The sequence below is a fragment of the Pseudalkalibacillus decolorationis genome (genome assembly GCF_024609785.1).
Lineage (GTDB): Bacteria > Bacillota > Bacilli > Bacillales > Fictibacillaceae > Pseudalkalibacillus > Pseudalkalibacillus decolorationis.
Genome location: NZ_JANHJQ010000013.1, coordinates 57,672 through 115,342, shown reverse-complemented (window position 1 = coordinate 115,342; position 57,671 = coordinate 57,672). Strand labels below are relative to the sequence as shown.

Genomic DNA, 57,671 nt, shown 5'->3' with positions numbered 1-57,671 from the left:
AAAAGCGTTGAGGTTATTAAAGGTTCTTCGGTGACGACTGAGAAGCACTCCCCTTTTACCGGATACGTTTTGAGCTCAATTCCCGCTCCTTTTAAAAGTCGATTGCTCCATGCTCCGCCAGCTACAATGACGTTATTTGCATGGTAAGTTTCAGCATGTGTCTCAACGCCGATGATACGGTTACCCTCTTCAATGAGTTCGGTAACCTCGGTATATTCTTTGATAATAGCTCCTGTTGCACGAGCACCCGCGGCAAATGCATTTGATAGATGGGGTGCCGATAGATTTCCGTCATTCGGAATGTGCATCGCACCATGTAGACCTTTATTGGTGAATGGTTCCTTTTGGTGTAATTCAATTGGGTCAATCCAAGAGGCATCTTCACCAAGCTTTTGTTGTTGGTCAATAAGTCTCTGAAACTCTGAAGCTTCTTCGACAGAGCGTGCGATTTTAAGCATACCGTTGTGGTGGAGCTCAACATCAATCCCGGTTAGGCTTTTTAATTCAAGAGCTAGATCAGGAAAAAGCCGTCTACTCTCTTTTGCCAATTGGAACAACGGACTGTCTTGCTCAAGTTCAGTTTGGGCACCGAGCATGCCAGCAGCTGCACTGGACGCCTTACTGGCCACTCGGTTCTTTTCGAGAACGAGTACGGTCCGCCCTTTTTTAGCCAGATTGTAGGCGATTGAACTTCCGATGACTCCTGCTCCAATAATAATCGAATCAAAGTGGTTTCGCATTCTGGCACCTCCTATGAATGTAAAGCAGAATAATAATTTTGCACAGCACGCAATGGATCCTTTGCCTCAAACACGCCTGACATAACTGCAATTCCACTTGCCCCGGCATTGAGGACTTCTTTTACATTATCGGGTCGGATACCGCCGATCGCGATGACCGGAAGTTTGCTAGTTTCGCAGACAGTTTCTAAATTCACTATACCATGTGGAGTAAGGTCTGGCTTTGAGTTCGTCTCAAAAATGTGGCCATATATGAGATAGCTGGCACCGTTTCTTTCCGCGTTCACCGCCTCATCTGGTGAGTGCACTGAACAACCAATCTCCAGTTTTGGGAACATGTACCGAACAGTTCGTACGTCCAGACTATGGTGAGCGAGTTGAACGCCCTTCGTTTGTTTAGCGAAAGCAACATCAACCCGATCATTGACGATAATTTTCTGACGAGGGACTTGTTGCTCGATTGTTAGCCTATCGATGATGCCGGCGATTTCCTTTGCTGAGCGATGTTTTTCACGAATATGGATTGTATCGACATACGGATGGATACGAGTCGAAATGCCTACGAACTCTTCAATCGATTGCCTTCCTGTCGAAACAACATGCAAAACCATAAGATTCCCACCTTTGATATCTGAAAATCAGTTTAATTTGCGTAATATGTCCTATTTCGAGAGATATTTTCCGAACTTTCGAAAATATGAGGCACATTTACAGGTCAAATTTTAAAAATACAGGGCTAAATGCGTAAATACGATCGTGACTCGGAGAAAATTCGAGCACAACTCGAGAAATACGATCGTAACTTGGAAAATACAAGCACAACTCGAGAAATACGAGCGTAACTCGGAAAATACGAGTACAACTCGAGAAATACGAGCGTAACTTGGAAAATACGAGCACAACTCGAAACGTACTTACCTAGTCCTATAAATACGGATCATTCGTAACGTACGTCCCCTGTTGGTAAGATTGGTACATTGAGTGATAGATAGTAGGCAGCCCCGATAAGAAAAACCCAGCTTACGATAAACACCACATCATACCCTGAAAATCCGATTTTATAGTAGAATGTACGCTTTTTCACTTCTGAAAAACGCTTCGCTTCCATCGCAACCGCAATACGATGTGCCCTCCGGATACTTTGAGATAATAACGGAATCGAATACGACTTCAGCTTAAAATAAAAACTCCGGATTCCCTTTTGCTGCTGAACACCTCGGACGACCATAGCGTTACGGATCGTTTGAAATTCCTCAATCATAATCGGAATCAACCGAAAGCCTGCCATGAAGCTATAGGCGTATTTCGGATTCAATTTCACCTGCTGCATAAGCGAATAAAATAAATAAACCGGCCGTGTCGTTAAAGAGAACGTTAACCCGAGTGTCGCAAATACAAGTGCACGAAACCCAAGGTGAATCCCCCTATAAAAGCTTTCTTCTGTAATATGAATAAGCCCCCATTTAAACCAGGTCGTGTCCCCTTTTCCAAACAAAATCATTGATGATGCTGTAGATACGAAGACAATGATAAATGGAATCGATAAAAGGGCAAGACGTTTCGGCGGATGTCCGGAGAAAAGAATAAGCAACAATAAGGCGGAAAGAGTGCCATACACGATCATGTTCAACTGATGCACAAACAAAACACCGATAAACAATAGCACCATTACCAGAAGCTTCAAACTCGGGTTAATTTTGTATAACCACGTTTTTTTAATCGTTAAATCAAGGTTCATTTCTGCCACCCCTAAGCGTTGACCAATTCTTTTTCTACGTTAAAATAATCGCTCGTTAGTTGACCGTCATCAATTTTCCAAACACGGGTCGCAAAATGCTTCACGATCTCTTCATCATGGGTCACCATTAAAATCGTTGTCCCATTTACACGGTATTCCTCAAGCATCTCAAGCAACGCGAATGTATTCCGCGAATCCTGCCCAAACGTCGGTTCATCGAGCAAAAGCACCGGCGGGTTTTTAATGATAGACGCCGCGACACTTAATCTCCGCTTTTGACCGATTGACAATTGATAAGGATGATGTTTGCGTAATCCATTTAACCCAAAGCATTCCAAGCGTTCATTGACTTTTTCCTCAATAAACTGCTCATCCATTTGTTCAATCCTCAACGCATAAGCGACCTCATCATAGACCGTATTTGTGACAAACTGAAACTCAGGATTCTGGAACACAAACGTCAAATACTCCGTTACATTCCTCGTCTTTTTTACTGAATTGCCGAAAAGCGTGTATGTCCCCTTTGTTTTTAAAAATTGCATGAGTGACAGCAAAAGGGTCGATTTTCCTGCCCCATTCGCTCCTGTTATCGTGATCCATTCACCCGTAGTAATAGTCGCGGATGGTACCGTGATTGCGGGGTCCTTCTTTCGTAATCCTTGAAAACCTTGCAAATCAAACACGATTTCAGCGCGGGGATCATTCATCAAGGGTTTCGTTCGCGAACGAAGATAATCCTCCCATACGCCAGGGTACCAGACACCGTGTTCCTTCAGCGTACTCTTATAGTGCGTAAGAATGTATCCCTTCTCCCCGTCTGCGATTATTTCACCATTCTGATTGAACAAAACAATTCGTTCAACGAGGTCCAGAACATGTTCGAGTTTATGCTCAACGATAAGCAGTGTCTTCTCATCGCTCACATTTTTCACCGTATCCCAAATCGACTTCGAGCCTTCTGGATCGAGCATTGCCGTCGGTTCATCTAAAAATAGGACATCCGGTTCAAGCGCAAGCACCGACGCGATTGCAAGCCGCTGTTTCATGCCACCTGATAACGTCTGAATGTTCGTATGAAGATCATCAAACGTTAAGCCGACCTCAGCTAAAAGGGCTTTAATTCGAGTAGGCATCTCTTGTCGGGGTACACACAGGTTTTCCAAAACAAAAGCAATCTCCTCGTCAACATAGGGCATACAAAATTGCGTGTCGGGATCCTGAAAAACATATCCCCAAGACTGTGGCAACTGTATATCCTCCGTCTTAACCGGAACTTCAATGGAACTTGGAATCAACCCGGATAGAACTTGAAGAAACGTCGACTTCCCGCACCCTGAAGGCCCTAGCAGAAGCACCTTTTCACCTTTTTCAAATGAGATCGACAAATCTTTAAACCTCAACTGTGGATCATCAGGGAACTTAAGCCTCAAGTTTGTCACACTAGCTGCAATGTGCCTATTCGTCATTGGATCACCTCATTACTGATCAAGTGCATCATAATCTTGCTTTGTCGTTGGCCTAACTAAGTTTGTTACACCAGTTGCCTCAAGCGCTTTTACAAGATAATATCCACCGACACCGGCAATCAAGATCGAGCCAATAAGACGGAATCCGACCATCAGGCTAAGGTTCCAAACGGCGAGATCGCCAATGTATCCTTTGTAATAATCAAAAATGAGTGAACCGACTCCAGAACTGAGTGCCGCAAACGATACGATGGCAACATCAAAACGTTTGTATCTCGCTGCCATAAAGACAATTTCGGCAAATAATCCTTGAACGACCCCGTATAGGAGCACTTCAAGTCCAAATTCAGATCCTAATAAAAATTCTCCAGATGAAGCTGCGATTTCTGCAAGTAATGCCACGCCTGGCTTACGAATAATAAGAAATGCTACGATTGCTGCGATAAACCACATTCCATAAATGAGCTGATCGAGCTGAATCCCAAACGGTTTTACTAAATAATAAAGTGGTCCCCATAACTTATATACGATTCCAAAAACGATTGAAATAACGATGGTTACCAAAACATCTGTTAATTTTAATCCTCTAGACATGGTTAATTTCCCCTCCCGTTGAGCCGAGCTGATTTTCGTAAAAAAGTACGTTATGCTTTTGTGGTTGTTAGGCTAAACTGCCATGACTCGAGTGTATATGCCATCTCCCAAAAACTAAGCTCATACTGACTGCTGATAATGAAGTGTTGCTTCATTCGTTCACGATCTTCCTCTGTTACTTTTGCAGCAATTTCATCTAGGCGATTAATTTGCTCCTCAACTAGTTCACGGAACCATTCCCCACCGTATGCCGCAATCCATTCCTGGTAAATCGGCTCCTCAGGTTTTGAAGCCTTGAGACGTTCACCAATTTCATAATAGAGCCAGTAACATGGTAAAATCGCTGCGATAATGTCCCCAAGATGCCCATTATGTGCAGAACGATACATATGAGACGTGTATGCATATGCAGTTGGAGCAGGTTTGAAGTTAGCTTTCTCATCGTCCGTAATACCAAGCATTTTTGAAAAATTCTCATGCAGTGATAGTTCGGCTTCAGATGTCCCTTGTGCATGGGCCGCCATACTCGCCGTCGTTTTTAGGTCCGTCGCCTTTACCGCGCCAAGGGCTTGAACTCTTGCAAAATGGGATAAATAATATGAATCTTGAAGTACGTAATAGCGGAATTTTTCGAGTGGAAGTGTTCCGTCTCCAATTCCTTTAACGAAAGGATGTTCAAAGCTCGCCTCCCAGATCCGATCCGCTTCTTTTCTAATTTGCTGTGAAAATAACATTTGACCCTCTCCCTTTTTGTAAAATACGATCCACTCTGTTCGATGATTACTTTCGGATACCGCCAAAAGATTGTAGTACTGAAGGTGAATCTGAGGTTTGGCTGATAAATCGGAAACTTGGCTGATATATTCTGAGTTTAGCTGATAAATCAGATTCTTGGCTGATATATTCCGAGTTTGGCTGATAAATCGAAATCTTGGCTGATAAACTCTGATTTCGGCTGATAAATGTCGAATTCGGCTCATAAATCAAAAACTTGGCTGAAAAATGTCGAATTCGGGTTATATTCCAAGAATTTTTTTCTGAAATGTAGCTTTAACAAGTAAATGAGGGCATATTGTTGTAACCAGCACTCAATTTATCAAAGGTTGCAATTAATTAGTCAGAAAAGTACTCAAGTAGTCAAAACAAACCCTCAAACTAGTCAAACTCGAATTATCACCGCCTCAGTAAAACCCTCCCCCCTCCGCTAATAATACTTTTGTATGAAAAGTTCTATTTTCAAAGGTATTAAAAAAACCACTTTCCTTGTTTCGTAAGGAAAGTGGTTGTCATTTATAGGCACGTTGGTAATTTATGTAGCCTGCAAATCACCACTTCCCTACGCTGGTATGAGCCAGTTCAGGTTCTAAGGGTCTTAAAGTCGAACTTTAATCTCAGCCTTATAAAGGCCCCCCTAGTGGATCGTCTATTAAATTTTATTTTTCGTTGCTATCGTATCATGATTTTAGGATTTGTCAAACAGATTTGCATTGGAAAAATCCCTTTATTGTAAAATCACCTTTCGACCTGATCATTTTACAAGCGAATTTTTAAAAGCATAGATGACAGCTTGGGTGCGGTCTTGAACGTCCAACTTATCGAGAATATTGCTTACATGCGTTTTCACAGTTTTCAATGCTATGATCAATTCATCAGCAATCTCTTGGTTCGTCTTTCCTTCTGTAATCAGCATGAGGATTTCAAGTTCGCGCCCCGTTAGTTCTTCATGTGCTGGACGCTTATTCCCTTGTCGCATTTTCGTCATCATTTTACCAGTTACTTCAGGCTCTAATACGGTTTGGCCGTCAAAAGTCGCCCGCACAGCTTTGGCAATTTCACTCGCTTTCGACGTCTTCAGCATATAGCTCGTCGCACCGCTTTCCAACGCTGGATAGACCTTTTCGTCATCGAGAAAACTTGTCACAATAATTATTTTTGCTTCTGGCCATTCAGATGTAATTTGTTTCGTTGCTTCAATACCATCCATTTCCTTCATTACAAGATCCATTAGAATGACATCCGGCCGCAGTTCAAGTACCATATCCACTGCTTCGCCACCGTCACTCGCCTCACCAACTACCTCAATATCCGGCTGATTGGAAAGGTATGAAGAAACGCCAATCCGTACCATTTCGTGATCATCCGCAAATACGACTCTAATCATCACCTGCTTCCTCCTCTCGAATCACTGGTATCGTAACTTCAAGACGTGTCCCTTTATTTGGAACACTGACAATTTTCATCGTGCCGCCAAGCTCAACGGCCCGTTCATGCATATTTTGTAATCCGTATGATCCCGTTTTTGCCTCGTCTATTTTAAAACCAACACCATCATCTTCTACTCGTAATCGGACGATATCATCGCGTTGAATACATAATACGTTTAACGAATTAGCTTTTGCATGTCTTAACGTATTCGATACTGACTCCTGTAAAATACGAAACAGATGGTCTTCGATGCCTTTTTCAAGTTTCAGTTCCTCGACCTTCCATTCAATTTCAATCGGAACCTTATGAACTAGTTCCTTAAGCAGCTCCTCGACCCCTTCCTTCAGGGACTTTCCTTTTAACGCAACAGGGCGGAGATGCAATAGCAATGCTCTCATTTCCAGCTGGGACTGGTGAATCATTTCCTCGACAAGCTGTAGTTGCTTTCGTTTATTGTCAGATTCCTCATCACTTGCTTCGTTCACCGCCGACATAAGCATCGACGCGGCAAAAAGCTGCTGACTTACTGAATCATGCAACTCACGCGCCAGCCGATTTCGCTCCTGTGAAATGATTTTCTGAATCTGCTTTTCCTGATCCTCAGCCTTCTGATTGGCAAGCTTTTGTGAGAGCTTCGTTTGCTCTGCGATATGATGCTGTACTTTTTCAAGCTGGTTCCAGATCTGTTCGAGCTCTTGTGTTTTCATCACTCCATTTTCCACAGGATTGAGAGTTCGACCCCTATGAAGTTGATTCAGCCCGCCCACCAGTTGATCGAAATTTTTCCGCCAATAAAAGCCTGAAGATATGCCAAAGACAAGGCCAGCCATAACACTCAAGACCGGTACAACGAGAATAAACGGAAGATCGAATACCTCCCGTTGCCATAGCTGCGACCACTCACCTAATGGATATGTGTAAAAAAAGACAGCCGAGAACTGGATCAGGACAGTGAACGAAACGGAAAGACCGAATATGATTTGTCGTTGTACGATGCTCATATCCGCTTCACCCCAAGGTCCCCGACCGTCATGGAGGTGATGATTTTCATTTTATGAGTTGCCTCTTCGTATCCATCGGTCCGGTATAAAAGGCTTTGATTCAAAATCTTTTCTTCCTTCTTATCGAAGATCTCACTTGAACCGGCAAGTACCGAATGGCTAACGCTTACCTCGACCTCATATGGGACGAGAATCCTTACATTGCCGATAAAACTGCGGACGAGAATGACCGATTCACCTTTAGGCAAAACCGTGTTACTTAAATCGATTACCGTATCACCGATTCCGCATTGAATATTAAGATCATCCCATTCGTAAGCAGCTTCAGGCGTAGCTTGACGACCGAAAATCATGTTTTGCAAGATAGGTTTTCTACGATAGACCGTTTCCCCTACGAGATCCGAATCTTTCTTTGAAAAATCTGGTGTAATATGCGAAGGCTGTTGTTTCGATTTTGCAAAAAGAATAATGACATAAATCAGAACTGCAAATATGAGAAATCGAAAGGCAATCGTATTTAAAATTGTGAAAATAAACCCGACCGTCCCACCCCAGAAAAACAATTTTCCAAACGTACGATGGTAGCGTTTCCGACCGATATAAATAAAGCCAATTGTGATGACAAAAAAGAAGATGGGGCCCCCGCCGTGAAACGACATCTCCAATAATAAAAGGAGCACACCGATTACAAGAAACCAGCTGATGACATCTGTTCTTGATTTGTTGAACATAAGGACCCTCCTCTCTCTTTATTTTACAATGTTGTTTAGAAAACGCGCATTTTATATATGGAAAAGGCGTAGAGAACTACGCCTTATTATCATACCAGATATTGATTATACTGTTGTAGCTGAACTTTCCTCTTCTTTTTTCGAAGACGCTTTTTCAATCTGGGTAATTCGAGCATCAATCGTGTGGCGATGATAACCCGTATTCACTTGATGCTCGAGGCGATCTAGGTAATTCTCCATTTCCTCAAAACGGGAGAATGGCTTGTTTGAATACTTCGTAGAATCAAGCACGGTGTTCATTTTATGGTGGGCACGAGTCATGTTTTCCCTTCCCATCAACTCCATTCGCTTGATGTGCATATCCTTGAGCTTATGCTTCATTTCCTCGTATTTTTGCTCAAGTTCGTCCAGCTGTTGAATGGCTTGATCACGAGATTCTTTTAAGCGGTCAGTTCGTTCCTCATATTGGTTCTGTTCCTGAATCGCAAATTGATGAAGCTCAATCTCTCCAGCATTCGAAGCGATTTCCGCTTGACGCTTACGCTTCGCTGCAAGTTCGTATGCTTGATTGTGCTCTCGCGTGAACTCCTCTTTTAACAAGTATTGACGTTCGACAAGCTTTCGAACCCTCTCAACTTCTTGCTCACATTCCCGTAAATATTGGTTTAATAATGCAATCGGGTTTTTTTGTTCTTTAGAATCAAGCATTTCGTGAAAATCCGCCTCAAGCGAGTTTTTTAAACGTTTGAATAAATTTGCCATTATTAATCTCTCCTTTAATTATCGATTAAGGTCTGCCCATTGACGTTCAAAATTCGTAAATGGATCGTTGTCTTCTTTTACCACTTCATCTTTCTTGTTCCAGTTTTTGTACACGACGTAAAGAATGTACAATGCTGCAATTCCAAGAACTGCCGGAACGTTCGTAGCAGTTATAGCCAATGCCACCAACCCTACGATCGCCCAACCGACTTTAGCGCCAGTCGAATCCGTCTTCATATATTGCTTAATGGAAAAATAGAGAATCGCTAGGCTGATTGCGAGTCCGATCATTGGACCGAGATTTGCAAGTAACACGATGGCAGCAATCCCACCAAGAACGATTAATCCAAACTTTTTCATTGCTTCTTTCCCTCCTTTTACTTCATGTATCTATCGTACCTTCAAACCCGTTCTCCTATAAGGAGCCTCCGCTTTAACTTTCTCTAAGACTTGAGGCGTAGTAGTTCGTAAGGCTTGTTCAATGACGCATCTTTTAGCGACCTTTATAGAAAGTATTTTTATACTTTCTTAACGTGTAAAAGCCCGAGATCATGCAAATATAAGCATGATCCCGGGCCAATCCTCTTTTAAATTATAAGTGTGTATATAACAAGCGGAAAAAAAACAGACCTACCTTCTTCTTTTAAACCATTTTACCGCAATGAACTTTCTTCATTTCTGTAAGATCAATCCGGATCAACGTTCCCTTATAAAGCGTACTTTCAACTTCAATTGTTCCGCCGTGGGCTTCGATGATCTGTTTTGCAATTGCCATCCCGAGTCCCGTTCCTTTATGAGCTTCACCAGTATTCGTTCCACGATAGTAACGATCGAAAAGTCGGTCCACCTCAGGTTTGGGAATCCCTCGCCCATGATCCTCTATCTCAATCACTGGTCCATCTTTCATATACACATGAACCTCGGTCCCTTTCGGATTATGAACAATGGCATTATAGATTAAATTCGAAATCGCACGTTGTAACAGCTTCCGATCGATGTTTAACACAATACTTTTCTCTGTTGGCTGAAAATCAATTTGCGATAGTTCGTGTTCAGGATGGTTTAAAATATCAATAACAGTTTCCCGGACGACCTCAACAACATTTACTGGCTGCACTTCCAACGTTACAAGTTCATTTTTCAACTGGTACGTCAGCTTAAGATCTTCCGTCAAGTTCTCCATGTAGTTCGATTTCTTTAAAATGATTTTCACGTATTTTTCTCGTTCTTCTGTACTTAACTCATAATCAGGATCCAATATAATTTCGGAATACCCTTTAATTGAAGATAGCGGTGTTCTCAAGTCATGGGTAATATTCGCTATCCATTCCTCACGCATTCTATCAATCTTTTTCCGTTCCAATTCGTTAGATTGCAACGTTTCACCAAGTTCGTTCAGACTCATATGTACATCACGGAAAATCCCTTTATCTGCATAACGGTTCAAGTAATATCCTTTTGCTAAATTTTGAATCGCGTTAATCACTTTTAAAATCGGGCTAACAAGTTTAGAACTGGAAAAATACCCGATTAATAGCGCAAACACAAGGATTACGAGTAACATACCGAAAAATAGCTTGTTCAAGTCGCTTAGAAACGTATCTGGACTGAAAAGGTAGCTGGCTTTTGCGACATTTTGTTCAGGAAAACCCATGACATAACTGAACTCTCGTTCTCCTCTGTCAGCAATACCTACAAAGATTGTATATCCATCAATTGCCCCTGTGTATTTATGGTAAAATATTAGCTTTCCAGGTGTGTAATGAGCAGGTGCTTCTTCAGGCTGATAACGGCCGTAAATCGCATTTCCATTCTCATCAAGCACCTGAATCCAGCTATTGTAGTCTTTCAGTTCAGCGAGCTTACTTTCTTCAATAAAAACCTCACCATCACGGAACTGGATGTTCTCACCAAACTCAATCGTAATACTTGGTGCATCTACACTTAACAGAACCTCAGAGTTCTCCGTTTTACTCATATAAAACAAATAAAAAACAAGTAGCATAAAGCAGACGAAGGAGATGATGATCGTGATGATGATCGCGGTCAAAAACCTTCTCGTTAGTCTCCACTTCATGCTACTCACCCCTTGTCGTCAGCTTGTATCCAAGTCCTTTTATCGTCTTAATAAAAATAGGTTTGCCCGGATCAGCCTCTAACTTTTCTCGCAAATGACGGATGTGGACCATGATCGTGTTGTCATAACCTAGATAATCCTCGCCCCACACTTGCTCACAAATTCTCTGTTTACTCAAAATTCGATTAGTATTCTCAGCCATGTAAAGAAGCAGCTGATACTCCTTTGCCGTTAATGTCACAAGCTTTCCGTCCAACGTAACTTCACCTTTATTAGGATCTATTTCAATCGGACCCACCTTTGGTGGTGTTGGTATAGACGGCTTCGTTGTAATCCTATTTCCCAAGTATTGAGTACGACGAAATTGCGCTTTTATCCGAAATGCAACTTCCTTAGGGCTGAAAGGCTTTGTCACGTAGTCATCCCCGCCAATTCCAAGCCCAAGCAACTTGTCGACATCATCCGTTTTTACCGATAAAAAGATAATCGGTGCATAGCTGAATTCCCGGATGCGCCTGCAAACCTCAAGTCCATCGATATCGGGAAGCATAATATCCAATACGATTAGGTCTGGGTTCTTTTCCTTACACAGTTGAACGGCGTCAAGACCTTCCATCGCTTTATAAATCGTGCGAAACCCTTCTTTATATAAAACTGTTTCTAGCATGTTTACAATATCTTCTTCATCATCGACTAGAAGTATTTTTTTATCCGTAATGCCTTCCATATTAAACATGTACTCACCTATTCTTTTAGAGGAAGTTACAAGTATACAAATTCTTCGGCTTTTTGAACGTGTGGTTTATTAAATAATATCCTTTGTTCGAAACTGGATTAGACCGATTGCTGTGATTACTACGAACGATAGGCCACAAACCGTATACATGATTTCTGCTTTTCCCAAGGGACCAAAAGTATCTGTAAGTGCAGAGGTAATCGGATACGTCCACGGATAATAGATCCAGTACTTAGCCGAATTCGCAATTAACATCGATGGTAACGCAAGACCTATACCTACCATAAGTGGTACCCCTACATGGGAAAAGCGCATGCTTACATAAAATTGAATCGCGATAATCGGCAAGGATGCAACAATTACCAAAAATGGTCTTTGTACTATCATATCATAAGGTATCGATGAATCGGCCCCCACGCTAATACCAGCTATAATCAACCCTACTGTATACACGATGACACTATAAATGATTAATGCGAAACCGATTAAGAGCTTTGAAAAATAAACATTTTCCCGTTCAACCGGTAAGGAAAACAACTGTTTCCAGCCATCATGATGATGTTCGATTCTAGCAATAATGGACAATATAATCGTTATTAATAGGGGAAAAATGAACCAGGAAAACTGAGTCATGGCACCGAGGTAAACAAAATGCCACAAGTCCTCCTCCTTACCTTTCATATCTACTGCAAACAGTCCCCCTTGTAAAGCCGCAAACAAAGGAAGAAAGGTAGCAAGAATGAGTAGTTTCGATCGTTTGATTTTTAAAAATTCAATGTGTAATGCTTTAATCATGTTCCTTCCTCCTTATACAATATCCTTTTTATTAAATACAAAAAGTCCGACCATGAATACAATTGCACCGTAAATAAGACCACCACTAATTGCGATGTCAGGATTAAAACCGAACTTCCCTAAATCCCCTGCGATATATGGGTAAAGAAAGGGGAAAAACTTACCTATCTGTTGATGTTGATACATGAGAATACCGGACACAATCATTCCAACAAACGCAACCACCACAGGGAATATCGGATTTTTCATAATCACATTCAACAGGTTTTGAATCGCTGCTATCGCTAATAAGCTAATAAACTGAAACAAAACGTAACGACCGAACAGTTCAAAGCTGACCGACTCTGGAAACCCAGTTAATTTTCCGACCAGAATAAGACCTAGTGCATTAAATAAAACCAACAACCATCCGAAAACCAATATGATCAAATATTTTGATAGAAGTACGGATCCTCTTGTAACCGGAAGACTAAGAAGGTTCTTCCAATTATCGACTTTTGATTCATTTTGATGGATGAATGCACTGATGACGGCAACAAATACCGGTAGAAAAAGCCCCCAAGAAAGGACTCCGTGATTTTCATTGATTAGCATTTCCCAAGACGATATTCCGTTTTCCTGTGCATTAGGGAACAAATAATCATCGTAACGTATCACCATATCGAGTAGCATCGCACCTGTCGTTCCTAAAGGGATGATAAATAGAAAAAGCCATAAAAAACTTCGCTTCTGTTTACTTAATTCTGTGCCGATGAGCTGTACCAGTTTCATCGTTTCAAATCCTCCCTCGTTATAGATAAGAAGATTTCTTCAAGTGTGTCACGATGCTCACTCAGGTGCCTTACAGAAATGTTGTTCATCACAAGCTTTTTATTCATTTCAGCTGGATCGACTGTTTGTTCAGGGATATATAGTCTTCCATCACGAACTTGTACGGTGTATCCCATTTGCTCAATGTGTACAAGAGCTCTTTCCATAGGATTTGCATCAATTATTAATGTCGATGAGCCTTTTACACGAAGGTCTTGAAGGGTTCCTTGAAAGATCATTTCCCCTTTTTGTATAACACCGACCTGGTCAGCGATTAATTCGACTTCACTGAGGATATGACTTGATACAAGCACGGTCATCCCTGTTTCGAATGGTAGACGTTTGATCAAATCACGAATTTCATGGATTCCGGAAGGATCAAGACCATTCGTCGGTTCATCTAGTAAGAGTAGTTCCGGGTTTCCTAAAAGTGCTTGTGCAATTCCTAAACGTTGCTTCATCCCGAGTGAAAACTTTTTCACGAGTTTATCCTTCACCTCGGTTAGTCTGACAACTTGAAGGACTCGGTCCACTTCACTTTTTGGAAGCTCTAAAATTTTTCGAGTGATGTTTAGGTTTTCATAAGCGGAGAGATGTCCGTAGTACGATGGCGACTCAACCATCGATCCAACCTTTTTAAGAATATCGAGTCGATTTGATTTCAATGGTCTCCCAAAAAGCTGCACCATTCCTTGGGTTGGTTTTATTAAGCCGAGTAGCATGCGGATTGTCGTAGATTTGCCTGCGCCATTCGGTCCTAAGAATCCGTAAATTTCTCCTTTAGGGACTTTAAGGTCAATTCCGTTCACTGCTTTAAAGTTGCCAAATGATTTTATAAGTCCATTCGTTTCAATTAAATAATTACTCATTTTGCTCGCCTCCTGTATCATTGCAAATTCATTATAACGAGCGCATCTTAAGTCTATTTTCAGCCAACCTTAATTCTTCCTTAATTTTAAGGTGCAGAAGTATTTACCGAGTTGGGCTATTGTTTTTCTGTCTCGAATATAAAAATAGGTGCAAAGTTGTGATAGTAGTAAATATTAAACGCACTCGAAGCATTGTTCTCTTTAAGTTCTCTTTAAGTAGGGGAAAAGTGTATACTATGGATGGAGATCTATAAAATTCAATCAACGTTTGATTAACTGAGCGTGGTATATAGAAAGGAAAGGATCCACAATGAATGGTCAAAATCGAAAAGACATCAAGCCTGGAATCGAAGTGAACATCGTATTAAAGAAGGACCAGCGAACTGGAACGAAAACGAAGGGTACCGTTAAAGATATTCTAACAAAATCCAGCTTTCATCCACACGGTATAAAAGTCCGACTCGAAGATGGACAAGTCGGCCGTGTTCAAGATATTCTTTCTAACTAAGAAAAGCACAAGCACCTAATTTAAAAATTGTAGAATGATGGATTGTGGTAAAGTGATACTTGGCATGGTTAAGCCTTAAAACAGACTGATACTTAGCTCGGACCTATGTCTTGAAGTATTGTGATGAATAAATCGAGGGATAGCACTCATTTTCTGCGTGAAAATTTAAGCTTTGACAACATGGATCATCATATATCGGTCACGGATCATGATATTTCGATCACGGATTGAATTATATCGGCCACGGAATCCGATATTTCGGCCACGCATAGTAAAAAGGACCTAAAAACAGCTTTGTTTCTAGCAGAAAATGAAGCCTAATGCACTGGTGCCAGCCCTGGTGCTTCTGCCACCTGACGATCTTATAAAAAGGAAGCATTGTTTCTTCCAATGCTTCCAACCTCTTCGCTTTTTTTATAATACCTTAGAGTTCCCGTAGTAACATTCGTTTTTTTCGACAAATGTTGGATCATAATCATTACGTCACCCCAAATCATATGAATGGTTTTAGTAGATATGTTAACGTAGCGTCAATCTCACTGAAGTGATCCAAGGAGTTGGGCCCTGGAGCAAGACATTACATCTATGCATCTCTTTCCTTCTAAATAAAATGAAACAAGCTGCAACGAATGAATTCATTCGTTGCAGCTTATTATTTAAATTGGTGTAACGAAGTGACCTCGTTTCTCCCTTACTAAACTTCCTTTAGCGCTTCGTTTTTTTCTTCGGGACTTGACCCTTTGGTTTGTTCTTAATTGACTGGTCACGAGCAGGTCTCGCATCCACAATTTCCCCGCCATACAAGGTTTTTGGTTCAAGCTCTATACCTATTTCGCGTCCGAGCTTTTTCAAATTTCTTTCATCACGTTCGTTGACGATTGAAATGACTGTTCCACTTGCTCCTGCTCGTCCTGTTCTTCCTGAACGATGAAGGTATTGCTTTGCCTCTTCAGGAACATCGATATGAACGACATGACTTAACCCTTCAATATCTAGACCTCTTGCAGCAACATCGGTTGCAAGAAGCAAATTGGATTTCCCATCACGAAATTGCTTTAATGCCTTCTGCCGCTCATCTTTTCTCATCTCACTATGCAAAACGCCGACAGGTACCTGCTTATATGAGATTTTTTCCGCAATAACCTGTAGCTCGCCAATGTCCTTTCCAAAAGCTAGTGCGGTTACACCAGCCATTCTTGCAATCTTCTCTAACACCTTAATCTTATCTCTTTGCTCACTTACAATGTAAAAATGCTCCACATTTGCGTTTTGCTGTGCATTACGCTGAACTTTGATCACTTCAGGATTCGTTGTTAACTCCTTGCCCACATCGACAGCTTTATCCGATAACGTTGCAGAAAATAGCAAGAGCTGCCGGTCATTCAATGTTGATTTGATAATTGATTTGACTGTTCCGAGGTGCTCTGGCACTAGCAATTGGTCGACCTCATCTAACACAACCGTTTGTACCTCATGCATTTTCAACTTTTTCATTTTGACCAGTTCTTCAACCCGCCCTGGCGTCCCAACGACTACCTGCGGATGCTGCTTCTTTAACTTATCAAGCTGTCGCTTCACGTTCGCACCACCGATCAACGACGCACCTTTAATCCCGCTTCCCTCTGACCACTTCTGTATTTCTTCAAAAATTTGCATCACTAATTCACGTGACGATGCTAGAATTAATGCCTGTGGATCTTTTTTCTCAGGATCAATCCTTTCTAAAATCGGCAGTAAGTAGGCGAGCGTCTTACCCGTACCAGTCGGTGACTCTGCGATGACGTCCTTTCCCTCTACAATAAGCGGAACAGACTTTATTTGAATCGAAGTAGGTTCCGTAAACCCAGCCTTATCCCACCCCCGTTGTATAAATGGTTTTGTTGAAGATATATATTCCCAATTCATTGTCATGATTTTTTCTCCTTATACATTTCCATGTTCACGATCTTTATCGCTCCTATAATCCTACACCACCATCCCGGTCTTGAATAGGTATCGAGATAGGTTTTCATTAGTAGATTGTCCGAAATCAACACTTTAACACTGAAAAAACGAAGGAATCTCACATTTCCTATCGAATTTTCTTCATACAGATCTTTTTACATGAAATCTGTGATTAGCCAAATTTTCATTTTATTAAAGGATAAGGATGGTGGAATATATGAAAATAATAATAGTTGGTGCAGGCGCCCTTGGAGCTTATTTTGGGGCAAGATGGCATGAGGCAGGTTTAGATGTACAGTTTCTCGTCCGAAATCAACGCGCTGAGCAGCTTAAAGAAAACGGGCTCCTCGTGCAAAGTACACAGGGTGACTACAAAATTAGCCAACCGATACTTGTTAAGACTGCAGATGAGATTGATCGGGCAGATCTCGTTTTTCTCGCTGTTAAAAGCTATCATCTGAATGATGACCTTTTTTCCACGTTACAAACACTCGTCCGAAAAGGTGCGAAGGTTTTACCAATATTGAACGGAATTACGCATATTGATGCATTACGGGATAAGCTTGGCGAAGAGGCTGTCTTAGGTGGATTGTCCCACATCATTTCTACCTTAAATGAGCGGGGACATGTCGTCCACTCAAGTGAACAGCACGATTTAACGTTCGGCCCCCTCCATTCTTCCCAGGTAGAATTTTGTGAACAGCTTCATCATACCTTTGAAAAAGCGAACATGAATAGCTTAGTAAGCGATGATGTCTTACTCAAACTCTGGCTCAAATACACATTTATTAACGCATTTTCGGGTGTAACTACTGCCAGCGATCTTTTAATTGGGGAAATCCGTGATACTGAAGCAACGTTCGAATTAGCTCAAGAAGTTTTAAATGAAATGAAAGAACTCGCCAACGCATATGATATTCGTTTAACCGAAGAGCATATTGAAAATGCGGTTGTCCAAATCCACCGCTTTCCAAACGATGCTACATCATCCATGCACCGGGATAAACAAAAAGGACTGCCTCTCGAGGTTGAGCATCTTCTTGGCGGAGCATTGAATCTGGCAAAAGAAAAAGAACTTAAACTTCCTTCAATCCGTGCACTCTATGCATTAATCAAACCATATGAAACCGGGAAAAAACAACTAGATAGGATTGCACTTAAATCAAATTCTAAAGAAGTTCGGGACATTTCTGAAAAATTGAAACGAATTGAATAAATAATGCACAATTCAAAGCGGACCGTGCTCCGCTTTGTTCATTTATAAGCCAAGATCAAGTATTATCGGTCAACGTAAAGAGTTTTCAGCCAGAGTGTATTTTTCTGAGCTATGACCCATGACCATACTTTCTGAATTGCGACCGTGTTTCAGAAGTTCAATTTATTAGTCTTACTTTAGTTTTTTTAGTCCTTTCCTCTCCGCAAAGCAAATAAGCGCCGGCGAACCTGCCAAACGCTAGAACGTAAAGGACAAACTAGTGCCTCTATTTATTTTTCTGAATTCTTTCCATTTTCTTTCATCTTGTCTGAATAGTTTTTTGCAAGCCTAAGCGATTTGACAATCACTTTCTGGACATCAATCCCTTTTTCTCGCAAGTTCTGGATATGAACGTCTGTAATAGTCATAACGGTCAAACTCTCCTATCATTTAAGAATCATTGTCTCAAACTTTTCCGAGCTTCCCTTTGCCTATTTATTAATTCCCTTAATTCCAAGTGTTAAACCCCAGAATTATGTATACCCCTATTTTACAACAAAATGGTCATTTACACGATGCCTTTTTGAAACTTCCAACAATTTTCCTATTTTACTACCAAAAAACACTTTCTCTTTTGAAAACATAAAAAAAAGGGTATAGTTAAAAATCGAACTATTTAGATAAATTCGTATACAAATGGGAGGTAGCTGTATTGTGGAAATCATTCAAGAATGGATTGCGAACACATCAAACTTTCTGTGGACTTATGTCCTAGCTATATTATTAATCGCAGGTGGAATTTTCTTAACGATCCGACTAGGATTCTTTCAATTCCGTTTCTTCGGTCATGTACTCGCACAAACGATTGGACAAGTTTTTAAAAAAGGCAAACACACCGGGACAATCACCCCGTTCCAAGCCTTTACCTCAGCACTCGCCTCAACTGCCGGTGCTACGAATATCGTAGGAGTTCCCGTCGCTATTGCTCTCGGTGGCCCCGGTGCTCTGTTTTGGATGTGGGCGGTAGCTCTAATCGGAATGGCCACAAAGTATTCCGAAATCGTACTTGGCGTTAAATATCGTGAAAAGAGTAAAGACGGAACATGGGTTGGCGGACCGCAATACTACATTAGAAAAGCACTCGGTTGGGACAAAGTGGCCGCTGCATTCGCCTTTTTCCTTATGATCGAAATTATTCCAAGCTTAATGGTGCAATCGAATTCAATTACAACACAGGTCGAAGGTGCATTTGGATGGCCAACTGAAATCACCGGAATCATCATGTGTGTACTCGTTGGACTGGTTATATTTGGCGGAATTAAACGGATCGCCAATGTTACTGATAAAATTGTCCCTTTTATGGTCGTTACATATGTTCTCGGTGCACTTGTTGTCATTTTTGCAAATGTAGGAGAATTACCCAGTGTATTTGCACTCATTTTCTCTAGTGCATTCACGCCAATTTCAGCAGCTGGAGGCTTCGCTGGAGCAGGTATAGCTCAAGCGATTCGTTGGGGAGTTGCACGTGGACTTTACTCCAACGAAGCTGGAATTGGAACAGGACCGATTACACACGCCGCTGCACAAACAGATCACCCATCCCGACAAGCACTTTGGGGAATCTTCAGCGTTTTCGTTGATACAATCGTCATATGTACAGTTTCAGGGCTAGCGGTTCTTGTCACTGGTTCTTGGACGAAAGTAGATGCAGCGGATGCCTCGAACATGATAAGCATCGCATTCGGAAGTGTTATGGGTGAAACGTTTGGTGGAATGTTTGTCGCCGTGTTCCTATTGTTCTTCGTTATTACGACTGTCGGAGTTCTCATCTTTTTTGGTGAAAAACAAACGGAGTACCTCTTTGGGCTTAAGGCTTCAAAATTTATGAGAGTTGTGTACATTATTGCAATTTACGTTGGCGCGATCGGCGGCTTACAGTTCGTCTGGCAGTTCCTTGATCTACTGCTTGCCTTCGTTGTCTTATGTAACATTATCCCCCTTGTGTTTTTACACAAAGAGATTCGTGCAATCACACAGGATTACATCGAACGTATATATAAAGAACGCTCTGGAAAGCCAATTATTAAGCTATTTTCCGATCAAGATCAGAAACAAAATATAAGTTCTTAATCTAATTAATCATCTAATTGGCAGATACTAATTCAAGTAAAAGATACGGTGGACTCTCAAATGTTGTTTAGGCAATCAAATTTGAGAGTCCACCTTTTACTACTGTAATTTTTCCCAAAAAACGAAATTATCTTTAAATTAACGCAATTCAGTGTTATTATTCTAAAATATTATAGTTATTTAGAAGGAAGTGATACATTTGTCGCAGATGCTAGCCTTAGTTATCCTTATTCTTATTTTATTTATTGGAGACGCAGTGGCTGTTCGAACAAAAGCCATGGTACCGTCCGTTTTTATTTGTGCAACGCTGTTTCTGCTCGGCTATTGGACTTTCTTCCCGCAAGATATCGTAGCACTTGCAGGTGTGCCTCCTGTCGTTGCGACAATGCTGATTTACTTATTAATTACAAACATGGGGACATTGCTTTCAATACAGGAATTGATGAAGCAATGGAAGACGATATTAATTGCTCTTTCAGGTATATTAGGGATTATTGCCATACTATTTGGAATCGGAACGTTCCTTTTCGACTTTAAAACAGTCGTCGTTGCCATTCCACCTTTAGTAGGGGGACTAGTTTCTGCATTAATCATGTCAGAAGGTGCAAAGGAAGCGGGCCTCTTATCTTTATCCGTGTTTGCGATCGTCATATACGTCATGCAAGGGTTCGCGGGATATCCTTTAACATCTTTTGTGTTAAAAAAAGAGGGGAAACGGCTTCTTAAGCAATATCGCAATGGACAACTATCAATAAAAGAATCTGAATCTGATGCTACAGCAGCAAAAGGAAAGACTGAACTTAAGCTATTCAAGAAAATGCCCGACAGATACAACACGGATTTCTTTAAATTGTTCAGACTTGCATTCGTTGCTTACCTTGCGTACCTTGTTTCTGTTTTGCTGGCGCCGGTCGTAACCATTAGCCCGTTTGTTCTCTGCTTAGTGTTCGGGGTCATTGCAACAAGTGCTGGTTTCCTGGAAAAGCATGCTTTGCAAAGAGCTAACGGATTCGGATTTGCTTTAATGGCTCTTATGCTCTACATTTTTGACGGTTTAAAACAGGCAAACCCAAGTATGATGCTCGAGATCTTGTATCCCTTGATTGGCTGTATTGTTTTAGGAGTCATCGGTATGTATTTATTCTCGTTCATAATGGGTAAGATTTTGAAAGTCAGCAAAGAGATGGCGTTCGCCGTATCGTTGACTGCTTTGTACGGGTTTCCCGCGGACTATATCATCACAGCGGAAGTGATCAAAGCGTTAACAGAAGATGAAAAAGAAAAGGAAGTACTAACGAGCCATATGCTGCCACCTATGCTTGTCGGCGGTTTCATAAGTGTCACGATCGTATCGGTTATATTAGCAGGAATATTCGTGGGATTTTTGTAAAAACGGAGGGATATTGTGAAAGAGACACAAGTTCGGATTGAAAGGCATATTAACGAGTTAAGTAAATTTACATCAACACCTCATAAAGGCGTCACTCGGCTTACCTATAGCAATGAGGATTTACAAGCCCGGAATTATATAAAAGAAACGATGAAGGAATATGGTTTAAATGTTCGAGAAGATGGTTTTGGCAATATCTTTGGCAAGCTTGAAGGCATTTTAAATGATGCGCCAAGCGTTCTCATCGGCTCACACTTTGATTCTGTACCTAATGGAGGGGCTTATGACGGTACTGCGGGGGTTGTCGTAGGTCTGGAAGTAGCAGCCCTCTTTTCCAAGAATAATTTAACACCAAAGTATCCATTGGAAATCGTTGCACTTATAGAAGAAGAAGGTACGAGATTTAAAGGCGGACTGATGGGGTCACGAGGCATTATCGGATCGCTTAGCGAGGAAGATTTTAAAAGTCTAAAAGACAAAGACGGCATCTCTACGGAAGAAGCAATGTCAAAAATCGGTCTGGATACGTCCCTTCCAAAGAAGAGAGATCCAAAAACAATGAAAGCATTTTTAGAATTGCATATTGAACAAGGACCGATTCTTGAAGAGAAAAGTAGCCCGATTGGCGTAGTAGAAGGCATTGTCGGTTTAACTCAATTGGAAGTAACTGTAGAAGGGCGTGCAGGACATGCAGGCACAACCCCGATGGATCGCCGATCTGATGCTTTAGTCACCGCAGCAAAGATTATTACACAATTGCCGGACCTTGCGATCGATGAAGGAGAAGGCACGGTAATAACGATCGGTCGCTTGAATGTATTTCCAAACGGAGCAAATGTCATCCCGGATAAAACCGTATTCACCGTGGACATCAGGTCCGGTAAAGAAGAAAATGTATGTAACGTTATCAGGAAAACGAAAGAATTGATTCAATCATATAGTGAAGATACTATTCAAACATCCGTTGAACAGCATTTATATATACAGCCGAAAGCATTGAATAAAAGCATTCGCTCCCTTTTGAAGCAAACGAGTAGTGAATTGGAAATCCCGTACTGTTCCATCAATAGCGGTGCAGGTCACGACGCCATGATCTTATCCGATGTGACAGATGTAGGCATGATCTTCGTCCCAAGTAAAGACGGGCTTAGCCATTGTCCGGAGGAATGGTCAGATGCACATCATTTGGCAAATGGCGTACAGATCCTTTACGAAGCAGCCAAGAACTTAACGGAGACAAAATCGTAATGATCATTCACCAAAAGGAGCGGGCACTTAGACCCGCTCCTTCACTATATCTTAAATCTTAATAAAAGGTTAATAACTTAGCACTAATATATTATTTTTCTTTATCTTTGTCTTTATCCTTGTCTTCTTTTTCATCCTCATTTAGTCGATCTATTATATCATCTTCAACTTTTTCTAATTCAGCATTCATCTTTTTCTCAATGTCTTGTTTAGACTTTGCTAACTGTGCATCTGCTTCAGCAGTAATCTCCGCTTTATTATCTTTGACAATTGTCTTATTAGCAGTTTTTATTTTCTCAGATACAGTGTTGTAGTATTTATCTAACTCTGTTTCATTTCTTTCAATTAGTTCATCTTTATAAACCACAAGTTGCTCGTAAATGTAATCGCCAGCAGACCTCATCTCTGTAGTAATTTTCCCGGTAACTTCATCTTCTTTTGCCTCTGTTTTTTCTTTAATCTCAGGGAAAATAAAAGACATAAGACTTTCTATCCCATGACTTATGTATTCCTCTAAATTGTCACCAAACGCAGCATACGTTGTTCCACCAAAAGTTCCTAGGACTAAAGTTCCAGCGATCAAGATTCCGACTAGTTTCTTTTTACCGGTGTTCATTATTTTTTTCATTAAAAATACCCCTTCCTAATACGATCATTTAGAAAGCGGTCGGTTGCACTACTAGCTCCACCACATCCAAGTGCCCACATACAGATGTGATTTCAAAGCCCCCTCAATATCGTAGTTCTATATTACCCCCGAAACTAGTAAATGTAAATCTATTTTACTAGTTTTATTAAAATGTTTTACTAGAGGTTGTTCAAAAAGTATCCAAATGATAAACGGCGAATTTCTACGTTACTCGGTTTTTCCGGTCCTCACGTATTAACACCATACGCTCCGGTCCTCAAAACTGTCATGCCTTGAACTTCTTGTTTCTGATTCGTCTACTTTTTGAACACGCACTACTAGGGATTTAGATACCGAAAACAAACGTTGATTTAATGCGAAGTTTGGAAGGTAATCGGGAACCAGGTACCTATATCGAAGAGTGCCCTGCCCCTAAATAACTAGATTATACGATAGTCACACCACTCAGCAGGAAGCAATTTCTGGTACTTTGGTGTGAGAAAGCGGTCATCGACAAGAACAATCGTCCCGCGGTCTTGCTCTGTTCGAATCAGACGCCCACCCGCTTGCAATACTTTGTTCATTCCAGGGTATACATATGCATAATCGTACCCATTTTTCGCTTCCGCATTAAAGTAGTCCTTAATAATATTCCGTTCAAAGCTTAGCTGTGGCAGCCCAACGCCAACAACAACCACACCGTTCAAACGGTCACCCTTTAAATCTATTCCTTCTGAGAAAATCCCACCCATCACTGCAAACGCAGCAAGTGACTTCTCGTTCTCTTCTCTAAATTCAGCAAGGAACTCTTCCCGTTCAACCTCACTCATCTCACCATCCTGTAATAAAACATCTACAGCTACTTCCGCACCTCGATCCTGGTCAGACTCCTCAACAAATTGCTCATGGACCAGCCTCATATAGGCGTATGACGGAAAGAAGAACAAGTAATTCCCTGGTCTCTTTTCAAGCAAATCCCAAAACGTCTTCACAATCGCGTTAACCGAGTGCTCACGATCCCGATACCTTGTCGACAACGGCTGAATAAACACCTCTGCATTCTCACTCGCAAACGGCGATGGAATCGAGAACGTATAATCACCTTCAGCATCAGCCCCAAGCATATCTTTAAAATACGACAGCGGGGAAAGTGTGGCCGAAAAATAAATTTTCGAACGGTAGCCTTTACCCATTTTTCGCAATAAATGAGAAGGATCGAGACAAAACAGCTTCACCCGAACCTCACTTTTCACATACTCTACATACGTTACAAACCTTTCATCAAATAAATCTACTATCCGAACAAAGGCCTGTGCCGTAAAATAAGCCTCCAACAACAACTCTTGTTCATCGCCATCCTTTTGCAAAACCAACTCTTTCTCCGCTGCCTCAATAAATCCTCGAAGCTCTTCGACAAACTCCTCAGGGAACTCATCCAGCACCATCGATTCCTGCACACCGCACGCCTTCTTCACTTTCAAAAGATAGTCATTAACCGCTTTCGCTTTCGCAACAACGCCTTCATTCCTACCTTTAAACACACGTTTCACCTGTAAAAATACAGACTTATAAAGCTCAGCTGAAAACATCCCCCTCGCGCGATCGACGAGATTATGCGCCTCATCTATAAGCAACACCGTCTGCTTTTTCTGCTCCTCCGCAAAACGCTTCAACGACACACGCGGATCAAAGATATAATTGTAATCCCCAATCACCGCATCTGCTGTATAAGCCAAATCAAGCGAAAACTCAAACGGACAAAGCTTGTGTTTCATCGCATATGCCTCAATCGTTCTCCGATCCATCAACGTTTCATTTTCTAATACATCCAGAATCCCATCGTTGACGCGGTCATAATACCCATCCGCAAACTCGCAATAATCCTTCTGGCAGATCGTCTTCTCCTTAAAGCAAATCTTATCCTTAGCCGTGATCGTTACAGAACTTAAATGCAACCCTTTCCCCTTCATAAAACCCAGCGTTTCTTCTGCCGCCTTTCGGGTAATCGTTTTCGCCGTCAAGTAAAAGAAACGCTGAACCAACCCTTCACCAATCGCTTTTACAGTGGGGAAAATAGTTGAAATCGTCTTTCCTGTCCCGGTTGGCGCATTCGCAAAAAGGCCTGCCTCATCCGCAATCGTTTTATAAACCGCACCTGCAAATTTACGCTGTCCTTCCCGATAGTTTTCAAACGGAAATTTTAATACAGCTATACTCTGATCTCTCTTTTCCCGATGATTCTTCAACAAACGGGCATAAGGCTCAAACACTTCTAACACACTTTGTACAAACTGATCCAATTCATCGAACGAACACTGCTGCTGGAACGACTTCTTTTCATCCGAATCGACCTGTACATATGTAAGTTGAACAGCCATCTTATTCATCTCGTGCTCTCTGGCATACATGTACGCATAAAATTTCGCCTGTGCCCAGTGAACAGGATAAGTGTCCGCAGTGATTTCATCCAAATCACCACGGGTTGACTTAATTTCATCGATCATTAACTCATTCTCCAAAGCTAAAAGCCCGTCGCACCTTCCTTCAACCACAAACGTCATTTGCTTACATTCAATTTCAGTCTTAAGAAAGACTTCTTTTTGGTCTGCCTCATTATACGTCTTCTGAATCTTTTGATGTGCCTTCGTACCATCCGTTAGCGTGCTAGATGTCCGAAAACGATTATCAATGCTACCACTACGGTACACGTATTCAACTAAAGGTCTAACAGAGATTTTCATCATGCATCTAATCCCCCATTTCCCGTCTACTCTTGCTTTCATTTTACCAATTAAAGAACAGACTGAGAAATTAAACGATACGCTTACAAATAGAACCAGCCAACTTTCACCTGAATCAGAATTCTATTCCATCAAATGTCGGCCCATAAAAGCAATACACACAATTCTTGTAACCCTTTTCTTTATAGTTATTAAAATTCTGATCTGTATTTTCACCTTCCCTCATATGCAACGGCACATGTGGAAGCTTACATTTATCTCCCACATACGCACTACGATGAATTCTCTTATTTTTATGATCAACCAGATATTTAGCCATGGTTATTCCTCCTGTTTCTTTCACTCATTTTTCTTTTGTACTTAACAGCCATTTATTGCTTCTAAGGCAATAAAAAAAGCCGAAAAGGAATGGTTATCCTTCTCGGCTTATGTCTGACTCTATTGTTCAGCTCATTTCACCTACACTATTTATTTGGGTTTAGAATCAAAACAACGTAGCTTTTGTCTGAATCAAAGTCCCAGTCAATAAAGACATCTGCTATTTCCACATTTAAAATCGATTCTAAACGACTTTCACTTAACAAGCGCTTCTCCAATGATCGCTTTGTAAGTCTAAGAATTTCCTCATACCCAGATGAAATAAACTCCTTTTCAATCTGAACGAGAATTTCATCTCGCCTAATTATAAGCGTCCTCGAATTTATTAAAAAAGATTCTACAACATCAGGTGATTTTTCAGCTAGTTTACTCATATGAGCGATTTCATCATGAACCAAGTTTTGCCCCATATAACTAGGAAACTCAGTTTTTAATGGTCCCACTCCCATAAATATACCCGATTGATCCTCAAGTGACCAATCATAGTAAAACTCCTCAATGTCGATGTCTGTAGCAGATTTCATGTATGCCTTCATCTCATTACCGAGGGATTCCATTAAGAGGTCTCGTGTTTTCTCGACCTGCTTTTTCTGATTTCCCATTAAAACCCGCTCCATTGGAGACAAGAAACCCTTCACATAGATTGTCACGAATGGATCAGCAATAGAAACATATACCGATCCTGGGCCTTTACCAAAATTATCTCGAAGCATTTTCCCTATAAAACTAGCAATCTCAGATTGTATCGATTGTTTTTCTATTTCCATTAGTATTAGTCCTTTTTTAAGACAGAAGCTTCATATCTTCCATCCTTTATTCATTGTAGATTTTTTCACAACAGTTGAAAAGCGTTCTTGGGAAAATAAAGTGAAAATAATAATTTAGTCCTTACATGGACAAAGACCCTTTAACCATTTAGGCCTTTTTACTTACGTTTCTACTAGTTTAAGGGTTTTGAAACTAAAATACAAATGAACGGGATAATCATTGTAACGGTAAGCGTATTTCAGACAAAAATCCTCACGATTCGATTCCCCGGGTAATATTTCGCTTGCTTATTTCGACATTCATTTACTTTTATAGCGCAAGTTGTAGTTTTGTACCTTTTTGATAAGTTCAGCTTTATGATGGTTAAGTTGTTTAAGCCGGTGACCGTTTGCTCCAGAAGGATGCGGGAAACCAAACAGACATTGCTGTTCCTGGATCCACCCACACTTTACAAACCGTTGCAACACCTGTTCTACTGCTTTTCCTAAAGGTATTATGAGCGGTGCATCAAGTGGATTTATATCAGTTTCATACGTCTGATGAACATACTTCATAAATAATTCGCTGTTCGTGATTTGCGGTGTATGACCCGTATAATTCTTCCCCTTAACAAATACAGGAAACTTAATGAGCGAAACTGTATGTAAGAGTGTATCCTTTTTATTAAATAAATCTGCGGAAGAATCGATGTCGAAATACATACTCAGATTCAGCACATCAAGCATCTCGATCAAGTTCTTACGCATGCTACCGGCAAAGCGGCACTCCCTCTTCACCTCTTTTATCAACTCTTCCTTGGCAGTGTGTTGTAGTAACAGCTTTCTAGTGAGCCGAATTGAACGCTCCATCTGAAACCATCCAGGTGTGATGCCAACAATCAAGATTCGCGCCTTCCGGTTAACGTATTCGTTGTGTGCTGCATAATAGATTTCAATGTTTTCCTTTTTCTCTATTAAAAAGGAAGCAGTTAGAAGATCTGATTTCAGATATTTTTGTTTGTAAGGCAGGTTTTCAATCTGGGGTATAAATACATTTAAATTCATTGGACACCTCAACCGAAATTTTACTCGAATTCCTATGTATTAGTTTACAGTAAAACTCAAAAAAGATACTAGTATTGTGGGATACTAGTATCTTCGATTATTAGTTAGCAATCTTCATCGGATGCACCTTCAGTAGCGTTGTCATCTTTATCTTGACCAGCTTCAGCTTTCGATTTTGCGTCGCCTGCTTTCGCTACAGCCTTCGCTCTACCATTACCAGTTGCTGCTGCTGCCGCTGCTGTTGTTTCTTCATCGTCCCTATCTCTTGCTCCACCTACATTATTGTTATTCCTTTTGTAACCCATAATATTCACCTCCTTTAAAGCTTGTACTATAAATAATATTTTCAAAACACAATATTGCTTGTACAATTTTGTAAAATCCACTAAAGTACATTACTTGTACACATAAAAGATAATCTGTCTTCACACTGTTACAGTCATTTAATGAAATCTACTATTTGAATATCAATAGAGTGGTCTCGGTGGAGTGAGTCTCCTAACTTGTAGTGCTTGTGCTTCATTTCCTCCACGATTCCGCTTTCTTTCAGCTGCTGCCGCTGCCGCCGCTGCTGCGGAATCCCCTGCTGCTGCCGCTGCCGCCGCTGCTGCTGAGTCTCCTGCTGCTGCCGCTGCCGCCGCTGCTGCTGAGTCTCCTGCTGCTGCCGCTGCCGCCGCTGCTGCGGAATCCCCTGCTGCTGCCGCTGCCGCTGCTGCTGAGTCTCCTGCTGCTGCCGCTGCCGCCGCTGCTGCTGAGTCTCCTGCTGCTGTCGCTGCCGCCGCTGCTGCTGAGTCTCCTGCTGCTGTCGCTGCCGCCGCTGCTGCTGAGTCTCCTGCTGCCGCCGCTGCCGCTGCTGCCGCGGAGTCATTCTTTGCTGTTTGTTCTACTGCGTTCCGTCGTCTATTTCCCACCTCATTAACACCTCCTTTTTATCGGAGTACTAATAGTATATTGATTACAGCAAATTTGGAAACGGCACATCGACTAGATTACTAGACTTATATAATGGGACAAGCATGGAATTTAATAAAAATCATCTACAATAAGGGTCTTCATTAATCTGGTGGTTACACTTTTACACGGGAAACTACCTTTTTAGGCCATTTTCTTTGTACGAAATACAGAGATATACCATTTTAAAAGCATGAAGAAGAGGATGGCTCAATTCAAATTGAGCCATCCTCTGATCGTCCTTTTATATTGTATTGTTTTCTAATATCTTACAGCGTCATATGAATTGATTCTTCCATGTTCGAAATAGTATCCGGTACCACTAGTATTATCAGCTGTTTGTTCTATTGCTTGACGAATTTGATAATTACTTCGTCCTTGTCCGGCCAAAAGACCAGCAAGTCCTGCAACATGAGGGGATGCCATCGATGTTCCGGACATATACGAATATCCATTATTAGGCACGGTAGAAGCGATATCTACTCCAGGTGCTGCTACATCAACCCACGAGCCATAGTTAGAAAATGAAGCGAGGCGATCATTACTGTCTACTGCAGCAACCGCAATTACATTAGAATAAGAAGCCGGTTCGAATGTCGTACTTACTCCATCGTTTCCTGCAGCAGCGATTACGACAGATCCACTGTTCCAAGCATAGTTAACCGCATTCTCTAGTGTTGCAGTATCACAATTACATCCAAGTGATAGGTTAATAACCTCTGCACCAGTATCAGCCGCATACCGAATTCCGTCCGCAATATCAGCCAAGGATCCGCTTCCGTTTGCATCTAGAACTCGTACTGCTAGAATACTAGTGTTTGGAGCCATTCCTGCAATCCCAGTTGAATTGTTTGTTTCGGCAGCCGTAGTTCCAGCTACGTGGGTACCATGACCATTCAGATCCATTGGATAGTAATCATTATCCACAAAATCGTAACCCCTTATCGTTTTACCATTTAGATCTGGATGGTTATAATCCACACCAGTGTCAAGAACAGCAATTTCTTGACTACTGCTACCTCTTATTATATCCCATGCATAGTTTGTAGACGTATTTTGCGGACCGTATTGATAACCTCTGTAATACGTATCATTTGGTGTCCAAGTTGCTTTAAAAGTGTAATTCGGTTCAGCATATTCTACATTTGGATTCTTATTTAAAGCGCTTACAACCGCTTCCACATTTTTAACCTTTAATACTTTAAAAGAAGATTTCACACCATCTTCGTCAGGAGCGATTTTAGCGTTAAGATTTTTTATTGCATCACCTTTAGCTGACTTACTTGCCTTCTCCTTAAACTTTACAATGACTTCCCCTTTTTCATAACTTCCTTTCTCGACCGAAACATTTTCTACTGACACCTTCTTAGGTGCCACCAGTTGATCCTTGGACGAAGCCTCACCTACCAATGGAAAAAACGTGACAGAAGCAGCGAGTGACAATGCAACTAACTTTTTGAAATTCATGCTATTCCTCCCTTTAATATTAAGTCATTGTAAATAATTCGTAAAAAAGGAGGATTATCCTTCTAAATCCATCTTGGGAAATACTAAGTAAAAAGGGATGGATTTAGTGGGTTTTTTAAACTCGTTTTTCCCAATAAAAAAAGACCCGATATCAGTCACACTTTCTGACATTAGGCCTTTAAATTCAACAATGCTCAGTTATGACTTTTAATGACCTCTCTAAGACGATCAGGGTAATTCGTAAACATTCCTGTAACGCCCCATTCTAGTAATCTTTGCATATCTTCCTTTTCATTCACTGTATACGGATGAATTAATAACCCATGACTCCGTACTTTTTGAACATAGTCTTGGTCAATCTTTGTATAGCTCATTCCAAGTCCTACCGCATATTTTTTATACTCGTTTATTTGCTCATCTGTAATCGTTGCTGGTTTTTTATAAGAAATAAGCTGAACCAATGGGACGTCCGGGTTCAATTGATGCACTTTCTTTAAGCTTTCTGGGCTAAACGATTGAATCAAGACTTTACTAGATGGGGCATTCGGTCCAAGCAAATTATATTCTTCAAGGATCTCTAACAGTTCTTCTTCCATTCCCGGATAGACATCAGGTGATTTCGTTTCAATGTAATATCTTTCATCTTTACCAAAATGCTGTATCACTTCTTCTAGCGTTGGAACCTTCAATCCAGCATACTCTGGCTTAGCCTTTTCTGGATACTTTTCATTGAACCAAGATCCTGCATCTAGTTGTTTGATCTCTGCAAGAGTATAATCCTTTACCAAGCCAGTGCCATTCGTTGTTCGATCAAGCGTTTCATCATGCATGGCAATTAGCTCGCCATCCTTGGTCATTTGCAAGTCTACTTCAATATAATCGCCTTTCATTTCTTCTCCAAGCTCATAAGAAGCAATCGTGTGTTCCGGGGCATAGCCTGAAGCACCTCTGTGCGAAACGTTCAAGATTTTATTGTCATTCAATTTTGGACCCTCCCCACCAGCAGCCTCTGCCTGACTTACGAAACTAGTACTTAAACCTACTAAGGCAATAGATAAAATTGCCGTACGAAACATCTTTTTCATATTTAGTGTTTCCTCCTATCAAATTAACTTTCATACCCTCACCTATTATCACGAACGAACATTAAGCTTGTTTTCAGCCTTTGTAAGGATTGTGTAAAACCTAATATTGATCGTATAGAGCAACCCAATGATTTTTAAAAGGTTAATAGCCCTAATTCCGAGTGCTCATATTCATATTTGTCTAAATCGAAAATAAACCCCTTTACGAATAGATCCTCACCTACCTAAGCATCCCCTTTTGAGAGTTTAGTAGCAATCGCTTGAAGGACCAGAACGAGAACGACGAGAATGATCGACATCGCCGCTGCTGTATAATATTCACCCCTAAGGATGTTTTGGAAAATGGCAAGACTCATAGGTGCCCACTCAGCAGGAGCCATCAGAATGGATACACTCGTCTCTTTAATCACCGTGATAAAAACAAGGATCGAACCCGCTGCAATCCCAGGAATCATCAATGGACCGACAACTGTTATCGCAGCCGTTAAGCGGGAAGCTCCTAAATTAACAGCAGCCTCCTCAATATCCTGCTTGATCGAGCGCATCGTCCCAACTGTAGAGCGGACCATATATGGGAGTCGCCTTATCGTATATGCGATAATTAGGATTGTAGCTGTACCTGTCAATTGCAATGGTGCTGTGTTAAACGTTTGGATCAGCGCAATCCCGAGGGCAATACCTGGAACGACCAAGGGAACCGTCGTCATAAAATCGAGCTTTGATGCATTTTGTCTGACCACAAAATACGAGACGAAGGTGGCAATCACAACACTTAAGACAAGCGCACCGCTCGCAAGGATCAAGCTGTTTGTCACATTTTCAAACGAGGAGCTAAAGACAGCTTGATAATTTGCCATTGTATATCCATCGGGAAGTACACCGACACCCCATGTAGTTGCAAACGATTGAAGCAGTACTGAAATCATCGCCAATAATAGGACTAATACGACCAAACAAGTGTATCCAGCGATGGTTCGAGTTAACCACTTATTCTTAATGATTTTCTGCTTCTTAGGTTTTCCCGAAACCGTTCCATAAGATTTTCCTTTTGTAAAAAGATGCTGGAGACAGAAAAAGAATGCTGCTACGACAACCATGATCACCGTTAAAATAGCTGCTCCTGCCCAGTTAAAGAAGCCAGCGATTTCTCGATAGGCCTCAACGACAATCAAGTTCAAATCTTTCGGAGCTAAAATGATCGGAGTCCCGAAATCCGAGAAGCTCACGGTGAAAATCAGCAACGCACTCGAAATTAATCCGGGCAGCGCCAAAGGCATCGTTACAAATGCGAAGGTAAACCAATTCTTCGCCCCAAGATTTTGCGATCCTTCTTCTAAGGTGATATCAGAAAGTTTGAATGCAGCAACCATTGGCCATAGCGCATATGGGAAAAAGAAGAAGACTTGCACCATCGCAATTCCGATCATCGACGATGGATTGATTAAAAGCCCATTTCCCCTTAATGACTCATAAATATAGGTGACCCACCCCGAACGACCAAACATGACGATAAACGCATTCGCCGCAATGAATGTCGGGACGATCAACGGAATCGTACATAGGGCGGTCAGTGTTTTTTTGAAAGGCATCTTCGTTCTCGCAATGCCATACGCAATCGGCAAACACATAACGACGACAACGACCGAAACAAGTAAGGACAATTCCAAACTGTTCATGAGAGCCGACAAATACCCTGACTTGCTCGCAATACTTTTATAAAATTCAAGGGAACTATTTTTAAAAGCATCGATCGTACTCTTAAACGTTTCCGGATCAACCAATGAACCAAATACATTGATCGGGACGCCGGTAATACTGACAATGAGGATGGAAAACAAAGGGACGACAAGGAAAACAATGAAAAATAGGACGATTAAAGCCTTAATGAGACTATGCCCATCAAAACGTTTAAGCATTTTCATAGTAAGAACACCTTCTCAGGGTCGACCGTTAATTTAACATTCGCTCCTGGTGGGTACACACTCTTACCAGATTGATAGGTTGTATCAACCATAACAATGTAGGGACCGATCTCGACATCATATCTGACAATAGATCCAAGATAAGTCGACATCAGCACTTTACCTTCTAAAATATCATCACCAGGATGTTCTTCACCTAATGCAATCTCAATGTTTTCAGGGCGAATCACAACTTCCACTTCTTTATTTTTCGGAATTGAAGTCGAACGAATTTGGAATCCATCTAACTGGACAATGGATCGCTCCCCATCTTGACCAATCACAGAACCTTTAAAGATGTTCGAGGAACCAACAAAGTCCGCAATAAATGCCGATTTCGGATTACTATATAACTCGGTTGGTGTTCCAAGTTGGATAACATCCCCGTCCTTCATAACCGCGACCCGGTCTGCCATACTCATCGCTTCTTCCTGATCATGGGTAACAAAAATGGTTGTAATCCCAAGGTCCAATTGAATTTTCCGTATTGTCGCTCTCATCGAATTCCGTAATTTTTTATCCAGGTTTGATAAGGGTTCGTCCATTAATAAAACAGCCGGTTCCATCGCAAGCGCTCTTGCAAGGGCTACACGTTGTTGCTGCCCACCGGATAATTCACTCGTAAGACGATTTCGATACGGAGCTAACTCCACATACTCGAGGATTTCCATCACCTTTTTTTCAATTTCCGGCGGAGATTTCGCTAGCTTCTTATTAATCATTCTTGCATACGTTTTGATCTTCGTTCCGGGCCCGCGTTTTTCAAGTTCTTTAATATTGAGACTGTAGGCGACATTTTGGAAAACATCCAAATGGGGGAACAGGGCATAACTTTGAAATACCATCCCGCAGTTCCGTTTGTTCGCAGGAATATCGTTGACCTTTTGTTTCCCTATGAAGATTTCACCGTTCGTCGGTTTCTCAAATCCAGCGATACACCTCATCGTCGTTGTCTTTCCGCAACCTGAAGGGCCTAAGAGGGCGAAGAACTCACCCTCCTGGATCTCAAGGTTCACATTATTCAATGCCATCACACCATCATATTGCTTGATCAAGTTTTTTACCGTAACAGAACCCACTTGGAAATCCCCCTATCCCTATTGGAACGTTTCCTTCCACTCGTTTCGTATTCTGTCGTAGTTGTCGACAACCCATTTAATATCTAGATCGATCGCATGTGGCTTGACCTTTTCCAAAGTCAGTGGAGTCTTCGATTCAACCTCTGGATTGATTGGGATGTGGTACCAATTCGCCAAGATTTCTTGCCCTTCTTTCGATAAAAGGAAATCGATCAGCTTCTTTCCACCTTCAGGGTTAGGACCATCTTTAACGAGTGAAACAGGGTTTACCAAGACAGCTGTTTTCTCTGGTACGACAAAGTCAATCGCTTCTCCTTTAGCCTTCTGTTCATAGGCCATAAAATCAAAGCCAATTCCGATATGGGCCTCACCCATGGCTACAGCTTTTGTTGGAGCACCACCTGAATCTGGAGTTGCATTTGCTTGTTCGTATAACTTTTTAAAATAGTCCCAACCCTCATCTTCACCTCTTACCATCATCTGGCTTAGTACCATTAGGGTTGCAGTACCAGATGCTGCTGGATTCGAGAACTGGATTTTACCTTTCCATTTCGGATCTAGTAAGTCTTCCCATGTTTTCGGTGCTTCCTCCTCGCTTACAAGATCCGTGTTGTATACAAAACCGAGGACGAAGATTTCTGCACCTGTCCATTTCCAATCTTCATCCCTCTTCTTAATGCCATTTTCAGTTACTTCCCAGTCCTTAGCTGTTTCAGGTGTGTATGGCATGATGATTCCTTTATCTGCAGCCGCTTCAAAAGGTAAAAGACCTCCCCCTCCGTACCAAACGTCACCGTTCGGGTTACCTTTTTCAGCGATCATCCGGTTTACCAATACATTCGTTCCCGCGTATTGTACATTCACGTTAGCGTCATAAGCCTTTTCAAAAGCCTCGGCAATTTCCTTCGTCATATCAGGAGTTTCAGGTGAATAGAACGTGATACTTCCTAGATCGTCACCATCCCCTGAAGAACTGTCTGAAGAACATGCCGTAATTAATACCAAACTAAAAACAACGATGATTGAGCCAAAAACGGACAGAAACCTTTTCACAAAACATCCCCCTCAAATTCAAATGATTTTATAAAGGAAACAACTTTAAAGAAACCGATCTATTTTTTTGTGCATCCGACCAGCTAGCAATTCTTCAGTTTATGAATGAATGTAAAATTGAAGACAGCTTGTTCTACGTTTATGTGTAAAGATATTGTTATATTCCGGTAAACGAAATGTTTTTAGAAATATAGAACGAAAAAAAGACCAAGAATAACTCAATAGGCGTCAGCCATTGGTCATTTTGGTCTCTGTACTATCATCTTTTTGTTCAGAATTACAAATCCTAAGCTAATCTCGAAAAAATGTCAGTTAACGTTGCCCTCTATTCTGGTAGATATGGGATCAATCCTTTTCTGAATGCTTCTTCCTGAATTTCCTTTGGCGCACCTCGGACATCCATTACAAACCCATTTACTGAAACCATCCATATCATTGGGTTGTTCTCTAGTTTACTTGGTAACGTCCAATCCGGGTCAAACATACCCATTTTCATAATATCCCTTATATGCTTTGATTTTGTACTACTCGTGCTAGTGCTCACTCCAAACTTTCCAGATAAATCTTTTGCCTTCATTGAAAGCTTTTGAGAAGAATCAAATAGGAAATTCACCGTGCCTACTGAATGTACAATGCCACATGCCCAAGTGTTTGCTCTCCCTTTCGTAAGAGGAGAGGGGCGTTTACGGCTTAATGCGGCAGTCAGCTGACAACACAACAATTCATATTCTTCATTTAAGTTTTCCGAACAAAACACCTTAATTATTTGTGTGATTTCCTTGTACTTTTCTTGCATTCCTTTTGGTACTGTTAATGATTTACTTTTCATTAGTGCTTCTCCTTTCTATCACTTATGGTATATCGCTACTTGCTAGATAGATTCATCACATCTTTTAACAGAAGAGATGGGATACCGCTATTAAACACAGAAGGGGCTATTGGAATAGAGTAGTTCATCTGATTGTTTCATTGCTTGTAAGATTTTTTCTTCTTCTTGAACCTTATCTGGATTTTTATCCATAAGACAGAAAACTTAGCACCATATTACCATAAAATAATTCATTAGGAACAAGAAAAACAGAGATGTATAAACAAGGCTTTGCGAGTAACATCTACGGAGAGAGAATTCATGAAAGCGCATTCAATATTTATCGCTGAAGATCAGACGCTCATGAAGGAAGGTTTGCAAATTGTTATTGATCTTGATTAGCTTATGGCGCAAATGGTTTCCTGTTAAAAGGAATGAATTATGATAAATTAATTAAATCGTCCGGGATGCGATCAAGGGACAACTTATCCTACACGCTTGCTTTAATTGCATAACTCTTATGACTTCCGATTTCCCCTTTTAGCCATATCCCACTAATAAATCACACATATCGAGTTAAAAAAACATCACGATTTAACACCACAATTACGACATGAAAAATCGGTAGGAGGGTGACTATAGTCCTCTTTCCTTTTTCGACTTATTATTCTGCTTTATTTCCATCTACAGTTGTATGATCATAAAACATTTTTCTATATCCTAGACTCTTTACATAACTTTTCGGACAGCTCTTTCCACCTTTTAATTCAAATGTGGTTTCATGCTTCTCTTTTAATTAATATGCAACTATAGATTATCGGAGCGATTTTAAATACACCGCATTCCACGGATTTGAACCAACTAGACTGTTGACTGCAACCGCTAGGCACACCAAAAGACCGAGTAGACAATCTACTCGGTCTAACCATCTTTAATTTAATTGTTTTATGAAGGCATACCCATAATGGCTTTGGGTTCGAGATATTCCTCAATCCCAAAGTTACCCCACTCTCTGCCGATTCCGGATTGCTTGAAGCCACCAAATGGTGCAGAAAAGTCCGGTTTAGCCTTGTTCACTGTAATCTGACCAGCGCGAATGCTTGATGCAACCTTTTGCAAAGTCTCAGGATCTTCACCGACCACATAACCCGCTAAACCATACACGGTATCGTTGGCAATCTCAATCGCTTCATCAACGGTGTCATATGTGATAATAGACATGACAGGACCAAAGATTTCTTCTTGTGCGATGATCATGTCATTTTTAACATCGGTGAAAACGGTTGGTTTGACAAAATAACCTTTATCAAGTCCTTCTGGCTTACCTGTACCGCCGGTGAGTAATGTTGCGCCTTCCTCAATACCCTTTTCAATGTACTCCTGAACCCTATCCCATTGTTTTTTTGCAACTAGGGGACCGATAAATGTTTCTTTTTGTGGATCGCCAACAGGGAAATTTGGCAAGACTGCTTTAACAGCTTCCTCAAATTGCTCCTTGATAGAGTTAGGTACTAGGATACGTGTGGCAGCTGTACAAACTTGCCCTGTATTCAAGGCGATATGTGAAGCAGCAATTTTCGCCGCTTTTTTGATGTCGGCATCTTCTAGAACAATAAGTGGTGACTTACCACCAAGTTCAAGTGCTACTTTCTTAATTGTTTTAGCTGCATTCTCCATGACCTTTTGTCCAACAGCACCTGAACCCGTAAAGGAAACAAAATCAATGTCTGGGTGTGAACTGATGCCATTTCCAATCACATCACCAGTACCATTGACAAGGTTGAATGCACCTTTAGGAAGGCCAGCCGCTTCGAAAATTTCAGCAAGGATAATCGCCGCATACGGAGTGATTTCCGCTGGTTTTAAAACAACTGGGCTACCTGCGGCAAACGCGCCTGCAATTTTGGTGGAAGTCTGATTAGTCGGGAAATTCCAAGGTGTAATCAGTCCACTGACACCAATTGTTTCCTTTATTATTGTCGAATTGCCGCGTTTCTCTATGAAAGAAAAGTCTCTTAGTTCTTTGGCTGCTTGCTTAAAATGAGTATAACCCATCATATAGTGAACCTTTTCAGAAATGGAAAGCGGAGAGCCAAGTTCCTCTGTAATCACTTCAATGAGATCATCTTTACGTTTCTCATATTCATCCGCAATCTTTTCTAACAAATCAATACGGTATTCTTTTGATGTTTGGGAGAAGGATGGGAAAGCTTCGCGTGCTGCTTGTACTGCAAGATCCAAGTCTTCTTTTGTTCCCAAGCTAATGTGACCTATAACTTCTTCAGTTGCAGGATTAATAACTTCCATCGTTTCAGTACCAGTAGATTCGACCCATTCCCCATTAATATAGTGTTTAAGTTCATTACGCATATTTAATAATTCCTTTCTTTGTGAGTAGAATAATTTGTTATTAGTTTATCCCCAATTATATATACCCTTGAATGTTATTCTAAAACATTTTGGTCCGGCCTGTTTCATTAAGTTCTAGGTTCATTAATTATTATTCCCCGACTATCTTTTTAATCTCTCAAAATCTTTTCTTAAGCTTGCCTTCTTCAACTTCTTCTCTATGCAACATAGCTGGTAAAAATAAAGACTATGATCGCTGCTAATTCACCAGAATACAGATAGGACAATCTCTTAAGTAATCGATTTCTCATATACCACCACCTCTATTCTGGTAGAAATAAACAAACTTAACCTTGTAATAAGTTCATTATACTGCAATATCCATGATATTCACCCAAACAGACATCTTTTTTCCTTTTTATGGTTTATTTACTCGAACCAAATGTGTACAATTAGATAGGTACTAAATCACCAAAGTGAGGTGAACAAATTGTTGGAAAATGAACGATTAATTGCGAATTTGAGAAGTGACATTTCCGTTCTTCAAAATAATATGCAAGCAAACCAGGAAAAATTGCAGCGGTTAAGACAAGCAAGAGATTACATAACAAATGAACATGGGGATCTTTCCGCACATAAAAAGCTTATTTCTGACCCCGAACTTTCTCCATCTACTTGGGCCGGGAAACATGCAACTGAGTTTTTAAACGTACGTACGAATATAGAGCAATCATATATGGCGATTATTACCCAACAAGTTGAGGACATTTTGTCAGAGATTGAGGGGAAAATAGCCCAGCTAGAGAGTGCGAACAGCGGTTATTCCAATAGCATCACATCTAAGAACTACAGAATCAGTCAATTTTAAAGTGAATGACAGGGGTTGTCTAAATGCCAGAAATTAAAATTGAACAAAGTACAGTAGAACCGGTCTTCAATGACCTCAAATCAAGAACTAACGAGTTAGATACCGTGAAGCCGAATCTAGAATTCAACGAATCTAAACTAGATTTCATACAAAAGATAGAAGAAATTGAAGCTACATACTATGAAACAATTAATCAATACAAAACTCTTCTAATAAAAGCAGAGAGTGATGCATGGTCAAGTGTTAGCTCCTTTATCCAGTGTGAGGAGAACATTGCTAACGACATTAAGAAGGGTCCAGTTCGATAAGGTATTAAAAGAAAATGCGGTGTAAATATATATAAGGAGTCCGGACTATGAAAGTATTGAAAGTATCCGAAGTCTCTAGTGGGATTGATCTTATAATAAGAAAAAAAGAAGAAGAGAAAGAACAGCTTATCAACATTTTAAAAGCGATAAAAAAAGTGACCGATTTAGAAGACGCTTTAAAGGGTGAGGGTGGAAATGCAATTCGAGAACACTTTATGGTTGTTCAAACCCCTGCTCTTTTGTTAATTAAGGACTTTCTAGAAAACTATATCCAGCAGTTGAATGATATTAAAGGAATCGTTGAGCGTTATGAATCAAATGATGGGCTCGTTCGGGAAGACTTTATTGAACAAGATGTCAGAAACGGGATTACTAATGTAGAACAACTTACTCATGACATCGTAGAAAACATTAATGGTCAATTGAATACAGTAAATGATTTAGTCTCCGTTATCCCGATTAATACGACACAATTTGATACATCTATAAGTAATTCTAAGCAACACAATCAAAAAACGACCAACGACTTAAGAAGTGTGGATGGAAATAGTACATCTACCCTGGAATCCCCTGCTAATGATTTGCAGGAAGCGAAAAGTTTCACTGGAAAAATTCAAGGCTGGACAGGAAACGGGATTTACCTAAGTAAAAAAGAACTAACAGAAGTGGGAGAAGCCCTTAAACCGGATACGTTAGAGGAAATGATTGAAGAATACGGTCTAGTCACCTTACTTAGGAATACAACGATAAGCTTTTCTGGGGCTATAGCGAATTCTGGTAAACTGTTAAAAACAGGTGACCTGAGCTTTAAATTATTTAAGAAAGATGGAAAGATATTTATAAAAATCAAAGGCGGGGAAATAAATAATTTACATGATTACGAAAAATATCGTAAACTACTTAAAAAACATATGGGTGGAACAGGGAAGTGGAGCCGTCAATATGTTACAGGGCTAGTCAATGACGGTGTACTACTATACGATCAAAGAAAATCAAAAAGAATTAAATCCAGTAGTAATAAATTTATTAACAGTAACTTCGACGATATGGGGGGCTACATCAAGCGCCTAGATGAACCAGCTATGAAGGTAGCCAAAGACACCTTTAAAGGCGAAATGAAGGTATGGGAAAGCTTTAAAGGTTGGACAGATGCTTCCAAGTTGACCAAATTCGGTAAAGGTGCTGGTATACTAGGAATTGGACTTGATGTATATGATAACGCAAGGAGTAGTTTCTATGATGAAAACATAGGTGAATTAAGTTTTAGTGGAAAACAAACCAAGGAATTTCTAGTTGATACGACAGTTGATGTAGGTGCGGGCGCAGCAGCCATGGGCGCAGGTGCAGCAGCAGGTTCCTTCTTCTTACCGCCTGCAGGTACAGTCGTAGGTGCTATTGTAGGGGCAGGAGTCTATGCTGCAGTCAACGTGAAATTTGGTGATCCACCAGAAAGTATTGTTGACCATACGAAAAAATTAGCCAACAAAGCTGTGGATGAACTAGGGGATTGCATCGAAAGTGTTGGGGATAAGCTCGATAGTATATTTTGGTAGTGGAGGAAGTTAGTATGTTAAAGCAATGTAGTGAAGAGGATTTTTATAAGATAGACATAGTTTCAATAGATCGGTTAAGTCCAGACAGAATTCCTGTATTTTTTTGGGCAGCATTCATAATCAGTGGGATAATGACTGCAGTAGTTAATTTTGGATCTGGTTACAGCATTTATGTGAATAATCCCATCTGGCCAATTATTGTTAAAGTCCTGATTGCCTTTTTAGTCATTCAATTTATTGTTGCAGTTTTTTTTACCTCTGAAAAAAATTATTATAAATACCAAAAATTACAATGCGTTTTGTTAAGTATTTTTTCACTGAAATTATCAGTTGATATCTACCCAGTTTATTTCCTACTTTGTGAAGATAGAGATGCACCAAATTTTATGACAACTACAGCAATATTCTTAGCATTAGGTGGACTTATCTACTTGATTATATCAACAATTAGAGGAATTAAAAGAGTTCAAAAAGGTGAGTTACGTAAAGACGGCAGAGGATTGTACAATTTTAAACAATCAAAAGCACATGTTAGTCTGCCCATCATATTCGGTGCTACAATGCTAGGAGGAGCGATTGTAAGAACGCTTTCCAATACACCAAATAATTTTGGAACTATGATTGAGTTGTTTTTCTTTCTTTTCCTTTGTGTTTCTCTCCAATACGCAATTGCTTTCGCATGGCCGGAGTTTTTTCTACTTACATATTGTAAATTCAGGTTTGAATCGTTTCATGTCCCAATGCCAAACCGCTTAAAAGATTCAGGGAATTCTCATTCGGGCAACAAGCAAACAAAACAAACAAAGATGAATAAGAAGGATACTAGGAAAAAAAGGGCTGGGGGAAGAAAGAGATGAAAATAAAGAGGGCTCCAATCGCTTTTCACAATGTGATCAGTACAACATCTAGGTGTAAAACAGATGAATGGTTCTATACAGCAAGGGAATTTAGAAATGCAATTATTAAGAATGGGCTTTACTGTACAGGCCCATTGATTTTCAAAATCTCCAATTTTGATAAAACGGCTAATGAAGCTGATTACACCTTCTATTTACCAGTAAATGTACCTTTACAAATTGATAAAAACGACAAATATCGTTTTTACGAAGAATGGAAATTTGATGATGGTTTAACGCTAAGACATGCCGACTTAGACGATGACATTGAAGAGTCTAACGAATTGCTTCGAGCCAGTGCCGAAGCATTTAAGTTGGAATTAGAAGAGCCATTCTACAACATTTATTTAGACGTGTACGGGGATGGGATCATTGATATTTACTCTCCAATCGTAAAGGAGGGGTAAGATGATCAATCCAAATGACTCTATCCGTTTTACAAATGTTGTTTCAAAAAAGTATCGTTTCCATTACAACGATATTGATGATGTTATAAAACGCTTTCTGAATGAATTGGTACAACAAAAAGCAACGATCAAAGGGCCGTTATTCTATTCAATGAACAATGTACCGATGGATGAAGTCGTAGATGCCGATTTTTTCATGTCAATAAAAGAAGACAGCATAAAACTAAATAAAGATATGTATTTTCATAGCTACTACTCTATTGAAGATATGATTTCAATCTGTTTATATGATCAATTTGAAAAGAATACGGAAGTAGCTTACTACATGTTGTTAGAGTATATCGAAAAACAAAATCTAAACCAGGTAACACCCTTCTTTCATATCATAACAGGCGACGATACACTCCAGTATGTTTTTATAAAAGTGGGTGTATCGGTGTAGAGAAACAATTATATTTTAAAAGGTGAGACTTGTATTCTAATACAGGTCTCAATTTTATGTACAGTACATCCTTAAAATAAAATAGATCTTGGATTTAACCGACAATAATCTTTGATTGAAATAATTTTTTAAGTAGAAAAAATTGAGTAATATTGATACCAATTCAGATTAAATCAATGCAAAGCTAGTGAGATTTTTAAAAAGGCAGGGGCTTTTGTTGAATAAAGAAATTTATGATAAATATCTATCAATTGATGAACATCCAAGTGAAATCCGAAAAAAGGTCATTTTATTTGTTCTAATTTTCACCGATTTGTTCGGTCTTTATTGTTTGCTTATTCCCTCTCAGTTAACGTTTGCATTACCGTTTGGATTAGTCCTAGGGGTTATCATTAATGTCTGGGCATTATTGTATATAATTGCTCCATACCGTTTTGAAATGTCCTTTTATTTATTTTTTGGTACTTGGGGTCTCTTTACATCCTTTATTATGTTCCTTGTTATACAAGAAGTTTTGTACTATATTATGGGGCTTCGCACATTTACCTTCTTTTATAGTGCATTCTTTCTATTTGTTCTTAGCATTATTTATATACAATCCTTTCATCTTTTATATGTCAATGGCAAGGTGAAATTACCTAATGATGGTTCGAGAAAGAATTGGACTATATTATTTGCTATTTCTCCTGTTCTACTATTCTATTCTGTGCAATTTGTACTTCCAGTAATTTATGGTAATTACACAGGTGCTCTAATTCTTTTAGGAGGCGAGTGTTTCTTAATCCTTTACCCGATCTTTTGTATAAAATACATCCATCAATATTATTTTCTGGTAAAAAATAAACAAGCATTAAAAGACAAATACCCTGAATTAGATTTACCAAAAAAGGAGAGGAAGTCTATTTCTCCTGAACAGTTAAATGAGGATGACAATCCAATCATTATCAACCCTAAATTCCGGTACGAGGTCATTATTTTAGATTTAAACGATGAGCTTTCTGATGATGAAATTGAGGTTATGATCAATAAAATTGGATATTATACTGAGGCTAGCGATCTTGGCATTTCGATTTTAAAACAAGAACATCTAACAGATGAGCAAAAGATAGTAATAAAAGAAAAAATAAAACCAAAACAATACCCATATTTTCTTATTACTAGCGCCACTTATAAGGAACTTTATAGGAAAATGACAGAGTATAAGAAAAAACATTGGATCAAAAACATGTTTAATATGATCCACACACTCGATTTACATTTTTCCACTGAAGATTATCGACTTGGACCTGAATCACACCGCGTTTCATGCTGATAATATAGACGCTATTATTAAGTACCTAATTGAACACTTTGAAGAAGTTGAGGCGAAAAAAAATGCCTACATATTTTAAGTCAGGAGGAATGAAATAATGCAGGCGTTCAAATTAATAATTATAAAAATAATACAATACCTTTCCCTTTTTTTCTTGGTAGTCTTTTTTTCTGATACAATGGAATTGTTTCAGAATAAGGACAAACTTGGCGTTGCATTCATAGTATTTGTAGTACATATCTTAATGGTTTATTTACTTTTAAAATGGATGAGTAAATACAATATTTCTTATCCAGGAAAGTACTTTATTTATGGTTTGCTAAGTTTAATGACGATAGTTTTCCTATTAATGTCGTTAATAATTATCACCGGACAAACATCTGCTTCAAAAACAACTGGAGGAATAATTATTACCCTCTCTTCCTTAGCTTCTTTGTTTTTTTGGTTCAATTTTGATGTAATCAACAAATTAAGAAGAGAAAAAGTATCGAAGTCTAAGGGGAAGTATCGCCGCAAGTAGACAAGGAACCGCGGTGGTAAAACTCTCACCCCGGTGCAATAGTTTTCGTTCTGTAAGCCAATTCTTTGGATGAATATTACCGATATACTATACTTAATATGTTAATAATGTAGTGGTATCCATTCTCCCCGAGTTCTGCAGTAGAGTAGGTAGGTATATTTTCGAAAAATCTTGACCCTTATCTATTTCACTCTTCACGTAATGGTATTCAAATGAACTGCTTTTCTTATTCAAAAGCTGATCCTTAACTTCTTTTTTATAATCGCAAAACAGTCACTCTCCTTATATAAAGGAAAGTGACTGTTTTCTCATCTATTTAAATACCATACGGATACTTCATCATGCTTTCAACTAGTTTTCTATTACGCTTTTTAAAGACTTCATTATGTGATGACACCATAGCGACTTGATTCGCGTTGGGCTGAATATATTTTTTTGCTTTGTTCACAGCATTAGCTGCGTCCTGAAAAGCGCCAGCTATCAGATTCAATTTCCCATCGTGCTTTAGAATATCTCCAGCAGCATAAAGGCCTTCTACTGATGATTCACTGTTAGCACTACCTGCAATAAAATAATGATCTGCAATTTCAACTTCAATTCCACTATTTTCGAGTAATGTCGTATCACGCTCATACCCATGATTAATAATCACTTCATCAACTAATAAATATGAAGCCTCACCTGATTTATTATTAGTAAGTTCAACACGTTCAATGACTTCATGATTCACATCAGCTACTAGTTTAGTAATCGAAGAATTAAAGAAACAATCAATAGAACTGTTCATTAGTTGCGTTGCTTGTGATTCATGTCCTGTTAAAGCATCTTTTCTATAGGTTAAATACACTTTTTTGGCGACGGCTTCTAACTCATTAGCCCAATCTATCGCTGAATTCCCACCACCTGAAATGATCACCGTTTTGTCTTTAAACCGTTTTAAAGACTTCACTGTATAATTTAGGTTAGATACCTCAAATCGTTCTGCACCTTCTATTTCTAGTTTTTGAGGGTTCAAGATTCCACCACCAACAGCAACGATAACTGTTTTTGAAAGATGTTTTTGCCCGGATGCAGCATGTAATACGAAAACACCTTCTTCATTGCGTGTCATCGAGTCTATTTTTTCATTTAAAACTACGGTTGGATCAAATGTTAGTCCCTGAGCCACGAGCTGTTGGATTAATTTTTCTCCCGTAATAGGCGTCAGCCCACCAACGTCCCAAATCATTTTCTCGGGATACACATGTATTTTACCACCTAATTGTGATTGATACTCAATAACTTTAGTTTTCATTTCTCTGAGTCCACTATAAAAAGTTGAGTAAAGTCCCGCAGGCCCCCCTCCAATCACAGTTACATCATAAACCTCATGCTTATCCATTTCCGTTCACCCCTTATAACCAAATGTAATTGATTATCATTCTCAATTAAATATACACTTTCTCATACAATTGTTCAATAGTTTTTCCAACATGAAAAGCGCAAGCGCCCTGTTTAGCAACGAAGGCCACTGGAAGACCGACGAGGAGGCTGTTGCCGCCGCAGGAGGACTGAAGTGATTCAAGTGGCTGGGCGCTGGAGCTAGACATCACTTCTATGCCTACAAAATTTTATACTTTCTTACCTTTCAAGAAAAGCGGAAGCGCCCTGTTTAGGTACGAAAAGCGCTGGAGATTTCTGGACAAGAACGCGTTTTCCATCGTGATGTCAGAAATCGAAGCGACCTCGAGTACCTGGGCGCTTCAGCTAGACATTGCTTCTATGCAGCAAAACTTTATACTTTCGTACCCCCTAAAAAAGGTTGACATTAGAAATATATAACCTTATAGTTAATATTGTTATCGATACTGATAATCATTATCAATGATACATATTTTCAATTAATGGGGGTTAAATATATGGTTCGCCTATTTACGGAAGACTTGAATATCGGCTATGGTGAACGTTTAATTGTCAAAGATCTCAGCGTAGAAATTCCCGATAAAAAAATCACCACAATTATCGGTCCGAATGGTTGCGGTAAATCCACCTTATTGAAAGCTATTACTCGTATCATTTCACATCAATCCGGATCGGTTATTTTAGATGGAGGAAATATCACTACAGAAAATACGAAGCTGCTCGCTAAGAAAATGGCGATCCTTCCCCAAACACCGGAAAGTGCAAGTGGATTAACGGTTGGTGAACTCGTATCCTACGGCCGTTTCCCCTATCAGAAAGGATTCGGACGTTTAACGAAAAAAGATTACGAGGTGATTGATTGGGCTCTTGAAGTTACTGGAACGATAGATTACAAGTACCGTCCAGTAGATTCCTTATCAGGCGGCCAACGCCAACGTGTTTGGATTGCAATGGCGCTTGCACAGGAAACGGAGATCATCTTCCTTGATGAACCTACCACCTATTTGGATATGGCTCATCAACTAGAGGTTTTGGAACTATTACAAGACCTGAATGTCCAAGAAGAACGTACGATCATCATGGTTCTTCATGATTTAAACCAAGCTGCCCGTTTTGCTGACTATATCATCGCTCTAAAGGACGGACAAATCGTGAAAGCAGGCGACTATGAAGAGGTTATTACGCACGACGTTCTAAAAGATGTCTTTCAAATTGATGCTGAAATCGGTCGAGACCCCCGAACAAATAAGCCGATGTGTTTCACATACAACTTACTAAAAGGAGAAAACAAATATGAAAAAACGATTGATCCCATTCGCACTCTTGTTGGTTCTACTTATTAGTGCTTGTAGCAGTGGTTCATCAGAAGAAGGAAGCAACAATTCAAAAGGTAATGAAGAAAACAAATCAAATACGATTACATACCAATCTGAAAATGGACCGGTGGAAGTTCCTGCTGATCCTAAACGTGTTATCGTCCTTTCGACTTTCGCTGGAAATGTAATGTCTTTAGACGTCAATCTTGTTGGTGTAGATTCCTGGTCTAAAATGAATCCAAATTTTGAAGAAGAATTGAAAGATGTTGAAGAAGTTACAGATGAGAACTTAGAAAAAATCATTGAACTGGATCCAGATTTAATCATTGGATTATCGAATATTAAAAACGTTGATAAATTGAAGGAAATTGCTCCGACTGTTACGTTTACATACGGAAAAGTCGATTATTTAACCCAGCACATCGAAATAGGAAAACTACTAAATAAAGAAGAAGAAGCAAAAAGTTGGGTCGAAGATTTCAAAAAACGTGCCAAAGCAGCTGGAGAAGACATTAAAGCTAAAATTGGTGAAGATGCAACCGTTTCTGTAATCGAAAACTTTGAAAAGCAACTTTACGTCTTCGGTGACAACTGGGGACGTGGAACTGAAATTTTGTATCAAGAAATGAAATTGAAAATGCCTGAAAAAGTGAAAGAAGCAGCACTCGAACAAGGCTATTATGCCCTATCACCCGAAGTTCTATCTGAATATGCAGGAGACTATATCATTTTCAGTAAAAACCCAGGCACAGATAATTCATTCCAAGAAACTGAAACGTATAAGAACATTCCAGCCGTTAAAAATGACCGAGTATTTGAAGTGAATGCGAAGGAATTCTATTTCAACGATCCGATCACATTAGAGTATCAGCTGGATTTCTTTAAAGAAGCATTTCTTGGCAAGTAATATGTTGCAGAGGGTGACTCATAGGTGTCTGGCTCTCCCATGTGACACAACATATAGGCAAGGAGTTGCAAAATGTTGTGTTAGAGCCTGACTCCGTGACTGAGTCATCCTTTTCTAATATTTCATTATAAGAAAGTTGCGATTCTCATGACTCAACAACCAAAAACAATTTCATTCATCTTAAAGCTGGTCCTGAGCGTATTTGTGTTCGTCGGATCTTTCATCGTTGCAATGGTATTAGGGGCAGCCGATACGAGTACGAAGGACGTTTTGCTCGCACTGACATCACAGACGTTAACCGATACGACATTGATGATCCGTGAAATTCGCTTACCACGAGAAATTGGAGCCATTTTTGTTGGAGCGGCACTTTCGGTTTCCGGTGCGATCATGCAAGGGATTACAAGAAACCCGCTTGCTGACCCAGGCTTACTTGGGCTAACTGCTGGTGCTAATGCGGCACTTGCCGTTACCATAGCGTTTATACCTGCTGCGAATTACTTCGGTATTATGATTGCTTGTTTTATTGGAGCGGCGGTAGGAGCAATTATGGTATTTGGAATGGGTACAATGAGAAGAGGCGGCTTCTCCCCTTTTCGTATTGTATTAGCAGGGGCTGCAGTTTCTGCCTTTCTTTATGCGATTGCAGAAGGTATTGGTATTTATTTTAAAATTTCAAAAGATGTATCGATGTGGACTGCTGGAGGCATTATCGGAACGACATGGAATCAACTTCAAGTCCTTATACCATTTATTTCGATCGGCATATTGATTTCTCTAGTCCTTTCAAGACAGCTAACGATACTTAGTTTGAACGAAGAAGTTGCAGTTGGATTAGGACAAAAGATCACACAAATCAAAGCCGTTCTTTTTGTTGTCATCATCCTGCTCGCTGGTGCATCCGTTGCCCTTGTCGGCAATATGGCCTTCATCGGTTTGATGGTTCCGCATATCGTTCGAGGGATAGTCGGAACAGATTACCGCGCGATTTTGCCGATGTCTGCAGTTTTAGGGGCATCCTTCATGCTGCTAGCAGACACACTTAGCCGTACAATCAATGCACCGTATGAAACACCTGTTGCGGCCATTGTTTCGATGTTGGGTCTTCCTTTCTTCCTATTCATTGTTCGAAAAGGAGGTAAGGCTTTCTCATGATTAATCCTGCAGTAATTCGAAAGCAACGCATCACGATTATTGTTCTTCTTGCACTCATTGCGATTACATTCGTTATTGGCACAGGAATGGGATATGCCTCACTTACTTATGACAGGCTCTTTCCTACCCTTCTCGGTCAAGGGACGTTTAAAGAAAACTTTGTCCTATTTGAGATTCGCTTGCCCCGAATTTTGATCACTGTGTTAGCTGGCATGGCACTTGCTGTATCTGGTGCGATTTTACAAGGGATCACACGAAATGATTTAGCAGATCCAGGGATCATCGGGATCAACTCTGGAGCAGGTGTTGCGATTACCGTTTTCTTTCTGTTTTTCCCAATAGATGCAGGTTCTTTTGTTTACATGCTTCCACTTGTCGCATTTATCGGTGCCATATTAACCACATTCCTGATTTATGTGTTTTCTTATAATAAAAGCTCAGGGCTCCAACCAGTGAAGTTAGTCCTCATTGGTGTCGGATTTTCGATGGCACTGTCAGGGATCATGATCGTCTTAATATCCTCAGCCGAACGAGTAAAAGTGGATTTCATCGCAAAATGGTTAGCCGGAAACATCTGGGGTACGGATTGGCCTTTTATATGGGCACTCCTTCCATGGCTTGCTATACTAATCCCATTTACCTTATATAAGGCGAATCGATTGAATATTCTTGGGCTGAACGAACCTGTGGCGATCGGAGTAGGCGTATCAATTGAAAAGGAACGTATCGTAATGCTTTTAGCCGCTGTCGCACTTGCAGCATCTGCCGTTTCAGTCACTGGAGGTATTGCCTTCATTGGTCTCATGGCACCGCATATTGCAAAAGCGATCGTAGGGCCTAGAAATCAAATGTTCATTCCTGTTGCAATTCTGATCGGCGGATGGTTGTTATTGCTTGCAGATACAATCGGACGTAATATACTTGAGCCTACTGGTATTCCTGCAGGAATCATGGTCGCAATGATAGGTGCACCTTACTTTATGTATTTGTTATTGAAAAAATAAAGAAAACTTGGCTAGCGCTAAGCCTTAGCGCAGGCGATCGCTTTAGTTGCGCTTATACTATAGAAAGTATTTTTTATACTTTCTTAACGTGTAAAAAAATGCAACTAGAGAGGAGGGCAGACACTTATGTGACTGCCCTCTTCATATAAATCGCACTACCTTTAAGCGTACGAATATGTTATTGCCATTTATGCTGCTTCATTATTATTTCTATTCTCATTAGCCTTTGTTTTCCAGCCTATCAAGAACAGAATTGCTAGTAAACCAAATATTACAAAGACGACAAGGATATTCGATTCAATTAGACGGATAAGGTTTCCCAGAACAATCCCGACAACACCAAAGTCTGCATCTCCGAACGTTGTCCCATTGAAACCAAGGGATCCAAGTACTGGGAGTAGTAATGCTGGTAAGAAGCTGATCATTACTCCATTAGCCATCGAACCTATAACTGCTCCTCTACGTCCACCAGTTGCATTTCCGAATACACCGGCTGTTGCACCTGTGAAGAAGTGAGGTACCAATCCAGGAACGATAACACTTAAACCTAATAGTGGTAGGAACAGCATGCTCACAAGTCCAGCAATAAAGCTACAGAGGAATCCGATAATGACGGCATTACTCGCAAACGGGAAAATAGCTGGACAATCAAGCGCTGGTTTAGCGTTCGGTACGATTTTATCAGCAATCCCTTTAAAGGCAGGAACAATCTCTCCAAGGAGCATTCGAACCCCAGCAAGAATGATATACACACCGGCCGCAAAAGTAAGACCTTGCATAAAGGCAAACACAAGGAAGTTTTGCCCTCCGCTTAGTTCTGCCTCAACGAATCCAGGACCTGCAAAACCTGCAACGACGAAGAAGAGAATGACCATCGTTAAGGATACTGAAACGGATGTATCGCGAAGAAATCCAAGTGATTTAGGGACTTTAATTTCTTCAGTCGATTTCGAACCCTTACCAACTGCCTTCCCAACCATAGCCGATACAAAATAACCAATCGACCCAAAGTGACCGATAGCAAAATCGTCAGAACCAGTAACTTTTCGAGTGAATGGTTGTAGCATAGCTGGAGAAAGGACCATTAAAGAACCAAGAATAATAGAACCGATTATGACCATAGATACACCGGACATTCCTCCAGTTGTTAAGATAACAGCAACCAGACATGCCATGAACATCGTGTGATGCCCTGTTAAAAAGATATATTTGAAAGGTGTAAAACGCGCTAAAATAATGTTCACAATCATACCGAACAACATAATCATCGCTGTTTCTGTACCAAAGTTTTCTTGGGCTAACGCAACGATCGCTTCATTGTTCGGTATGACGCCATCTACAGTAAAGGCTTCATTGAACATACTACTGAACTTGTCTAACGATTGTACAAGTACCGCTGCACCTGCGCCAAGGATCACAAAGCCCATTACAGTCTTAAGAGTACCTGATACAACATCCCCAGAATTTTTGCGTTGCACAATAAGTCCTATAAATGCGAATAATCCAACAAGAATAGCAGGCGTACCTAAAATATCCTTCATTATTAAATCAACCATGTGTAACGCCCCTTTCGTTTCAAATTTAAATTAGCCTCCGGACTTTTTAAACAACCTCTACAAATTGTTTTCTAGTGCTTCACGAAGCTCATTCTTATCCATTAAGTTCTTAAGCTTGACTATATTTTTCTTTCCATCTTCTAAACTTCCTACAATGTCCTCTGATCCTAGAAATAAATCAGCTTGTTCTGTTTTAGCTGTTGTAAGATCCGTATGAGATACATCAGCTTCTTTACCCATTTCTTTTAATGCAGCGTTCACATTCATCTCCACGATCATGCTGCTCCCTAAACCATTTCCACACACAACTAATACTTTTTTCATTTCCATTTCCTCCTCTAATTTTTAAGCTTTTACGTTTTGATTGATCAATTCGATTACACGATCGCTATCATTGGCTGCGATCAGACGGTCAATGTTCTCTTCATTTGATAAGACCTCTGTAAGCTGTGCTAGTGCTTTAAGATGCGTTTGGTTATCTATTGCAGCTAATACGATAATCAACTGCGCCCTGTGCTTTTCTTGTTCAGAGAAATAAACAGGCTCCTTTAATCGCAATAAGCTCATCCCTAACCGTTCCACACCTGTTTCTGGACGAGCATGTGGGATCGCAATTCGTGGGGCGATCACAATGTAAGGGCCTAGCTCTTTTACATTTTCAATCATCGCCTCAACGTAATTCGAACGAATCGAATCTTGATCGATTAATGGTTGAGCAGCGACATGAATCGCTTCCTCCCAATTGGCTACCTTGTCTTTAAACTGAATGGTTTTTTCCGTTAATAATTCATTGAGCATTGGCTTCCTTAGCTCCTTTGTTCTCGGTGACTTTGTTTCTAATAACTGAACCAAGTCTCTCTTCAGGTCGTCTTTTTCATGTACGGTAGCATGCCTTTCAATGACATCTAGCATATGATCTGTGAAGCTTTTGGATCGATTATCTGTATGGAATAGTTCATTCATCCTTTGCATGACATGCTCTTTTTCTATATTCGATAAAATCGCTGGAACATGGATGACTGGAATACTTTTCGGTTTGATGAAATTCGTTGAAAAAATTACATCTGCGTCATAGTCTGTTGTACGAAACTCCCTCATTGAAAGCGTGGCAACGACATCCAGCCCTGCAATCAAGTTTTCCAATTGTGTTCTCAGCATGTTGGAAGTACCGATTCCATTTTCACAGACGATGATCGCTTTGAATTTCGTTTCCACTTGTTTCTTTTCTTTCGTGAGCCAGCCCCCAAAGTGCAATGTGATATAAGCGATTTCTTCATCGGGAATCGGCTGACCTACATAGTATTCCAAGTGCAACATGACACGTTTCGTTAAATGATAGATATCCTGATAATTTTCTTGGATACGTTCAGATAATTCATTTGCAATTCGCACGCCATATTTCAGACGATAATACGTCGGCTTAATATGAGAAATAAGGTTCTCCTCAAGCCCCTTCCGATCGTCAAATATGACACAGGAGTACGTTTGGAAGTCCGAAATCATCCGTTGAACGACTTGTTGTAGCCCTGTCAGTTCCCGTTCTGTATATCGGCTGAAATCATCATGCTGTACCTTTGATCCGAGAAGGTTCATCGTAATGAAGCAAACCTCATTATCTGGAAAATCAATCCCCCACAAATCCTTAAGCTTTTTCGTAATAAGCAGGGACGCTTGATAGGCTTCGGTCTGTTGAAGGACTTCCTTCTCTTCGGTGTCCACATGTACGACTTTCTGTAAATGGATTCGCTTCATAATAATTAAGATTTGCAGGGAAAGGATCTCCACCATCTCATCGGTAAGCGTCAATCCTAATTCTTTTTCTGCTTCGTAAAGAAGGCTTTTTACAGAGTCTCTTTGATCAGTGTCAGGTGATGAGACCTCTGCTTCGGGTTGAATCATTCTATGAATTTCATTCCGGACGTTCAGCCATTCTTTATGTGAAAAAGCCGTGGACAAAACGTCTGAAAGCACCCTTCTCTTCGCTTCCTCAGGGCCACTCAGGTTATAGCCGCTTCCTTTTTTATAATATAAGTCTAGACCGTGTTGCTTAAATTCTATCTTGATAGCCTTTAGGGCTTTCGCAACGGTACCTCGACTCATACTCGTAATTTCCATAAAACTGCTCATAGATGCTTCTTGTTCCTCTAGTAAAATCTTCGCCTTAATGAGCAGTTCACGCTCATGTCTCGATAATTGATACTGCCAATCATCAAATCCTTCTGTATTGTGAACGGCAACCTTGGCACTAGACTTATTAGATAAAAATACGCCTTTGCCATGGATGCTTTCGATTGGTTCCATTTGCTGATCTACCAACCAACTATTAATCTGATCTATATCGTAATAGATGGTGCGCTGGGACACTCGCATCTTTTCGACTAAATCCTTTGTTGGAACCGGAGTACTAGATTGTTGAATTATGGATAATAAGTGTGCACGCCTCTTATCCAATACCATCGGGATCCCCCTAATCTATAGAACTATCTATCCAGTATATTTTTGCATAATTGTACGGTTAACTTTTTGATGATCATCTTATAAACCTATTATAACGCCTTAACAAGGCTGATGTAAGTGTTTCCAATGTGCAATATTTGTATATTCAAAGTTTGCAAAAATGAACATATGTAAAATGGTAATCTTCCAAAAGAACGGAGATGGACAATATACCACCAAATTTTCAATTTTAGACTTGAACATGACGCAACGTAACGTTTTATATTGAAGTTACCGGAAAATGGCTAGCGCAAAAAGAGGATGATTATGAAAAGACAGTGGAAGGTTGGAGAACTTGCAAAGTTAACAGGATTAACAGTTCGAACCTTACGTATTATGATCAAATCTTGGTCATTCTGATTCCGGACAGAGGCTATATAATGAATCTGAGATTTCACGGTTGCAACAAATCCTATCTTTAAAGGAGTTGGGTTTATCACTAGATCAGGTTAAATCTTTCTAGCTGATGACAAGTATAATCCATCGGAAGTCGTATCACTTCAAGTTGCTCCACTTAAAGAAAATATCATGATTCATAGAAGCTTTTAAGAGAATTAAAAAATGTATCAAGTCTTATGAAAATGCAAGGACCAGTGACAGTTGAAGATTCTACAAAACTATTAGGAATGTACCTTTATGGGGTAAATCAAAAAGTGTAGAACATACAAACAGCCCCAGAATTTTGATTTCTGAGGCCATTTTTTATTTGGTTAAAAGAGGATAAAAGTCTCCTGCTCCTCTAAATTCTGAATCCCTGTTCTCTTTTCATCCGTAAAACTCGCGTCGAATACGGTTCATGTGGAAATTGACTACCATTATTAATCTATTCAGTTTCACAGTCAGATTTTGCAATCAGTTAGTCAATTAATCCCAAAAAGTAGCATAGATCAAAGAACTAGATCTGTTTTTCGCAAAAAACTCCGCTTCATTTCCACCATCAACAAAGCCACCAATACTACGGAAAACTCCACATTCCCCTGGTGACAGATATCTTTGTCCAACATAATCATTATAACTTTCCGGATCGTACTCCCATAATTCAACTTCTATCGCCCGAGATGGACCAGAACTATCCCGACAAACCCTATAATCTCCGCCAGTAGAGGAATGCACATGACTATCCTCGTAAAAACTTTCTCCCCCTAAATAATCCCAACCTCCCGCATTCACTGATAAAAACGGAAACATAAACATACAGACAAAAGCGAATAAAACTGCACTGATCTTTTTCAATTTCATTTCTTACTCCTCCTTTTATGTATACAATAATAGTTTATAACAAATAGATTACTAGTCAATAATCCCAATTAACCATATATATGGAAAACTAATTTGATTCTTTATTCCTGTTCCTTCCACCTGATTACACGTATAAAAACACCCCATAGCAAACTTTTGGAGTGTTATAAAAAATCTATTAAACTTCTGCTTCAAGTTTGTCGGTTATTCACCTTACCATCATTTCTATCATTTGATTCGGAATTTAATTATATGAAAGTAATCATAAAATTATACATATTGAAAATTCTGTGTTTAGTGTTTATAATTAAATTATCAATTTAAGAACCAGTGTATCTATTATAGAGACGAAATATTATTCTTGTTGTTTTACAAAATGATGACAAGCGAATGTAGAAAGGGGATTAACATGAGGATTGCTACAGATATTGGCGGGACATTCACTGACTTAGTTTATGTTAATGATAAAGGAGAATTCGGTTTTGCTAAAGCTCATACGACTCCGCCTCATTTTGAAAAAGGTGTAATCAATGTTATTGACCAAAGCGGCATTGATCCAAAGTCAATTGAAACGTTTATTCATGGTTCAACGGTTGTAATCAATGCTCTTACTGAACGTAAAGGAGTAAAGACAGGCTTAATTACTACAAAAGGAACGAGAGATCTCCTAGAAATCGCGAGAGGAAACAGACCGGACCTTTATAATTTCCGCTATCAAAAACCAACTCCGTTTGTCGAGCGTTACTTACGCTTTGAAGTGGAAGAACGATTGAATTACAAAGGGGAAGTAATGACCTCATTAAACGAAGAGCAAATTAAAGAAGCTCTTTCCTTCTTTAAAAAGGAAAAGGTAGAAGCGATTGCTGTATCGTACCTACATTCTTACGTCAATCCTATTCATGAACAGAAAACGGTTGAGCTCATTCAACAGTTGTGGCCGGAAGTTGCGGTTACAGCTTCACACGAGGTAACAAAAGAATGGCGGGAATACGAAAGATCAAGTACAACGGTTTTTAATTCGTATGTTAAACCGATTGCCGC

56 protein-coding genes and 2 riboswitches (2 of these 58 cut by a window edge) are annotated in these 57,671 nt (G+C 40.1%); of the genes, 19 read left to right on the top strand and 37 right to left on the bottom strand.

The features are described from left to right. The 16 genes from thiO to NON16_RS13985 form a co-directional block, all read right to left on the bottom strand. Window positions 1–740, bottom strand: the 5' portion of a protein-coding gene (gene thiO, locus NON16_RS14060; RefSeq protein ID WP_257349924.1) for a glycine oxidase ThiO. 394 nt of this gene lie to the left of the window's left edge; 740 of the gene's 1,134 nt are visible here — the first part of the coding sequence; it begins with the start codon at window positions 738–740; its stop codon lies beyond the left edge, outside the window. Between the two features lie 11 nt (window positions 741–751). After that, on the bottom strand, window positions 752–1,351 hold the full coding sequence (tenI, locus tag NON16_RS14055; protein WP_257349922.1) for a thiazole tautomerase TenI: 600 nt from the start codon (window positions 1,349–1,351) through the stop codon (window positions 752–754). 326 nt (window positions 1,352–1,677) lie between these two features. After that, window positions 1,678–2,478 (bottom strand): energy-coupling factor transporter transmembrane component T family protein, encoded by an 801-nt coding sequence (locus NON16_RS14050; protein ID WP_257349920.1) that lies wholly within the window; start codon window positions 2,476–2,478, stop codon window positions 1,678–1,680. Between the two features lie 11 nt (window positions 2,479–2,489). Further along, window positions 2,490–3,944, bottom strand: coding sequence for an ABC transporter ATP-binding protein (locus tag NON16_RS14045; RefSeq protein WP_257349919.1), 1,455 nt, complete (start codon window positions 3,942–3,944; stop codon window positions 2,490–2,492). Window positions 3,945–3,956: 12 nt separating this feature from the next. Further along, window positions 3,957–4,538, bottom strand: coding sequence for an ECF transporter S component (locus NON16_RS14040; RefSeq protein WP_257349917.1), 582 nt, complete (start codon window positions 4,536–4,538; stop codon window positions 3,957–3,959). A 50-nt stretch (window positions 4,539–4,588) separates the two neighbouring features. After that, window positions 4,589–5,272, bottom strand: a complete 684-nt coding sequence (gene tenA / locus NON16_RS14035; RefSeq protein WP_257349915.1) for a thiaminase II — start codon at window positions 5,270–5,272, stop codon at window positions 4,589–4,591. A gap of 582 nt (window positions 5,273–5,854) precedes the next feature. Continuing rightward, window positions 5,855–5,961, bottom strand: a riboswitch (TPP riboswitch). A gap of 105 nt (window positions 5,962–6,066) precedes the next feature. Continuing rightward, window positions 6,067–6,699, bottom strand: coding sequence for a response regulator transcription factor (locus NON16_RS14030; RefSeq protein WP_257349912.1), 633 nt, complete (start codon window positions 6,697–6,699; stop codon window positions 6,067–6,069). Then, window positions 6,692–7,744, bottom strand: coding sequence for a sensor histidine kinase (locus NON16_RS14025; RefSeq protein ID WP_257349910.1), 1,053 nt, complete (start codon window positions 7,742–7,744; stop codon window positions 6,692–6,694). The genes NON16_RS14030 and NON16_RS14025 overlap by 8 nt, the downstream gene beginning before the upstream one ends. After that, a complete protein-coding gene (gene liaF, locus NON16_RS14020; RefSeq protein ID WP_257349907.1) occupies window positions 7,741–8,475 on the bottom strand; it encodes a cell wall-active antibiotics response protein LiaF in 735 nt (244 codons plus the stop codon). The genes NON16_RS14025 and liaF overlap by 4 nt, the downstream gene beginning before the upstream one ends. Before the next feature lie 105 nt (window positions 8,476–8,580). Continuing rightward, window positions 8,581–9,237 carry a PspA/IM30 family protein gene (locus NON16_RS14015; protein WP_257349905.1) on the bottom strand — a complete coding sequence of 219 codons (657 nt, stop codon included), beginning with the start codon at window positions 9,235–9,237 and terminating at the stop codon, window positions 8,581–8,583. An 18-nt stretch (window positions 9,238–9,255) separates the two neighbouring features. Further along, window positions 9,256–9,597, bottom strand: a complete 342-nt coding sequence (locus NON16_RS14010; protein WP_257349903.1) for a lmo0954 family membrane protein — start codon at window positions 9,595–9,597, stop codon at window positions 9,256–9,258. Window positions 9,598–9,880: 283 nt separating this feature from the next. Continuing rightward, complete coding sequence (locus tag NON16_RS14005) at window positions 9,881–11,314, bottom strand: sensor histidine kinase (protein ID WP_257349900.1); 1,434 nt, start codon at window positions 11,312–11,314, stop codon at window positions 9,881–9,883. A 1-nt stretch (window position 11,315) separates the two neighbouring features. After that, the gene (locus tag NON16_RS14000; protein ID WP_257349898.1) at window positions 11,316–12,050 is read right to left on the bottom strand and encodes a response regulator transcription factor; all 735 of its coding nucleotides are present in this window, start codon (window positions 12,048–12,050) and stop codon (window positions 11,316–11,318) included. Between the two features lie 69 nt (window positions 12,051–12,119). Further along, window positions 12,120–12,845, bottom strand: a complete 726-nt coding sequence (locus NON16_RS13995) for an ABC transporter permease (RefSeq protein WP_257349895.1) — start codon at window positions 12,843–12,845, stop codon at window positions 12,120–12,122. 12 nt (window positions 12,846–12,857) lie between these two features. Beyond that, a complete protein-coding gene (locus NON16_RS13990; RefSeq protein WP_257349893.1) occupies window positions 12,858–13,616 on the bottom strand; it encodes an ABC transporter permease in 759 nt (252 codons plus the stop codon). Next, complete coding sequence (locus NON16_RS13985) at window positions 13,613–14,524, bottom strand: ABC transporter ATP-binding protein (protein WP_257349890.1); 912 nt, start codon at window positions 14,522–14,524, stop codon at window positions 13,613–13,615. The genes NON16_RS13990 and NON16_RS13985 overlap by 4 nt, the downstream gene beginning before the upstream one ends. Window positions 14,525–14,834: 310 nt before the next feature. Here NON16_RS13985 and NON16_RS13980 point away from each other — a divergent pair, with 310 nt between their 5' ends. Next, complete coding sequence (locus tag NON16_RS13980; protein WP_257349888.1) at window positions 14,835–15,032, top strand: YwbE family protein; 198 nt, start codon at window positions 14,835–14,837, stop codon at window positions 15,030–15,032. Between the two features lie 705 nt (window positions 15,033–15,737). Here the strand turns inward: NON16_RS13980 and NON16_RS13975 are convergent. Next, a complete protein-coding gene (locus NON16_RS13975) occupies window positions 15,738–16,943 on the bottom strand; it encodes a DEAD/DEAH box helicase (protein ID WP_257349885.1) in 1,206 nt (401 codons plus the stop codon). Window positions 16,944–17,193: 250 nt separating this feature from the next. On the opposite strand from NON16_RS13975, the gene NON16_RS13970 reads away from it, so the two are divergent. Continuing rightward, window positions 17,194–18,192: a ketopantoate reductase family protein gene (locus tag NON16_RS13970; RefSeq protein ID WP_257349883.1), complete on the top strand. Its 999-nt coding sequence runs from the start codon at window positions 17,194–17,196 to the stop codon at window positions 18,190–18,192. A 269-nt stretch (window positions 18,193–18,461) separates the two neighbouring features. On the opposite strand, the gene NON16_RS13965 is transcribed toward NON16_RS13970, so the two are convergent. Beyond that, the gene (locus NON16_RS13965; protein WP_257349881.1) at window positions 18,462–18,599 is read right to left on the bottom strand and encodes a hypothetical protein; all 138 of its coding nucleotides are present in this window, start codon (window positions 18,597–18,599) and stop codon (window positions 18,462–18,464) included. Window positions 18,600–18,885: 286 nt separating this feature from the next. Here NON16_RS13965 and NON16_RS13960 point away from each other — a divergent pair, with 286 nt between their 5' ends. The 3 genes from NON16_RS13960 to NON16_RS13950 all read left to right on the top strand — a co-directional run bounded on the left by NON16_RS13960 (window position 18,886) and on the right by NON16_RS13950 (window position 22,939). Then, the gene (locus tag NON16_RS13960; protein ID WP_257349879.1) at window positions 18,886–20,301 is read left to right on the top strand and encodes an alanine/glycine:cation symporter family protein; all 1,416 of its coding nucleotides are present in this window, start codon (window positions 18,886–18,888) and stop codon (window positions 20,299–20,301) included. A 199-nt stretch (window positions 20,302–20,500) separates the two neighbouring features. Further along, a complete protein-coding gene (locus NON16_RS13955; protein WP_257349877.1) occupies window positions 20,501–21,691 on the top strand; it encodes a hypothetical protein in 1,191 nt (396 codons plus the stop codon). 15 nt (window positions 21,692–21,706) lie between these two features. Beyond that, window positions 21,707–22,939, top strand: a complete 1,233-nt coding sequence (locus tag NON16_RS13950) for a Zn-dependent hydrolase (protein WP_257349874.1) — start codon at window positions 21,707–21,709, stop codon at window positions 22,937–22,939. A gap of 91 nt (window positions 22,940–23,030) precedes the next feature. Here the strand turns inward: NON16_RS13950 and NON16_RS13945 are convergent, their stop codons facing one another. The 14 genes from NON16_RS13945 to NON16_RS13880 form a co-directional block, all read right to left on the bottom strand. Beyond that, entirely contained in the window at window positions 23,031–23,567 is a 537-nt protein-coding gene (locus tag NON16_RS13945) for a hypothetical protein (protein ID WP_257349873.1), read from the bottom strand. Between the two features lie 28 nt (window positions 23,568–23,595). After that, window positions 23,596–23,679, bottom strand: a riboswitch (cyclic di-GMP riboswitch). Between the two features lie 328 nt (window positions 23,680–24,007). Beyond that, entirely contained in the window at window positions 24,008–26,311 is a 2,304-nt protein-coding gene (locus tag NON16_RS13940) for an ATP-dependent DNA helicase (RefSeq protein ID WP_257349872.1), read from the bottom strand. 112 nt (window positions 26,312–26,423) lie between these two features. After that, window positions 26,424–26,627, bottom strand: coding sequence for a hypothetical protein (locus NON16_RS13935; RefSeq protein WP_257349870.1), 204 nt, complete (start codon window positions 26,625–26,627; stop codon window positions 26,424–26,426). 145 nt (window positions 26,628–26,772) lie between these two features. Next, window positions 26,773–27,453 (bottom strand): Na-translocating system protein MpsC family protein, encoded by a 681-nt coding sequence (locus NON16_RS13930; protein ID WP_257349868.1) that lies wholly within the window; start codon window positions 27,451–27,453, stop codon window positions 26,773–26,775. Window positions 27,454–27,753: 300 nt separating this feature from the next. Next, complete coding sequence (locus NON16_RS13925) at window positions 27,754–28,497, bottom strand: hypothetical protein (RefSeq protein ID WP_257349867.1); 744 nt, start codon at window positions 28,495–28,497, stop codon at window positions 27,754–27,756. 104 nt (window positions 28,498–28,601) lie between these two features. Next, complete coding sequence (locus NON16_RS13920) at window positions 28,602–28,802, bottom strand: hypothetical protein (RefSeq protein WP_257349866.1); 201 nt, start codon at window positions 28,800–28,802, stop codon at window positions 28,602–28,604. A 162-nt stretch (window positions 28,803–28,964) separates the two neighbouring features. After that, on the bottom strand, window positions 28,965–29,408 hold the full coding sequence (locus tag NON16_RS13915; RefSeq protein ID WP_257349864.1) for a hypothetical protein: 444 nt from the start codon (window positions 29,406–29,408) through the stop codon (window positions 28,965–28,967). Between the two features lie 301 nt (window positions 29,409–29,709). Next, the gene (locus NON16_RS13910; protein ID WP_257349863.1) at window positions 29,710–30,915 is read right to left on the bottom strand and encodes a S8 family peptidase; all 1,206 of its coding nucleotides are present in this window, start codon (window positions 30,913–30,915) and stop codon (window positions 29,710–29,712) included. 194 nt (window positions 30,916–31,109) lie between these two features. Then, window positions 31,110–31,991 carry a glycerophosphodiester phosphodiesterase gene (locus NON16_RS13905; RefSeq protein ID WP_372508812.1) on the bottom strand — a complete coding sequence of 294 codons (882 nt, stop codon included), beginning with the start codon at window positions 31,989–31,991 and terminating at the stop codon, window positions 31,110–31,112. A gap of 233 nt (window positions 31,992–32,224) precedes the next feature. After that, window positions 32,225–33,922, bottom strand: a complete 1,698-nt coding sequence (locus NON16_RS13900; RefSeq protein WP_257349859.1) for an ABC transporter permease — start codon at window positions 33,920–33,922, stop codon at window positions 32,225–32,227. Continuing rightward, window positions 33,919–35,040 (bottom strand): ABC transporter ATP-binding protein, encoded by a 1,122-nt coding sequence (locus NON16_RS13895; protein WP_257349857.1) that lies wholly within the window; start codon window positions 35,038–35,040, stop codon window positions 33,919–33,921. Before NON16_RS13895 ends, NON16_RS13900 begins: the two co-directional genes overlap by 4 nt. An 18-nt stretch (window positions 35,041–35,058) precedes the next feature. Then, on the bottom strand, window positions 35,059–36,093 hold the full coding sequence (locus tag NON16_RS13890; RefSeq protein ID WP_257349856.1) for an ABC transporter substrate-binding protein: 1,035 nt from the start codon (window positions 36,091–36,093) through the stop codon (window positions 35,059–35,061). A gap of 325 nt (window positions 36,094–36,418) precedes the next feature. Then, complete coding sequence (locus tag NON16_RS13885; protein ID WP_257349855.1) at window positions 36,419–36,922, bottom strand: DUF6398 domain-containing protein; 504 nt, start codon at window positions 36,920–36,922, stop codon at window positions 36,419–36,421. A 924-nt stretch (window positions 36,923–37,846) separates the two neighbouring features. After that, window positions 37,847–39,271 (bottom strand): aldehyde dehydrogenase family protein, encoded by a 1,425-nt coding sequence (locus tag NON16_RS13880; RefSeq protein ID WP_257349853.1) that lies wholly within the window; start codon window positions 39,269–39,271, stop codon window positions 37,847–37,849. A gap of 472 nt (window positions 39,272–39,743) precedes the next feature. Between NON16_RS13880 and NON16_RS13875 the strand changes: the two genes are divergently transcribed. From NON16_RS13875 to NON16_RS13840, 8 genes are all read left to right on the top strand, one after another. Beyond that, window positions 39,744–40,118, top strand: a complete 375-nt coding sequence (locus NON16_RS13875; RefSeq protein WP_257349852.1) for a DUF5082 domain-containing protein — start codon at window positions 39,744–39,746, stop codon at window positions 40,116–40,118. Window positions 40,119–40,141: 23 nt separating this feature from the next. Continuing rightward, window positions 40,142–40,426 (top strand): YwqI/YxiC family protein, encoded by a 285-nt coding sequence (locus NON16_RS13870; RefSeq protein ID WP_257349851.1) that lies wholly within the window; start codon window positions 40,142–40,144, stop codon window positions 40,424–40,426. A gap of 47 nt (window positions 40,427–40,473) precedes the next feature. Then, window positions 40,474–41,979 carry an LXG domain-containing protein gene (locus NON16_RS13865; protein WP_257349849.1) on the top strand — a complete coding sequence of 502 codons (1,506 nt, stop codon included), beginning with the start codon at window positions 40,474–40,476 and terminating at the stop codon, window positions 41,977–41,979. 14 nt (window positions 41,980–41,993) lie between these two features. After that, window positions 41,994–42,836, top strand: a complete 843-nt coding sequence (locus tag NON16_RS13860) for a hypothetical protein (RefSeq protein WP_257349848.1) — start codon at window positions 41,994–41,996, stop codon at window positions 42,834–42,836. Further along, a complete protein-coding gene (locus NON16_RS13855) occupies window positions 42,833–43,282 on the top strand; it encodes a DUF5085 family protein (RefSeq protein ID WP_257349846.1) in 450 nt (149 codons plus the stop codon). Before NON16_RS13860 ends, NON16_RS13855 begins: the two co-directional genes overlap by 4 nt. Before the next feature lies 1 nt (window position 43,283). After that, window positions 43,284–43,724 carry a DUF5085 family protein gene (locus NON16_RS13850; protein WP_257349845.1) on the top strand — a complete coding sequence of 147 codons (441 nt, stop codon included), beginning with the start codon at window positions 43,284–43,286 and terminating at the stop codon, window positions 43,722–43,724. Between the two features lie 217 nt (window positions 43,725–43,941). Further along, window positions 43,942–45,036 carry a hypothetical protein gene (locus NON16_RS13845; RefSeq protein WP_257349844.1) on the top strand — a complete coding sequence of 365 codons (1,095 nt, stop codon included), beginning with the start codon at window positions 43,942–43,944 and terminating at the stop codon, window positions 45,034–45,036. 97 nt (window positions 45,037–45,133) lie between these two features. Beyond that, the gene (locus tag NON16_RS13840; RefSeq protein WP_257349842.1) at window positions 45,134–45,556 is read left to right on the top strand and encodes a hypothetical protein; all 423 of its coding nucleotides are present in this window, start codon (window positions 45,134–45,136) and stop codon (window positions 45,554–45,556) included. Between the two features lie 316 nt (window positions 45,557–45,872). On the opposite strand, the gene NON16_RS13835 is transcribed toward NON16_RS13840, so the two are convergent. After that, on the bottom strand, window positions 45,873–46,937 hold the full coding sequence (locus NON16_RS13835; protein WP_257349840.1) for an NAD(P)/FAD-dependent oxidoreductase: 1,065 nt from the start codon (window positions 46,935–46,937) through the stop codon (window positions 45,873–45,875). A gap of 517 nt (window positions 46,938–47,454) precedes the next feature. Between NON16_RS13835 and NON16_RS13830 the strand changes: the two genes are divergently transcribed. The 4 genes from NON16_RS13830 to NON16_RS13815 all read left to right on the top strand — a co-directional run bounded on the left by NON16_RS13830 (window position 47,455) and on the right by NON16_RS13815 (window position 51,339). Beyond that, a complete protein-coding gene (locus NON16_RS13830) occupies window positions 47,455–48,300 on the top strand; it encodes an ABC transporter ATP-binding protein (protein ID WP_257349839.1) in 846 nt (281 codons plus the stop codon). Then, window positions 48,251–49,180: an iron-hydroxamate ABC transporter substrate-binding protein gene (locus NON16_RS13825; protein WP_257349838.1), complete on the top strand. Its 930-nt coding sequence runs from the start codon at window positions 48,251–48,253 to the stop codon at window positions 49,178–49,180. Before NON16_RS13830 ends, NON16_RS13825 begins: the two co-directional genes overlap by 50 nt. A 147-nt stretch (window positions 49,181–49,327) precedes the next feature. After that, a complete protein-coding gene (locus NON16_RS13820; protein WP_257349836.1) occupies window positions 49,328–50,335 on the top strand; it encodes a FecCD family ABC transporter permease in 1,008 nt (335 codons plus the stop codon). After that, window positions 50,332–51,339 carry a FecCD family ABC transporter permease gene (locus NON16_RS13815; protein WP_257349835.1) on the top strand — a complete coding sequence of 336 codons (1,008 nt, stop codon included), beginning with the start codon at window positions 50,332–50,334 and terminating at the stop codon, window positions 51,337–51,339. Before NON16_RS13820 ends, NON16_RS13815 begins: the two co-directional genes overlap by 4 nt. Window positions 51,340–51,527: 188 nt before the next feature. On the opposite strand, the gene ulaA is transcribed toward NON16_RS13815, so the two are convergent. Genes ulaA through NON16_RS13800 form a run of 3 tightly spaced genes read right to left on the bottom strand, consistent with a single transcriptional unit; the run spans window position 51,528 to window position 55,352 of the window. Continuing rightward, window positions 51,528–52,895: a PTS ascorbate transporter subunit IIC gene (ulaA, locus tag NON16_RS13810; RefSeq protein WP_257349833.1), complete on the bottom strand. Its 1,368-nt coding sequence runs from the start codon at window positions 52,893–52,895 to the stop codon at window positions 51,528–51,530. Window positions 52,896–52,952: 57 nt separating this feature from the next. Continuing rightward, window positions 52,953–53,219, bottom strand: coding sequence for a PTS sugar transporter subunit IIB (locus tag NON16_RS13805; protein ID WP_257349831.1), 267 nt, complete (start codon window positions 53,217–53,219; stop codon window positions 52,953–52,955). A gap of 21 nt (window positions 53,220–53,240) precedes the next feature. Next, window positions 53,241–55,352 (bottom strand): BglG family transcription antiterminator, encoded by a 2,112-nt coding sequence (locus NON16_RS13800; protein ID WP_257349830.1) that lies wholly within the window; start codon window positions 55,350–55,352, stop codon window positions 53,241–53,243. 439 nt (window positions 55,353–55,791) lie between these two features. On the opposite strand from NON16_RS13800, the gene NON16_RS25680 reads away from it, so the two are divergent. Continuing rightward, on the top strand, window positions 55,792–55,854 hold the full coding sequence (locus tag NON16_RS25680) for a hypothetical protein (protein WP_257349990.1): 63 nt from the start codon (window positions 55,792–55,794) through the stop codon (window positions 55,852–55,854). A 401-nt stretch (window positions 55,855–56,255) separates the two neighbouring features. On the opposite strand, the gene NON16_RS13790 is transcribed toward NON16_RS25680, so the two are convergent. Continuing rightward, on the bottom strand, window positions 56,256–56,630 hold the full coding sequence (locus NON16_RS13790) for a hypothetical protein (protein ID WP_257349828.1): 375 nt from the start codon (window positions 56,628–56,630) through the stop codon (window positions 56,256–56,258). 409 nt (window positions 56,631–57,039) lie between these two features. On the opposite strand from NON16_RS13790, the gene NON16_RS13785 reads away from it, so the two are divergent. Further along, a protein-coding gene (locus NON16_RS13785; protein ID WP_257349827.1) for a hydantoinase/oxoprolinase family protein crosses the window boundary here: on the top strand, window positions 57,040–57,671 show its 5' portion. Its footprint extends 1,414 nt past the window's final position; only the first 632 of its 2,046 coding nucleotides appear in the window; its start codon is at window positions 57,040–57,042; its stop codon lies off the right edge, out of view.

Bases quoted from the DNA above. Each gene is read 5' to 3' on its own strand.
- tenI (WP_257349922.1), bottom strand. From the start codon at position 1,351: ATGGTTTTGCATGTTGTTTCGACAGGAAGGCAATCGATTGAAGAGTTC.
- NON16_RS14050 (WP_257349920.1), bottom strand. From the start codon at position 2,478: ATGAACCTTGATTTAACGATTAAAAAAACGTGGTTATACAAAATTAAC.
- NON16_RS14045 (WP_257349919.1), bottom strand. From the start codon at position 3,944: ATGACGAATAGGCACATTGCAGCTAGTGTGACAAACTTGAGGCTTAAG.
- NON16_RS14040 (WP_257349917.1), bottom strand. From the start codon at position 4,538: ATGTCTAGAGGATTAAAATTAACAGATGTTTTGGTAACCATCGTTATT.
- tenA (WP_257349915.1), bottom strand. From the start codon at position 5,272: ATGTTATTTTCACAGCAAATTAGAAAAGAAGCGGATCGGATCTGGGAG.
- NON16_RS14030 (WP_257349912.1), bottom strand. From the start codon at position 6,699: ATGATTAGAGTCGTATTTGCGGATGATCACGAAATGGTACGGATTGGC.
- NON16_RS14025 (WP_257349910.1), bottom strand. From the start codon at position 7,744: ATGAGCATCGTACAACGACAAATCATATTCGGTCTTTCCGTTTCGTTC.
- liaF (WP_257349907.1), bottom strand. From the start codon at position 8,475: ATGTTCAACAAATCAAGAACAGATGTCATCAGCTGGTTTCTTGTAATC.
- NON16_RS14015 (WP_257349905.1), bottom strand. From the start codon at position 9,237: ATGGCAAATTTATTCAAACGTTTAAAAAACTCGCTTGAGGCGGATTTT.
- NON16_RS14010 (WP_257349903.1), bottom strand. From the start codon at position 9,597: ATGAAAAAGTTTGGATTAATCGTTCTTGGTGGGATTGCTGCCATCGTG.
- NON16_RS14005 (WP_257349900.1), bottom strand. From the start codon at position 11,314: ATGAAGTGGAGACTAACGAGAAGGTTTTTGACCGCGATCATCATCACG.
- NON16_RS14000 (WP_257349898.1), bottom strand. From the start codon at position 12,050: ATGTTTAATATGGAAGGCATTACGGATAAAAAAATACTTCTAGTCGAT.
- NON16_RS13995 (WP_257349895.1), bottom strand. From the start codon at position 12,845: ATGATTAAAGCATTACACATTGAATTTTTAAAAATCAAACGATCGAAA.
- NON16_RS13990 (WP_257349893.1), bottom strand. From the start codon at position 13,616: ATGAAACTGGTACAGCTCATCGGCACAGAATTAAGTAAACAGAAGCGA.
- NON16_RS13985 (WP_257349890.1), bottom strand. From the start codon at position 14,524: ATGAGTAATTATTTAATTGAAACGAATGGACTTATAAAATCATTTGGC.
- NON16_RS13980 (WP_257349888.1), top strand. From the start codon at position 14,835: ATGAATGGTCAAAATCGAAAAGACATCAAGCCTGGAATCGAAGTGAAC.
- NON16_RS13975 (WP_257349885.1), bottom strand. From the start codon at position 16,943: ATGACAATGAATTGGGAATATATATCTTCAACAAAACCATTTATACAA.
- NON16_RS13970 (WP_257349883.1), top strand. From the start codon at position 17,194: ATGAAAATAATAATAGTTGGTGCAGGCGCCCTTGGAGCTTATTTTGGG.
- NON16_RS13965 (WP_257349881.1), bottom strand. From the start codon at position 18,599: ATGACTATTACAGACGTTCATATCCAGAACTTGCGAGAAAAAGGGATT.
- NON16_RS13945 (WP_257349873.1), bottom strand. From the start codon at position 23,567: ATGAAAAAAATAATGAACACCGGTAAAAAGAAACTAGTCGGAATCTTG.
- NON16_RS13940 (WP_257349872.1), bottom strand. From the start codon at position 26,311: ATGATGAAAATCTCTGTTAGACCTTTAGTTGAATACGTGTACCGTAGT.
- NON16_RS13935 (WP_257349870.1), bottom strand. From the start codon at position 26,627: ATGGCTAAATATCTGGTTGATCATAAAAATAAGAGAATTCATCGTAGT.
- NON16_RS13930 (WP_257349868.1), bottom strand. From the start codon at position 27,453: ATGGAAATAGAAAAACAATCGATACAATCTGAGATTGCTAGTTTTATA.
- NON16_RS13925 (WP_257349867.1), bottom strand. From the start codon at position 28,497: ATGAATTTAAATGTATTTATACCCCAGATTGAAAACCTGCCTTACAAA.
- NON16_RS13920 (WP_257349866.1), bottom strand. From the start codon at position 28,802: ATGGGTTACAAAAGGAATAACAATAATGTAGGTGGAGCAAGAGATAGG.
- NON16_RS13910 (WP_257349863.1), bottom strand. From the start codon at position 30,915: ATGAATTTCAAAAAGTTAGTTGCATTGTCACTCGCTGCTTCTGTCACG.
- NON16_RS13905 (WP_372508812.1), bottom strand. From the start codon at position 31,991: ATGTTTCGTACGGCAATTTTATCTATTGCCTTAGTAGGTTTAAGTACT.
- NON16_RS13900 (WP_257349859.1), bottom strand. From the start codon at position 33,922: ATGAAAATGCTTAAACGTTTTGATGGGCATAGTCTCATTAAGGCTTTA.
- NON16_RS13885 (WP_257349855.1), bottom strand. From the start codon at position 36,922: ATGAAAAGTAAATCATTAACAGTACCAAAAGGAATGCAAGAAAAGTAC.
- NON16_RS13880 (WP_257349853.1), bottom strand. From the start codon at position 39,271: ATGCGTAATGAACTTAAACACTATATTAATGGGGAATGGGTCGAATCT.
- NON16_RS13870 (WP_257349851.1), top strand. From the start codon at position 40,142: ATGCCAGAAATTAAAATTGAACAAAGTACAGTAGAACCGGTCTTCAAT.
- NON16_RS13865 (WP_257349849.1), top strand. From the start codon at position 40,474: ATGAAAGTATTGAAAGTATCCGAAGTCTCTAGTGGGATTGATCTTATA.
- NON16_RS13860 (WP_257349848.1), top strand. From the start codon at position 41,994: ATGTTAAAGCAATGTAGTGAAGAGGATTTTTATAAGATAGACATAGTT.
- NON16_RS13855 (WP_257349846.1), top strand. From the start codon at position 42,833: ATGAAAATAAAGAGGGCTCCAATCGCTTTTCACAATGTGATCAGTACA.
- NON16_RS13850 (WP_257349845.1), top strand. From the start codon at position 43,284: ATGATCAATCCAAATGACTCTATCCGTTTTACAAATGTTGTTTCAAAA.
- NON16_RS13840 (WP_257349842.1), top strand. From the start codon at position 45,134: ATGCAGGCGTTCAAATTAATAATTATAAAAATAATACAATACCTTTCC.
- NON16_RS13835 (WP_257349840.1), bottom strand. From the start codon at position 46,937: ATGGATAAGCATGAGGTTTATGATGTAACTGTGATTGGAGGGGGGCCT.
- NON16_RS13830 (WP_257349839.1), top strand. From the start codon at position 47,455: ATGGTTCGCCTATTTACGGAAGACTTGAATATCGGCTATGGTGAACGT.
- NON16_RS13825 (WP_257349838.1), top strand. From the start codon at position 48,251: ATGAAAAAACGATTGATCCCATTCGCACTCTTGTTGGTTCTACTTATT.
- NON16_RS13820 (WP_257349836.1), top strand. From the start codon at position 49,328: ATGACTCAACAACCAAAAACAATTTCATTCATCTTAAAGCTGGTCCTG.
- NON16_RS13815 (WP_257349835.1), top strand. From the start codon at position 50,332: ATGATTAATCCTGCAGTAATTCGAAAGCAACGCATCACGATTATTGTT.
- ulaA (WP_257349833.1), bottom strand. From the start codon at position 52,895: ATGGTTGATTTAATAATGAAGGATATTTTAGGTACGCCTGCTATTCTT.
- NON16_RS13805 (WP_257349831.1), bottom strand. From the start codon at position 53,219: ATGAAAAAAGTATTAGTTGTGTGTGGAAATGGTTTAGGGAGCAGCATG.
- NON16_RS13800 (WP_257349830.1), bottom strand. From the start codon at position 55,352: ATGGTATTGGATAAGAGGCGTGCACACTTATTATCCATAATTCAACAA.
- NON16_RS13790 (WP_257349828.1), bottom strand. From the start codon at position 56,630: ATGAAATTGAAAAAGATCAGTGCAGTTTTATTCGCTTTTGTCTGTATG.